The sequence below is a fragment of the Streptomyces hilarionis genome (assembly GCF_024539675.1).
GTDB classification, from domain to species: Bacteria; Actinomycetota; Actinomycetes; order Streptomycetales; family Streptomycetaceae; genus Streptomyces; species Streptomyces hilarionis.
In genome coordinates this window covers 1-51,566 of the sequence record NZ_JAHHIT010000072.1, presented here as the reverse complement: position 1 = coordinate 51,566, position 51,566 = coordinate 1, and the positions used below count along the sequence as shown (strand labels likewise).

Sequence of the window (51,566 nt, the reverse complement as noted above, 5' to 3'; positions counted from 1 at the left end):
CCGCCGACCACATCCGTGCCCTCGGCGGCTGGGACTCGCAGGCCCAGCCCAGCCAGGAGATCCAGTTCACGCCGGCGCGCGTGATCATGCAGGACTTCACCGGCGTGCCCTGCGTCGTCGACCTCGCCACCATGCGCGAGGCCGTCAAGGAGCTCGGCGGCGACCCGGCCAAGGTCAACCCGCTGTCCCCGGCCGAGCTGGTCATCGACCACTCCGTGATCGCCGACAAGTTCGGCACCAACGACGCCTTCGCGCAGAACGTCGAGCTGGAGTACGGCCGCAACAAGGAGCGCTACCAGTTCCTGCGCTGGGGCCAGACCGCGTTCGACGACTTCAAGGTCGTCCCGCCGGGCACCGGCATCGTCCACCAGGTGAACATCGAGCACCTGGCCCGCACGGTCATGGTCCGTAACGGCCAGGCCTACCCGGACACCCTGGTCGGCACCGACTCGCACACCACGATGGTCAACGGCCTCGGCGTGCTGGGCTGGGGCGTCGGCGGCATCGAGGCCGAGGCCGCGATGCTCGGCCAGCCGGTCTCCATGCTGATCCCGCGCGTCGTCGGCTTCAAGCTCACCGGCGAGCTGCCCACCGGCACCACCGCCACCGACCTCGTCCTCACGATCACCGAGATGCTGCGCAAGCACGGCGTCGTCGGCAAGTTCGTCGAGTTCTACGGTGAGGGCGTCGCCGCCACCTCGCTGGCCAACCGCGCCACCATCGGCAACATGTCGCCGGAGTTCGGCTCCACCGCCGCGATCTTCCCGATCGACGACGAGACCCTGAAGTACCTCAAGCTCACCGGCCGCTCCGAGCAGCAGGTCGCGCTCGTCGAGGCGTACGCCAAGGAGCAGGGCCTCTGGCTGGACCCGAAGGCCGAGCCCGACTTCTCCGAGAAGCTGGAGCTCGACCTCTCGACGGTCGTCCCCTCCATCGCCGGCCCGAAGCGCCCGCAGGACCGCATCGTCCTCGCGAACGCCGCCGAGCAGTTCAAGCAGGACGTCCGCAACTACGTGGACGACGTCGACGAGTCCGGCAAGGAGTCCTTCCCGGCCTCCGACGCCCCGGCCGTCGCGCCGAACGGCGCCCCGTCCAACCCGGTCACCGTGACCGCCCCCGACGGCTCGACCTACGAGCTCGACCACGGCGCGGTGACGGTCGCGGCCATCACCTCCTGCACCAACACCTCGAACCCGTACGTCATGGTCGCCGCCGCGCTGGTCGCGAAGAAGGCCGTGGAGAAGGGCCTGACCCGCAAGCCGTGGGTCAAGACCACCCTCGCCCCGGGCTCCAAGGTCGTCACCGACTACTTCGACAAGGCGGGCCTCACCCCGTACCTCGACAAGGTCGGCTTCAACCTCGTCGGCTACGGCTGCACCACCTGCATCGGCAACTCCGGCCCGCTGCCGGAGGAGGTCTCCAAGGCGGTCAACGACCACGACCTCGCGGTCACCTCGGTCCTCTCCGGCAACCGCAACTTCGAGGGCCGGATCAACCCCGACGTCAAGATGAACTACCTGGCGTCCCCGCCGCTGGTCGTCGCGTACGCCCTGGCGGGCTCCATGAAGGTGGACATCACCAAGGACGCCCTGGGCGCCGACCAGGACGGCAACCCGGTCTTCCTCAAGGACATCTGGCCCTCCGAGGCCGAGGTCAACGACGTCGTGGCCAACGCCATCGGCGAGGACATGTTCAACAAGTCCTACCAGGACGTCTTCGCCGGCGACGCCCAGTGGCAGGCGCTGCCGATCCCGACCGGCAACACCTTCGAGTGGGACGCCGAGTCGACCTACGTCCGCAAGCCCCCGTACTTCGAGGGCATGACGATGGAGACCACCCCGGTCTCCGACATCACGGGCGCGCGCGTCCTGGCCAAGCTGGGCGACTCGGTCACCACCGACCACATCTCCCCGGCCGGCGCCATCAAGGCCGACACCCCGGCCGGCAAGTACCTCACCGAGCACGGTGTGGAGCGTCGTGACTTCAACTCCTACGGCTCGCGCCGAGGCAACCACGAGGTCATGATCCGCGGCACGTTCGCCAACATCCGCCTGCGCAACCAGATCGCGCCGGGCACCGAGGGCGGCTACACCCGCGACTTCACCCAGGACGGCGGTCCGGTGTCGTTCATCTACGACGCCTCCCGCAACTACATCGAGCAGGGCACCCCGCTGGCCATCCTGGCCGGCAAGGAGTACGGCTCGGGCTCGTCGCGCGACTGGGCCGCCAAGGGCACCGCGCTGCTCGGCGTCAAGGCCGTCATCGCCGAGTCGTACGAGCGCATCCACCGCTCGAACCTGATCGGCATGGGCGTTCTGCCGCTCCAGTTCCCCGAGGGCCAGTCCGCCGCCTCCCTCGGCCTGACCGGCGAGGAGACCTTCTCCTTCACCGGTGTCGAGGAGCTCAACAACGGCACCACGCCGCGCACGGTCAAGGTCACCACCGACACGGGCGTCGAGTTCGACGCGGTCGTCCGCATCGACACCCCGGGCGAGGCCGACTACTACCGCAACGGCGGCATCATGCAGTACGTGCTCCGCAGCCTGATCCGCAAGTAAGCGGTCGACCAGGCGGTAGCGCACGGCAGTTCAGGGCCGCATCCCCGATGACGGGGGTGCGGCCCCTCGCCGTCCGGGCCGGTGAACGCCGCAGGTCACACCGCGCCGGGATGCCGCGCGCGCCGGCTGCGGCCCTCCCTCGCGCCGCCTTCCGCCCTCCCGCGGGCCGAAGCGGCACGGACGACCCCGTTTACAAGTGGGCCGTACAGCGCTACCTTCCGCCACAGGTGAAGTGGGAGCGCTCCCATATGTTCGCGCCCGACGGACCGGAACCCGCCGGGCGCGAGCGGGACGCTCCCACTTCGCGCCTCGCAGGCCGGCCGCGCACGCCGCAGGCACCCGGCGTGGACGCGAACCGGTCCCGCATCCGCAGTGCACTCCCTGCCCGCACGGTCCGTACACGGAAGGCGGACTCATCTGCCATGCAATCTGTCATGATCACGCCAAACGAGAAGACGACCTTACGCACCCGAGCCCTCTTCCTCGTTCTGCTGGCCCTGCTGGCCACCGTTCCCGCCCTCGGCCTGATCGTCACGGCCGGCGGCAAGGCCGAGGCGCACGGCACCCCCATGAAGCCCGCCAGTCGCACCTTCCTGTGCTGGCAGGACGCGCTGACCGACACCGGTGAGATCAAACCGGTCAACCCGGCCTGCAAGAACGCCCAGCAGGTGAGCGGCACCACGCCGTTCTACAACTGGTTCTCCGTGCTGCGCTCCGACGGGGCGGGCCGCACCCGCGGCTTCGTGCCCGACGGTCAACTGTGCAGCGGCGGCAACGCCAACTTCACCGGCTTCAACGCACCGCGCGCCGACTGGCCGCTGACCCATCTCACCTCGGGCTCGACCGTGGACTTCTCGTACAACGCCTGGGCGGCCCACCCGGGTTGGTTCTACGTCTACGTCACGAAGGACGGCTTCGACCCGACCCGCACCCTCACCTGGGACGACCTGGAGAGCCAGCCCTTCCTCTCCGTCGACCACCCGCCGCTGCACGGCAGCCCCGGCACGGTGGAGGCCAACTACTCCTGGACCGGCCGGCTCCCGGCGGGCAAGTCCGGTCGCCACATCATCTACATGGTCTGGCAGCGCTCGGACAGCGCGGAGACCTTCTACTCCTGCTCCGACGTCGTCTTCGACGGGGGGAACGGCGAGGTGACCGGCATCCACGAACCCGGCAACCCGACCGAGCCGGTTCCGGGCGCCTGCACCGCCACCCGCAGGACCACCAACACCTGGAACGGCGGCTACCAGTCCGAGGTGACCGTCACCAACTCCGGCGATGTCCCGATGCTCGGCTGGATGGTCGACTGGACGCTGCCGGCGGGCCAGTCGGTCGCCAGCCTGTGGAGCGGCAACGCCACGTACACCGGCCAGGCGGTGATGGTCCACAACGCCGACTGGAACGGCTCGCTGAGTCCGGGCCGCAGTACGACCTTCGGGTACGTCACCTCCGGCTCGGGCGGCGACAGCACGACGAGCCTGCCCTGCCGGGTCGGCTGAGCGACGCTCGCGAGAGCGGTCCGGTGGGCGGTCGACGCCCACCGGACCTGCGACCCGCTGCGACCGACGTGGCCGCCGGGCCTGGCACGACCGATGTGGCCGCCGGGCCTGGCACGACCGACGTGGTCGGCGGCCTGACGCGGCTGACGTGACCGAGGTGCAACCGCCCCACCGGAACGTGCCCCGAACCCGCCCAGGCCCTGATGCGATGGCGCGTCGGCTCGTTCGAGGGTTCCCTGTCGCCGTCCGTCCTCGACGGCCCCACCGTGCTGACGACGTCAGCCCGCCGGGTCCCCCACGTCCGCCGCATCCCCCACGTCCGCCATGACCGCCATGTCCGCCGGGTCCGGCCGTGCTGCGCGGGTCGCCCCACGTTCCGCCAACCGTGCGGCCAGCCAGCCGAGTTGACGCCTCACGTGCTCGCCCCCGCCTCCCTCGTGCCCGTTGAACGGGTAGGGGTGAATCTCCCTGTGGGCACGCGCGCCCCCGCTCAGCTCGCCGTAACGGTTGAACGCGGCGTACACCCCGCTCGGCGGGCAGACCGTGTCGCGCAGGCCCGTGCCGAAGTGGACGGGGGCCCGGGCCCGCCGGGCGAAGGAGACGCCTTCCACGTAGGAGAGCGTGCGGTAGGCCGCCTCCTCCGAGCCGCGGTGAACGCAGAGGTAGCCGGCGATCTCCCCGTAGGGACCCGTGTCGGTGAGTTCCAGCGCGCGCCGGACGCCGCACAGGAAGGGGGCGGTGACCAGCGCGGCGGCGAGATCGGGGACCAGGCCGGCGACGGCCAGGGCGAGGCCGCCGCCCTGACTGTTCCCGACGGCGACCGTGTGGGCCGGGTCGACCCCGGGCAGCGCGCGGACCGCGGTCACGGCGCGCACGGCGTCGGTGACGAGACGTCGGTAGTGATAGTCCGCCGGTGCGAGCAGACCCCGGGCGGCGGGTCCGGGACCACCCCGCGCGGTGGCCCACGGGTCGGGGGTGGCGCCTCCGTCGCCGTACTGGTCGCCCTGACCGCGGTTGTCCATGAGCAGATGCGCATGGCCCGCGTTCACCCAGGTCAGCCGTTCGTGCGGGAAGCCGCGGCCGCGTCCGTAGCCGACGTACTCGACGACCGCGGGCAGTGGCTCGCGCGCGCCGGCCGGGCGGCTGAACCAGGCCCGGACGGGGTCGCCCGCGAAGCCCCGGAAGGTGACGTCCCACGTCCGGACCAGACGCAGCCCGGTCTCGACGGGCCGCACGGACACCAGCGGCTCTCGCTGGTGCGCCCGGTGCAGGGTCTCGGCCCAGAACGCGTCGAAGTCGGCGGGTTCGTCGAGCGGCGGGCGATGGCGTTCCAACTCGGGCAACGGCAGGTCGAACGCGGGCACGGTGCCACCTCGCAGGGTCGTGGGGGGAGCGATCGTTGCGTAGGCCAGCCAGAAAATTGCGGAGAACCGCAGCAGTCGAATACCTGGTTCTACCCCGCCCGTTGAGATTGCACAACGCCGCACGGCTCCCGTCAGCCCGCCGTGCAGCACCCATTGACAGCGCTTTCCATGAGCCCTTACGTTGCCGCACAGTTACCGGTAAGGGCGCGAATGTTTCGAGATCACGCACGACTGATCGAGCGTTTCGAAGGATGCCCCGGGAGGCCCGAGCATGAGCACCTCCACCAGGTCGGCCCCACCCCGCAGAACCCGGCGCTCGCCGGCGGAGCCCCGGCACGGGCCCGCGCGCGCCGCGCCGCGCCGGGGCCGCAGGCGGTCGCTGCGCCGCGACTGGCAGCTGTACTCGCTCGCCGTGCTGCCGCTCCTGTTCTTCCTCGTCTTCCGGTATCTGCCGATGATCGGCAACGTGATCGCCTTCCGGCGCTTCGAACCGGGCGGCTCGATCCTCGGGGAGCGGTGGGTGGGGCTGCGGTACGTGCGGATGTTCCTCACCGACCCCACCTTCTGGCAGGTCTTCCGCAACACCCTGTGGCTCGGCGGGCTCACGCTCGTGTTCTGCTTCCCCCTGCCGATCGTCCTGGCGCTGCTGCTCAACGAGGTGCGGCGGCGCGCGCTGAAGCAGTTCGTGCAGTCGATCTCGTACCTTCCCCACTTCCTGTCGATGGTGATCGTCGCCGGCATCACCTTGCAGACGCTGGCCACGGACGGTCCGGTCAACCACGTGCTGTCCTGGTTCGGCCACGAACCGGTCCGCTTCATCCAGGAACCCGGCTGGTTCCGCACCGTGTACGTGGGCTCGGAGATCTGGCAGACCGTCGGCTGGGGCACGATCCTCTACCTCGCGGCGCTCACGACCGTCGACGAGGACCTCTACGAGGCCGCCCGCATCGACGGCGCCGGCCGCTGGCGGCAGATCTGGCACGTCACGCTGCCGGGCATCCGCCCCACCATGATCACGCTGCTGATCCTCAACATCGGCACGTTCATGGCGGTCGGGTTCGAGAAGGTCCTCCTGCTGTACAACCCGCTGACCTACCCGACGGCCGACGTGGTCTCCACCTATCTGTACCGGACCGGCGTCGAGTCCAACAGCTTCAGCTACGCCGCCGCGATCGGGCTGTTCGAGGCGGTCATCGGACTCGTGCTGATCACGAGCGCGAACCTGCTGTCGCGGCGCACCGTGGGGACGAGCCTGTGGTGAGCCCCCGGACCGCCCGCGCTCCGCGTCCGCGCACCTCCGTGCACCAGCCCACGCGCGGCTACCGCGTCTTCCAGGGCGTCAACGGCGTCGTCCTCACCCTCGTCGTGCTGGTGACCCTGTACCCCTTCGTCAACATCGTCGCGCGGTCCTTCAGCGGGGAACGGCAGATCCGCGCCGGTGAAGTGACGCTGTGGCCCAAGGGATTCAACCTCACCACCTACAGGATCGTCTTCCGGGACTCGATGTTCTGGCGCAACTACGGCAACACGGTGCTGTACACGGTCGTCTCCACCGTCATCGCGATGGCCCTGACGACCTGCTACGCCTACGTCCTGTCGAAAAGCGACCTCAGGGGGCGGGGGGTGCTGGTCGGCGTCGCCGTGTTCACGATGTTCTTCACCGGGGGGCTGATCCCGAACTACGTCCTGGTCACCAGCCTCGGCCTGAAGAACTCGGTCTGGGCGATCGCCCTGCCCAACGCGGTCAGCGTGTTCAACCTGCTGGTGATGAAGGCGTTCTTCGAGAGCCTGCCGCGTGAGCTCGAGGAAGCCGCGGAGATCGACGGACTGAACACCTACGGCATCCTGTTCCGCATCGTGCTGCCGCTGTCCAAGGCGGTCATCGCGACCATGGTGCTCTTCTACTCGGTGTCCTTCTGGAACTCCTGGTTCTCGGCGTACCTCTACATGGACCGCACGGAGCTGATGCCGGTCACGGTCTACTTGCGCAACCTGATCTCGGGGGCCACCACCGGCGGGAACGCCGGCGCGGGAACCGACCAGCTCAGCCAGGTCGGAGCGAACATCCAGGCCGTGACCATCGTGCTGACGGCGCTGCCCATCCTGTGCGTGTACCCGTTCGTCCAGCGCTACTTCGTCTCCGGCGTCACGCTCGGCGCGGTGAAGGGCTGAGAGCCGTACCTCCGACGGAACAAGGGAGTCTCCGTGAAGAACGCAGGCCAGCTGTCACGACGTCAGATGCTCTCCGCCGCAGGATTCATCGGCCTGGCGGCTCTCACCGGCTGCGGGGGCGGCGAGAGCGGGGGCGATGACAAGGACCTCTCCAAGAAGCAGAACGGAGCGATGAAGGAATACCGCGTCGGGCAGCGGTTCAAGGCGTCGAAGCCGCTCTCCTTCTCCGTGCTGCACAACAACAACCCGGTCTACCCGATGAAGGAGAACTGGCTCTTCTGGAACGAGGTCACGCGACGCACCGGGGTCACCCTGAAGCCGATCGCCGTCCCGCTGAGCGACTACGAGAAGAAGCGCAGCGTCCTCATCGGAGCGGGCGACGCCCCGTTCCTCATCCCCAAGACCTACCACCCGTCCGAGGTCGCCTTCGTCTCGTCGGGTGCGATCCTCCCGGTGAGCGAGTACGTCCATCTCATGCCCAACTTCCGGGACAAGGTCAGAAAATGGAAGCTGGAGCCCGAACTGGACTCCATCCGCCAGTCCGACGGCAAGTACTACCTGCTGCCCGGCCTGCACGAGAAGGTCAAGTCCAACTACTCGCTGTCGCTTCGCACGGACGTGCTGGACAGGCTCGGGCTCGCCCTGCCCACGACCTGGGACCAGGTCCACGACGTCCTCAAGGCGATCAAGGCCGAACATCCGGACCTCTACCCCTTCTCCGACCGCTGGAGCACCAACACGCCGTTCCCGGCCGCCGCGTTGCTCAGCTATCTGGGCCAGGCGCACGGGGTGAAGGCGGGCTGGACCTACGACAACATCAGCTTCGACGCGAAGGCCGGCGAGTTCGTCTTCACCGGCGCCACCGACGCCTACCGCCAGGTCGTCGAGTACCTGCGGAAACTCGTCGCCGAAAAGCTGGTGGACCCCGAGAGCTTCACCCAGACCGACGACGAGGCGGTGCAGAAGCTGTTCGGCCAGAAGTCCTTCGCGATCAGCGCCAATTCGCAGGAGCTGGTCCAGAACTACCGGTACAACCTCGAGAAGCAGGTCAAGGGCGCGAAGATCGAGATGGTGCCGGTCCCGCTCGGGCCGGCGGGCCCCGTGGTGATGGGCGGCGCCCGGCTGGAGAACGGCGTCATGATCTCCAGCAAGGCCCTCACCAGCGACACGTTCGTCGCCATGATGCAGTTCGTCGACTGGCTCTGGTACTCCGACGAGGGGCAGCGGTTCGCCAAGTGGGGCGTCGAGGGCACCACCTACGCCTACTCGGGCGGCCGGTACCGGACCGAACCCGGCATCAGCCTGATGGGGTCGGACCCGGACGCGCCGAAGGACCTCCAGAAGGACTACGGCTTCTTCAACGGCGTCTTCACCTACGGCGGCAGCTGGGCGCTGGTCTCCTCGTCCTTCGGCGCGGACGAGAAGCGGTTCCAGGACGCCATGGCCCGGCGGGAGCAACTGCCCATCGACCCGGCCCACCCGCTCCAGTCCGTCGAGCAGGAGCAGGCCTCGCTGTGGGACACCCCCCTGCGGGACCACGTCACGCAGAACATGCTCAAGTTCGTCCTCGGCAAGCGGCCGCTGTCCGAATGGGACGACTACGTGGGCGAGTTGAAGGCCAAGAACATGGACCGGCTCGTCGACCTGCACAACGAGGCGCGCGCACGCTTCCAGAAGGAGAACGGGTGATCCACGTCCCCGCCCGGCCGACGGGCCCCTTCCACGACGCCTGGCGGCACTGCGTCGGCACCGGCCGCGCCGAACTCGCCCTGCGCCGCGACCACCAGGACTCCCTCGGCCTGATCCGGCGCGACATCGGATTCCGGTACATCCGCGGCCACGGCCTGCTCAGCGACGGCATGGGCGTGTACCGCCCCTACGACCACGAGGGCGCGCGCCGCGTCCTGCACAGCTTCACCTATGTCGACCAGGTGCTCGACGCCTACCTGGCGGCCGGTGTCCGGCCCTTCCTGGAGCTCGGGTTCATGCCCGCCGAACTGGCCTCCGGCGAGCAGACGGTCTTCTGGTGGCGGGGCAACGTCACCCCGCCCCGCTCCCACCGCGAGTGGGCCGACCTGGTGCGCGCCACCTTCACCCACCTCGTCGACCGCTACGGACCGGACGAGGTCCGCACCTGGCCCGTCGAGGTGTGGAACGAGCCCAACCTGCGCGACTTCTGGCAGGACGCGGATGAGGACGCGTACCACCGGCTGTACGAGGTCACCGCGCACACGGTCAAGGAGGTGGACGCCGCTCTCCAGGTCGGAGGCCCCGCCGTCTCGCCCGGCGCCGACGCGTGGCTGGACCGGTTCGCCGAGTTCACCGAGCGCCGGAACGTGCCGGTCGACTTCGTGTCGAAACACGCCTACACCTCCGGCCCCGCCCAGCACGTCCCGTTCGGCGTCCACCAGACCCTCGCCCCGGCCTCCGACCTGCTCGACCAGTTCGCCACGCCCCGTGAGCGGCTCAAGGGCACCGCGCTCGCCGGGCTGCCGGTGCACATCACCGAGTTCAACTCCTCCTACCGCCCCGACAACCCGGTCCACGACACCGCGTTCCACGCCGCCTACCTGGCCCCCGTGCTCGCCCACGGCGGCGATCTGGCGGACTCCTTCTCCTACTGGACGTTCAGCGACATGTTCGAGGAGGCCGGCGTCCCCACGGCTCTCTTCCACGGCGGCTTCGGACTGCTCACCCACCGGCAGGTCAGGAAGCCGGTCTACCACCTGTACGCCTTCATGGCCCGGATGGGCCCCGACCTGCTGGCACGGGGTGACGACCACCTCGTCACCCGCCACGCGGACGGCCGGACCGCGGTCCTGGCCTGGGCGCCCGTCGACCCGACGGGGCAGACCCCCGGCCCCGACCGGCACACGCTGCGCCTGTCACTGCCCGCCGGAGCCGGGGAGGTCTTCGTCCGCCGGTCCAGCGTCGACGAGGACCGGGGAAACGCGTACACGGCCTGGCGGCACATGGGCAGTCCGCGCTCTCCGCGCCCCGGGCAGCTGGACGTCCTCCACGAGGCCGCCGAGCCCGCCCGCAGCCACCGGCGCCTGCCCGTCCGGGACGGCCGCGCGGTGCTGGACATCACCCTGGCACGCCACGAGATCACCCTCGTGGAGCTGACGCCGGTCGCCGACGAGACACCGCCCTGGTGGGACGAGCGACGGGTGCTGGGCCGGCCGGCGCCGTGAGCACCGCCTCCGCCGGCGCCGCCCCGGCCCGCCGTCCCCACCGGCAACCGCATCCGGGCCCGGGTGAGGGTCCGGGGCGCGGCCGGGTCCGAGTCCGGGTCCCGGTCCGGGTCGTCCACCGTCGTCGCGCGTCCGCCAGGGGGACTCATGAGCACCGCCACCACCGTCGCTTTCGGCACCGGACCGTTCTCCCGGGCCGCCGCCCTGCTGCACACCCTCCTCACGGTCGAGGTCCTGCTCCTTGCGACCGCAGCCCCCGGTCTGGCCGGCCTCCTGGCCCTGGGGCCCGACCCCGCCAACCTGCCCCTGGCCGCCGTCTGCCTCGCACCGCTCGGCCCGGCCGCGTCCGCCGCGCTGTACGCGCTGCACCATCGCAGCCGTGACCTCACCGACCTGCACCCGGCCCGGGCGTTCGGACGGGGTCTGCGCCTGAACACCCTTCCCGCGCTGAAGCTCTGGGCCCCGCTGTCGGCCTGGCTCACCGTGATCGTCTTCACCCTCACCCACTTCGCCGCGACCGCTCTGCCCCTGTGGTGGGCGGTTCTCCTCGGAGCCGTCGGCGTGGCCTGTCTGCTCTGGGGCGCCCACGCCCTCGTCCTCACCTCGCTGTTCACGTTCCGTGCCCGGGACACCGCGCGCCTCGCGGCCTACTTCCTGCTCCACCGGCGGCGCGTCACCCTTGCCGCGGCGTCGCTGCTGGTCCTGGCGGCCACGGTGACGGCCGCGCTGACGGAGGCGCTGACCGCCGTGCTGGCCGCACCGCTGCTGCTGTCCCTGCTGCGGTGGAGTCGCCCGGTGATCGTCGAGACCCAGGAGGAGTTCACCGCACGAGCGGGCACGGACCCGGGAACGACGGCCGACTCCCGCCGCGGCGCGTGACCTCCGCACGGGCCGGCGGTTCGAACGGGGCGACGCCCTGACGTCGGGCCCGCTCGGCGTGACCGTCCTCGTGCTTCAGTGGATCGTGCGTCCCCGCGCGTCGGGAACGCCCGACTTGCGCAGGAAGTAGCTGTTCACCTGGTCCCGCCACTCCCGGGCGCAGCGCACCTGTTCGTCATAGCGTTCCGCGACGCGCGCGTGCAGCGCCGGGTCGACCAGGTCCGCGAGTCCCGCCCACACCCGGCGCGCCTCCTCGGCCTCCTCGACCCCTTCGAAATGCGTGTCGTAGATGTGCTGCACGACCGTTTTCCCGCTGTGCAGGACATGCCCGTACGGCACGTGGTGGAAGAACAGCAGCAGCTCGTCGGGGCAGGTGGCCGCCGACTCGTACAGCGCGGACCAGGGTTCGCCGTACTGGCCCGCGTAGCCGGTGCCGGTCGCCGCGCTGCGGTCGACGCCGACGCCGTCCCGGTCGGCGAAGTGGTACGTCCCCCAGGGGCTGTACTCGTAGCCGTCGACGGCCGGGCCGTAGTGGTGCCCGGGCTGCACCATGAACCCCACGCCCAGCGGGGCGGTGTACTTCTCGTAGGTCCGCCAGGAGTTCCGCAGCACCGCGCGCAGTCCTTCCGCCAGCCGCTCGGGGGCGGCGGGGAAGGTGAGCGCGATCCACTCGTCCAGGATCCCGAGCGGGTCGGCGTCCGGCCGCCAGGCGAGCCGGCCGAAGGTGTAGAGGTTGGCCTGGGCCAGCGGGTGCCCCGTCCAGTACGGGTCGTCGCCGGCGTTGGACACGGCCACCGCCCCGTCGCCCGCCGCCTGAGCGACCGTCGGTCCCTGTGCGCCGCCCGGACGAAAGCGCAGCACCTCGCTCCACATGGGTCCCAGCCAGCACACGTGCCGCTGCTGCCCGGTGTACTCCTGGGTGATCTGCATCTCGACGGCGACCCGGGTCCGCCGCAGCGCGCCGAACACCGGCGAGACCGGTTCACGGACCTGGAAGTCCATCGGCCCGTGCTTCGCCTGAAGCACCGCGTTGTCGGCGAACTCCCCGTCCAGCGGCGCGAAATGGTCGTAGGCGGCCCGTGCCCGGTCCGTCGAGCGGTCCCGCCAGTCCTGGCGGTGGTCGTACACGAAGGCCCGCCAGTGGACCGTGCCGCCGTACGGGGCGAGGGCCGCGGCCAGCATGTTCGCGCCGTCCGTGTGCGTGCGGCCGTAGGTGAACGGGCCCGGCCGGCCCTCGGAGTCGGCCTTCACCACGAACCCGCCGAAGTCCGGGACGGCCTCGTACACGTCGTGCACGGCCTTCGCCCACCAGTCGCGCACGGCCGCGTCCAGGGGGTCGGCGGTGGGCAGCCGGCCCAGGACCACCGGGGCGGCGAAGGTCACCGACAGATGCGTGCGGATGCCGTACGGGCGCAACGCCCCGGCGATCCGCGCCACCTCGTCGATCCGGTCGGTGAGCAGGTGCGCCTCGACGTCGTGGACGTTGACGTTGTTGACCGAGACGGCGTTGACGCCGCAGGCCGCCAGCAGCCTGCCGTACGCCCGCAGGCGCCGGGTGTCGTCGCGGGCCCGTCCGTCCCGCCAGAACAACGAGCCGCCGGAGTATCCCCGTTCCACCTGCCCCATGACCGGATGAACGGCCACGTTGTCCCAGTGGTCCAGCATCCGCAGCGCCGTCGCCGGCCGGTGCTCCTCTCGCGGCCGGGTGCCGCGGAAGGCGTCCTCACCCAGCCGTACGACGTGGAACAGCCCGTACAGCAGGCCGCGTCGGCCGCCCGCCGTGACCGTGGTCGTCCCCGCGGCCCGTTCGAGGACGAACCCTTCGTCGTCGGCGCGGTCGCCGCTCCCGTCGGCGTCGGCGACGCGAAGGACGAGGTCGTACGGGTCGTCCGACGCCTCCCGTTCGACCTGCCCGCCGAACCGCGCGCACGCGTGGGCGACTTCGGCGTGCACGGTCTCCGTCAGGGGGCCCGCACCGTGTACCAGGGTCCGCCGGCTGCCCAGCGCCCGGAACGCGCCCGGCGGCAACCAGGCGGGGTCGACCCCCTCGACGACGAAGACGTCGGCGTCGGTGACGGGCATCCCGTTCCCCCCTCGGCGGCGGGCCGCGCGACGCTGGCGCACGACCCGCCCATTGTGGTCCACGAGTGACCGCCGGTACAGCGGACGACCGCTGCCGGCCACCCGATCAGGACAGCAACTCGACCTCCGCCAGCAGCAGTTCGCCCGCCGTGCGGCCGGCGCCGCCCGCCCCGTCGAAGCGCAGCCGGTAGTGCCCGTACGCGCCGGGTCGCGCGATCGTGAAGGCCCGCGTCTGACGGTCCCAGCGGAAGGTCTCCCCGGATCGCCGGTCCAGGTCCCTCCACGCACGGCCGTCCACGGACCCCTGAAGGGTCCACCCGCCGGGAGCGCGGGCGTGCTCGGCGGACGTCAGGGTGTACTGCGCCGCCCTGGTCCGCGCGGTGACCGGCAGAGCGACCGTGCCCGACACGGCCTGCCGGGTGGCCGACGTGTCGTCGAACAGCGCGCCCCCGTCGCCCTTCAACGCGTCCGTCCGGGGCGCCGGAGCCTTGTCGCCCCGGGTGATCGAGACCGGCCCGGCGTTCCTGCCGGAACCCCACGCCGAGGGCCGCGCCCCCATCGCGAACTCCAGGACCGCGCCCTTGGCGAGGAGCGCGTGGGGCAGCGCGGTGGACGTCCAGGGGCGGCCGTCGACCTTCAGGCCCTGCACGTAGACGTTGCGCGCGCTGTTCTTCGGCGCCCTGACCACCAGGTCCCTGCCGTTCTCCAGGTGCACGGTCGCCTTGGTGAACAGGGGGGAGCCGACCGCGTACTCGCCGCCGCCCATCACCAGCGGGTAGAAGCCGAGCGCGGAGAACAGGTACCACGCCGACTGCTCGCCGTTGTCCTCGTCACCGTGGTAGCCCTGTCCGATCGAGCTGCCCGTGTAGAGCCGGGCGAGCACCTCCCGCGCCCTCGCCTGCGCCTTCCAGGGCTGTCCGGCCGCGTCGTACATGTAGATCGCGTGGTGGGCGACCTGGTTGGAGTGCCCGTACATGCCCATCCGCACGTCCCGGGCCTCGGTCATCTCGTGGATCACTCCGCCGTACGACCCCGCGAACCGCGGGGAGGCGGTCTCCGGAGTGGCGAAATAGGCGTCGAGCTTCTTCGCCAGACCGGCGCGGCCGCCGTACAGGGCGGCCAGGCCCCGGCTGTCCTGCGGCGCGGTGAAGGCATAGCCCCAGCCGTTGGTCTCGGTGTAGTCGTACCCCCACACCCTCGGGTCGTAGCCGGCGGACGGCACCCGCCAGTCGCCCTTGTCGTCCCTGCCCTGGAAGAACCCGGCGCCTGCGTCGAAGAGGTGGACGTAGCCCTGGGCGCGGTTCAGGAAGTAGTCGGACTCCTCCCGGTAGCGCTGGAGGCCCGTCCGCCGGTACAGGGTCTGCCCCATGCGGGCGATGCCGTAGTCGTTGAGGTAGCCCTCCAGCGCCCATGACAGCCCCTCGTGGGTGGCCGTGCCGGTGTAGCCGAGGAAGGGGGAGGTCGCCATGCCCTTGCGCCCCACTCCCGGGGACGGCGGGACGACCGTGGCGTTCTTCAGCGCCGCCTCGTAGGCGGCCGCGGCGTCGAAGCGCACGCCCTTGACGTACGCGTCGGCGAAGGCGACGTCCGAGGACGTGCCGGTCATCAGGTCGGCGTAGCCGGGGGAGGACCAGCGCGAGGTCCAGCCGCCGTCCTTGTACTGCTGCACGAAGCCGTCGGTCAGCGCACCGGCCTGCGTCGGGGTGAGCAGCGCGTACGCGGGCCAGGTCGTGCGGTAGGTGTCCCAGAAACCGTTGTTGACGTAGACCTTCCCGTCGACGATCCTCGCGCCGGTGTGCGTCGGGGTGTCGGCGCCCGTCATCGGCGAGAAGGGCGAGGCGTACCGGTACGTCGCGCCCACCTTCTCGAAACCGGAGTTGGGGTACAGGTACAGCCGGTACAGGCTGGAGTACAGCGTCGTCAGCTGGTCCCGGCTCGCGCCCTCGACCTCCACCGTGCCCAGGAGCCGGTCCCACTGCTGCTGGGCCCGCGCCTTGACCGTCGCGAAACCGGTGTCCGCCGGGATCTCCCGCCGCAGGTTGTCGCGGGCCTGGTCGACGCCGATGAGCGACGTCGCCAGGCGCAGGGTGACGGCGTGGTCCGCGCCCGCGTCGAACCGCAGGTACCCCTTCACCCCGCTCGACGCCCCCTGCGTCACCGGCGCGTCGAACTCGCCGTACACGAAGAGCCGGGTCGCGCCCGCCGACAGCCCCGACTTCACGTCCGAGTAGCCGGTGACGACGCCGGCGTCCCGGTCGAGCGTGAGCCCGGCCTCGTCGGTGACGTTGTCGAAGACCACGCTCGCGTCCGGGCCCGGGTAGGTGAAGCGCAGGGCGGCCGCGTGGTCGGTCGGGGCCAGCTCGGCCGTGACGCCGTTCTCGAACCGCACGCCGTAGTAGTACGGGCGAGCCGTCTCGTTCACGTGCCGGAAGGCCAGCGCCCGGGCCGTCCGTCCGGTGTCCGGGACCCCGGACGCGGCCGACGGCATCACCTGGAACGTCTGCCGGTCGCCCATCCACGGACTCGGCTCGTGACTCGCGCCGAACGCCTGGATCGTGGGCAGGTTGTCCGCGTTGTTGCCCCGCGCGTAGTCGTACAGCCAGCCGAGCGAGGACGCGTCCGTCACCGGCGTCCAGAAGTTGAAGCCATGGGGCACCGCCGTGGCGGGGAAGGTGTTCCCCCGCGAGAAGCCGCCGCTGGACTGGGTGCCGCGCGTGGTCAGCGCGTAGTCGGAGAGGTGGGCCTTCCTCGGCTCCGGGGCCGCCGTGCGCAGCGCGACGTCGTCCACCCAGCCGCGGAACCGGGCGGGTCCGGCGGGGGAGTCGTAGGCGAGCAGGATCCGGTCGACGGTCTTCCCGGCCGCCACCGCGCCGATCCCCGACACGACGTCGTTCCACTGGTTGACGTACAGCACCTTCGCCGCGCCCTGTCCGCGGGGCGACAACGGGAACCCGTACTGGTCGCTCGCCCCGAGCGCGCTCAGGTACGTCCCGTCCGTGAAGGCCAGGTCGAGCGAGACGTGGGTGGCGGCGTAGTCCAGGTCGCCGTCCGCCATCGCGGGGAAGATCCGGTAGGCCAGCTCGGTGCGCGGGCCGACCGGCACGTCCACGTCGAACACCTTGTTGTACGAGTACGCGTGGCCGGCGGCGGTGTGCCGGCCCGCGTAGCGCAGCGCCCGCCGTCCCGTGAACCCGGCGCCCGCCTTGGCCGTCGGCGATCCGCCGGGTCCGCGGTCCACCGTGGTGAGCATGTCCGGCGGGACGGGCCCGTCGCCGCCGCCCGTGCCGAACCGCACGTCCGCGAGTTGCAGGATCCGGGCGCCGTGGTTCCTGGACACCTCCAGCCGGAAGTGCCGGTACTCGGCCGGGGCCGCGAGGTCGTAGGCGCGGGTCTGGAACCGCTCGGCGAAGGACTCCCCGGTGCGGGTGTCGAGCGGCGTCCAGGCAGCGCCGTCCGCCGAGCCCGAGAGGGTCCAGTCGGCGGGGTCGCGCTCGGCGGCGTCGTTCGCGGACGTCAGAGCGTAGGTGCTCACCCGGGCCGGCCGGTCGAGGTCGAACTCCACCCACCCGTCGGCGGCGAAGGCCAGCCACTTGGTGCTCGACTCGCCGTCGACGAGGTTCTCCTTCACCTCACCGCCGGCCGTGTTCTCGGCGCTCGCCCGGACGTCGGTGACCCGGTCGGTCACATCGCCCGGGAGCCCGCCGCCGTAGCCGCCGTCCACGCCCGAGGCGCGCCTGCCGCCGCCGGGCGCGGACTCGACGGTGCTCAGCCAGTCCGGGGCGCGCTCACCCGCCTCGAAGGACGAGGCGAAGCTCCGCTCGGGGAGCGGATCCCGGTTCGGCAGGGCCGCCGCCGTTCCCGGCGCGGCGCCGGCCGTCGCCACCAGCACGGCCGCGATCACGACCGCCCACCACCGCCCAGACCGTTGCATGCGTCAGCACCCTCCCCGCGCCGGACCACGCCCCGGACAACGTTGTCCTCCTGGTTGCGCAGGAATCAGTAGGTGGGCAAGTGGACAGTGATGTCAAGGATGTTGATTGCGTCAGCGAGGGGTCATTTCATGCAATTCTCCGGCAAGGCGCCCATCCGCCGGTCATATTTCCAGGAGGTCTCAACTCGGAAAAGACCCATGGCCAACCTTGTATTCGATCTTGCCCCGTCGGCCGAGAATGGACTATACCTGTCGGCGATTCATCCTCCACTCCGCGAGACCTTCGCACCACGCGCTCCGCGCGACCCTGCGTGACCCGACCGCGGTGCCGGGAAGGATCCGGCGCACCGCCTGAGTCCTGGAGAAGGCGAGGACTTGAGCATGGGATCCCACTCCGAGAACGACGGTTTTGCACACGAGGGCATGGAGCAGCACGGTTTCGAGCAGCGCGAGTTCGACAAGCGCGGCCCCGAGAGGAGTCATTCCGGGCAGCACCGCGCCGCGGGTGTCGGGCGCAGGGATCTGATCAGGAGATCGGCGGCGCTGGGTCTGGTCTCGGTCCCCACGATGGGATTTCTCGCCGCCTGCGCCAGCAGCGGCGGGGGCGGCGAGGACAAGGCCAAGGCGGGAAAGAAGACCGCGAAGAACCCGCTCGCGGTGAACGAGACCGCCCCGATGGAATTCGTCCTGTTCGACGGCGGTTTCGGCAAGGAGTACGCCGAGGACGCCGTGAAGATCTACGAGAAGGCCTTCCCTCAGGCGAAGGTGAAGTTCTCGGCCACGCAGAAGATCCAGTCGACGCTCCAGCCCCGTTTCAACCAGGGCACCCCGCCCGACCTCATCGACAACTCCGGCGCCGAGCAGATGGACATGGGCGTCCTGGTGGGCAAGAACCAGCTCGCCGACCTCACCCCGCTCCTCGACGCCGCCTCCTTCGACGATCCCGCCAAGAAGGTCCGCGACACCCTGCGCCCCGGGATCGTCGAGATGGGCCAGTTCGACGGGGCCCCGGTGTGGATCATGTACTACGCCTACACGGTCTACGGCGTCTGGTACTCGCAGAAGGCGCTCGACTCGCTCGACGCCGCGTATCCGCAGACCTGGGACGAGATGCTCGCGGTCTGTGAGAAGGCCAAGAAGAAGGGCATGGCCGGCTGGACATATGCGGGCAAGTACCCCTATTACCTTCCCTTCTCGCTCTATCCGATGATCGGCAAGGTGGGCGGTCGCGAGGTCCTCGACGCCATCGACAACCTGGAACCGAACGCCTGGAAGCACCCTGCCGTGAAGGCGTGCTTCGACGCGTACTACGAGCTCTACAAGAAGGGCTACGTCCTGCGGGGGACCCCGGGGCTCGACCACATCCAGTCCCAGACCGCGTGGGCCAAGGGCAAGGCGCTGTTCATCCCCAACGGCTCCTGGGTGGAGAACGAGTCGGCGAACGTCATCCCGGCGGACTTCGACCTGGCGGTGTCCGCGCCGACCGGGATCGACTCCTCCGACAAGATGCCCTTCGGCACGATCTGGGCCTCCGGGGGCGAGCCGTTCGTCGTTCCGGCGAAGGCGGCGAACACCGCCGGCGGCATGGAACAACTGCGCATCATGCTCAGCGAGGCGTCGTCGAGGAACTTCACCTCGAAGGTCAAGTCGCTGACCGCGTACAACGGCGGCACCGACGGCATCACACTGACCCCGGGTCTGAAGTCGGGCGTCGCCGCATTGGACAAGGCGGGCTCCAACGTGGTGAATCCCCGGCTGCAGGACTGGTACGTCCAGTTGCAGAAGGAGAAGATCGGGGTGTCCGGACTGGGCGAGATGATGGCCGGCCGGATCACTCCCGCGGAGGCGATCAAGAAGATCCAGGACTACGCCGACGCGACGGCCAAGGACGGGTCCGTCAAGCATTACAAGCACCAGTGACGACGAAAGCGCCGCGAAGCGTCCGCAGAAGCACCGGAGTGGCGATGCAGCACGGCAAGTACCGATTCATCGTGGGGTTCCTGGCGCTGCCCCTGGGGCTGTACGCGCTCTTCGTGGTGTGGCCGTTCATCCAGTCCATCTACTACTCGTTCACGGACTGGACCGGCCTCAGCCCCGAATTCAAGATGGTCGGCCTGGACAATTACCGCAGGATGCTGCACGACGACATCTTCTGGAAATCCCTGCGGCACAGCCTGATGTTCGCGATCGTGCTGCCCGTGGTGACGATCGGTCTCGCACTGTTCCTCGCCTTCATGATCAATGTCGGCGGGCGGCGGAGGAGGGGCGGACCGGCGGTCTCCGGCGTCCGCGGCTCCTCCTTCTACAAGATCGTGTATTTCTTCCCGCAGGTGCTCTCCATCGCCATCGTCGCGCTGTTGTTCGCCTTCGCTTACAACCCGGACAGCGGCGCCGTCAATTCGCTCCTGCGGGGGATCGGACTGGACGACGTCCAGCCCCTCTGGCTCGGCGACCCGGACCTCGCCCTGTGGTGCGTGATGGCGGTGCTCGTCTGGTCGACGGTCGGATTCTTCGTGGTCCTGTTCTCGGCCGGCATGGCCTCCATCCCGGCCGACCTCTACGAGGCCGCGCTGCTCGACGGAGCGAACCGGTCCACGACGTTCTTCCGCCTCACCCTGCCGCTGCTCTGGGACACGGTGCAGTCGGGGTGGGTCTACATGGGCATCCTCGCCCTCGGCGCCGAGTCGTTCGCCGTCGTGCAGATCATGACGACCGGGCCGGGCGGCCCCGACTACTCGACCACCGTGATGGTTCTGTACGTGTACCAGAAGGCCTTCCGCGACGGTCAGGCCGCCTACGCCACCACCATCGGCGTCGCCCTGCTCGTCGTGACGCTGGCCTTCGCCGCGGTCGTGCTGCGGCTGGGACGGCGCGAACGGCTGGAGTACTGACGATGAAGACGACCGAGACCTCCGCCCCCCTGCCGGCCGACGCCGGCTCCGGCGCGTCCGTCACCAAGGCCGGCCCGCCCGTGAAGGAGCGGCCGGCGCGGGACGCCGGGGAAGGAAGGGTGCTCAACGCCTTCTCCCACGGCATCCTGGTCATCTGGGCGATCATGGTCGTGCTGCCCCTGCTCTGGGCGGTGATGACCTCCTTCAAGGACGACGGCTCCATCTTCGGCTCGCCCTGGTCGCTGCCGGACACCCTGCACTTCGACAACTGGTCGCGGGCCTGGACCGAGGCCGACATGAGCGACTACTTCCTCAACACCGTCCTCGTGGTGGGCGGTTCGCTCTTCGGCACGCTGGCCCTCGGCTCCATGGCGGCCTACGTCCTGGCCCGCTTCGACTTCCCGGGCAACCGCTTCGTCTACTACCTCTTCATCGGCGGCATGAGCTTCCCGATCATGCTGGCGCTGGTGCCGCTGTTCTACGTCGTGAACAACATGGGGCTGCTCAACACCATCCACGGCCTGATCCTCGTCTACATCGCCTACTCGCTGCCGTTCACGGTGTTCTTCCTGACCGCCTTCTTCCGCACCCTTCCCACGTCGGTGGCGGAGGCCGCCTTCGTGGACGGCGCCTCGCACAGCCGTACGTTCTTCCAGATCATGCTGCCGATGGCCAAGCCCGGTCTCATCAGCGTCGGCATCTTCAACTTCCTCGGGCAGTGGAACCAGTACATGCTCCCCACGGTCCTCAACACCGACCCCGACAAGCGCGTCCTCACCCAGGGGCTGGTCCAACTGGCCGTCAGCCAGGGGTACAAGGGCGACTGGTCGGGGCTGTTCGCGGGCCTGGTGATGGCGATGCTGCCGGTGCTGGCCGCGTACATCGTCTTCCAGCGGCAGGTGGTGCAGGGCCTGACGGCGGGCGCGCTGAAGTAGCGACGCAGCGGCGCCGGAACGGGAACGACGCCCTCCGGCCCGCGCACCGGCCGGGGTCCGCCGCGCGCCGCCGCCCGCCCGGACGCCCGCCTTTCGGGCCGTTCATGGAGCGCCCCGCGCCCGGTCCGGCCCGCGCCCGTCGGACCCGTCCGGCCGCTCGGCCCCCCCGGCCGTGTACGGGCCGACCCCGAGCACGGGTCCCGTCCGCCGCTCCCGTCCGCCGTCGGCCGTCCGCCCCGAGCCTTGCGTGCACCCCTTGACCGCACCGGTCCTCGCGCGCCCGGCGACCGGGGCGCCGCGGGCGCGGGTCGCCCTGCCGTCACCCGGTCCGCCACGCCCCGCAGCCGGTCCCGCACACCCCGCGACCGAGCGTTCCGCCACCCTCCGTGTCGCTTCGCACGCATGCGGATACTGTTCAACCTCTTGACGGGAGGCGACCCGAACAGCTCAGCTTAGAGTTCACTAGTTGGACATAGACGGGGCCTCATCGAAGCGGTCCCGCGCGCAGGAGGTCGTCGTGGAGACTCCGGGGTCGCAGTCGTCACTGCACCGAGCCAACCTGGAGCGAGTCGTACGCGCCGTGCGCCTGGCCGGGTCCCTCACACAGGCGGAGATCGCCCGGACGACCGGCCTGTCGGCCGCGACCGTCTCCAACATCGTGCGTGAGCTCAAGGACGGCGGGACCGTCGAGGTCACGCCCACCTCGGCCGGCGGACGCAGGGCCCGCAGTGTCAGTCTGAGCGGGGACGCGGGCATCGTCATCGGTGTCGATTTCGGCCACACCCATCTACGGGTCGCGGTGGGGAACCTGGCCCACCAGGTGCTCGCCGAGGAGTCCGAGCCACTGGACGTGGACGCCTCGTCCACACAGGGCTTCGACCGGGCGGAACAGCTGGTCAGCCGCCTGATCGAGGCCACCGGGGTGGACCGGTCGAAGGTCGCCGGAGTAGGGCTGGGCGTCCCCGGGCCGATCGACCTGGAGTCCGGCACCCTGGGCTCCTCCGCGATCCTGCCCGGCTGGATCGGCACCCGCCCCGCCGAGGAGATGAAGGACCGGCTGGGCGTCGCCGTGCACGTGGACAACGACGCCAACCTCGGCGCGCTCGGCGAGATGGTCTGGGGCAGCGGCAGGGGGGTGCGCGATCTCGCGTACATCAAGGTCGCGAGCGGTGTCGGCGCCGGTCTGGTGATCGAGGGGAAGATCTACCGCGGCCCCGGCGGCACCGCAGGAGAAATCGGACATATTACACTCGATGAGTCCGGCCCCGTCTGCCGCTGCGGAAACCGGGGCTGCCTGGAGACCTTCGCGGCCGCGCGCTACGTGCTGCCGCTCCTCCAGTCCAGCCACGGCACGGATCTGACGATGGAAGGCGTCGTGCGGCTGGCCAGGGACGGAGACCCGGGCTGCCGTCGGGTGATCGCCGACGTCGGCCGACACATCGGCAGTGGAGTCGCCAATCTCTGCAACCTGCTGAACCCCAGCCGGGTGGTCCTCGGCGGCGATCTCGCCGAGGCCGGTGAGCTGGTGCTCGGTCCGATAAGGGAGTCCGTCGGCCGCTATGCGATTCCGAGTGCGGCGCGTCAACTCTCCGTTCTCCCAGGGGCACTTGGGGGTCGTGCCGAGGTGCTCGGAGCACTCGCCCTCGCGCTGAGCGAGATGGGTGATTCGACCCTTTTGGACGGCACGCTGACCGCCGCGACACCTGCCTTCACTTAGAGAACGCATGACGCCGTTGCCATCTCGTTAAGTATTTACTTCTTGACGTCGCACGTGTGGCCGAGTTGACTTCCAGCCACCTCGGCCGCAGCGTTGCGGCCCTGTCAGGGAGGCAAGTCCAAATGAACGCAACGATGCGTAGAGTCGTGATCGGCGCCACCGCCGTCTCCATGGCACTGTCGATTGCCGCGTGCGGCAAGGCAGGCGACAAGGGCAGCGACTCCGGCAGCAGCAGCTCGGGCGACAAGTCCATCGGCCTGCTGCTCCCCGACAGCGTCACCGCGCGGTACGAGAAGTTCGACAAGCCGTACTTCGACGCCAAGGTCAAGGCGCTCTGCTCCGACTGCAAGCTGGAGTACGCGAACGCCGCGGCCGACCCGGCCAAGCAGGCCCAGCAGGTCAGCAACATGGTCACCAAGGGCGTGAAGGTCATCGTGATCTCCGCCCAGGACTCGGCCGCGATCAAGTCGTCCATCAAGTCCGCGGTGGACAAGGGCGTCAAGGTCGTCGCGTACGACCGCCTCGCCCAGGGCCCGGTCAGCGCCTACGTCTCCTTCGACAACGTCAAGGTCGGCGAGCTCCAGGGCCAGGCCCTGCTCGACGCCCTCGGCGCCAAGGCCACCCCGAAGTCGAAGATCGTCATGATCAACGGTGACGACGCCGACCCGAACGCCGCCCAGTTCAAGCAGGGCGCGCACAAGATCCTCGACGGCAAGGTCGACATCGCCTACGAGCAGTCCGGCCTGTGGAAGGACACGGTCGCCGCGCAGAAGATGTCCGCGGCCATCACCCAGCTGGGCGCGAAGAACATCGCGGGCGTCTACGCCGCCAACGACGGCATGGCCGGCGGCATCGCCAACACCCTCAAGGGCGCGAAGATCAGCAACATCCCGCTGACCGGCCAGGACGCGGAGCTCGCGGCCATCCAGCGGATCGTCGCCGGCACCCAGTCCGCCACGGTCTACAAGGCCTACAAGCCCGAGGCCGAGACCGCCGCCCAGCTCGCGGTCAACCTGCTGGAGGGCAAGGACATCAAGTCCCTGGCCACCCAGACGCTCACCAGCGGCTCCGGTGACAAGGTGCCCTCCCAGCTGCTGACCCCGGTGTCGGTCACCAAGGCCAACATCAAGGACACGGTCGTCAAGGACGGGCTCTTCACGGTGGCCCAGATCTGCACGCCCGAGTACGCCGCCGCCTGCAAGGCCGCCGGCCTCCAGTAGCAGCCCCGGTCCCGGGGGACCGCCCGAGCCGGCGTGAGCCGCCCGCGGGTCGTTCCCCGGGACCTGTCGACCGCCCCCGCGGTCCCGCGAGACCTGTCCGACGCCCGCCCCACCTTCACACCCCGCTGCCGGGGCGGGCGTCGGACGGAACCGTTGCCAAGAGCAGCGGATTCGCGCATGTTCATCTTGTAAACCTCGTGCGTCGACGCCGCGTCACCCGCGCGTCGCGCACATCCCTCCGCGCCTGTTCGTTGCGCGCGGCATCCCCGCCGGTCAGGCGGCGAAGGAGATGGTTCACGTGTCCGCTACGCCCGTGTTGGCGTTGCGCGGGGTCTCCAAGCGATTCGGTGCGGTCCAGGCACTCACCGACGTCGAGCTGGAGGTCCACGCCGGAGAAGTGGTCGCCCTGGTGGGCGACAACGGCGCAGGAAAGTCCACCCTGGTCAAGACGATCGCGGGTGTCCATCCCATCGATGAGGGCGTCATCGAGTGGGAGGGGAAGCCGGTCAGCATCAACCGGCCGCACGACGCGCAGGGACTCGGCGTCGCGACCGTCTACCAGGACCTCGCGCTGTGCGACAACCTCGACGTGGTCGGCAACCTCTACCTCGGACGTGAGCTGCTGCACCGCGGCGTCATCGACGAGGTGACGATGGAGAAGAACGCGCGGGAACTGCTGTCCACGCTCTCCATCCGCATCCCGAGCGTGCGCATCCCGATCGCGAGCCTCTCGGGCGGTCAGCGCCAGGTCGTCGCCATCGCCCGCGCGCTGATCGGCGACCCGAAGGTCGTCATCCTCGACGAGCCCACCGCCGCCCTGGGCGTGGAGCAGACCGCGCAGGTCCTCGACCTCGTCGAGCGGCTGCGCGAGCGCGACCTCGGCGTCATCCTCATCAGCCACAACATGGCCGACGTCAAGGCGGTCGCCGACACCGTCGCCGTCCTGCGTCTGGGCAAGAACAACGGCTCCTTCCCCGTGAAGGACACCAGCCACGAAGAGATCATCGCCGCGATCACGGGTGCCACGGACAACGCCGTGACCCGTCGTGCGGGGCGTCGCACCGCGGAGGCGGCAAAGTGAGCGACACGTCGAAGCCCGTCAAGAGCGACTCCTCGGAGCCCGTGAAGGGCACGAGGACCGAGAAGGCCGCGACGGCGACCGAGGTCGGCAAGACCGAGGGCGTGGTCGCCGGCCAGGAGACCGTGGCCCCCGCCGACGACCCGACGGCGGCGCCGGTCACCGTCGTCGACCCGCGCCTGCTGATCCGCGAGGAGGGCCTCAAGGGCTACCTCACCGAGTTCAAGCGCAAGGTCAAGGGCGGCGAGCTCGGCCAGATCCCGGTCGTCCTCGGCCTGATCGTCATCTGGACGATCTTCCAGCTGCAGAACGACCGCTTCCTGAGCGCCGCCAACCTCTCCAACATCAGCTACTTCCTGTCGGCCACCGGCATGCTCGCCATCGGCCTGGTGTTCGTGCTGCTGCTCGGCGAGATCGACCTGTCGGTCGGTTCCGTGAGCGGCCTGGCGTCCGCGCTGTTCGCCGTGTTCGTGACGGACCACGGCGTGAATCCCTGGGTGTCGCTGGTCCTGGCGGTCCTCACGGGCATCGCCGTCGGCGCCCTCCAGGGATGGTTCTTCGCCCGGATCGGCGTACCGGCGTTCGTGGTGACCCTGGCCGGCTTCCTGGGCTGGAACGGTCTGATGCTGTGGCTGCTGGGCTCCAGCGGCACGATCAACCTGCCCTCGGACTCCGGCCCGGTCCACCTGCTCGGCCAGAACTCCTTCTTCATGGACCAGGCGATCATCGGCGCCTACATCCTGGCCGGTCTGGCCGTCGTGCTGTCCGCGGTCGGCAACTTCGGTGAGCAGCGCCGCCGCCGGGCCGCCGGCGTGCCGTTCCGCGCGACCAGCGAGATCCTGCTGCGCGTGGGCCTGCTCGCGCTCGCCGCGTTCGTCTCCGCCGCCGTGCTGAACAACGCCTCCGGCGTCTCCAACGCGCTGGTGATCTTCCTGGCGGCGCTGGTGATCGTGGACTTCGTGCTGCGCCGCACCACCTACGGCCGCAAGGTCTTCGCGGTCGGCGGCGGCATCGAGGCCGCCCGCCGCGCCGGCATCAACGTCCCGCTGATCCGCATCACCGTGTTCGCCATCTCGGGCGGGTTCGCGGCGGTCGGCGGCATGTTCTTCGCCGGTCAGACCGCGGGCGCCTCGCTCAGCGCGGGCGGCGGCAACACCCTGATGCTCGCCATCGCGGCGGCCGTCATCGGCGGCACCAGCCTCTTCGGCGGCCGCGGCACCGTCTGGTCGGCGCTTCTGGGCATGCTGGTCATCCAGTCGATCCAGACCGGTCTTGACCTGCTCAACATGAACACCTCGATCCAGTACATGATCACCGGTGGTGTTCTGCTCGGCGCCGTCGTCATCGACTCGGTGTCGCGCAAGAGCCAGAAGGCAGCCGGCCGCGGCTAGTCCGCGTCCGCGACCCGGTTCTCCCACGCAGTGCCCTGTGCCCGGCATCCCGGCGGATGCCGGGCACAGTCGTGCTCCCGGCCGGGCGTCGCCGCGCCGGGCCCGGGCGCGCGGTCGTGTCATGACGGGCGCCGATCGTGGGTACGGCCGTTCGCGTGACGTATGACGCACGGGCCGGACACCGGCCGCCCGGGCGGAACATTAGACTCGACAAGCCCGGCAACAGCTCGATCAGCTTTTACTGCAAGGAGGCACGGGTGCCGCTGCTGACCCGCATCAGGGGACCGCGCGATCTGGACCGGCTCAGCCCGGAGGAGCTGGACCAGCTGGCAGGGGAGATCCGGACCTTCCTCGTCGACGCCGTCTCCAAGACCGGCGGCCACCTCGGACCCAACCTCGGCGTGGTCGAGCTCACCATCGCCCTGCACCGGGTCTTCGAGTCGCCCAAGGACAAGGTGCTGTGGGACACCGGCCACCAGTCCTACGTGCACAAGCTGCTCACGGGCCGGCAGGACTTCTCCCGGCTGAAGATGAAGGGCGGCCTCTCGGGCTACCCGTCGCAGGCGGAGTCCGAGCACGACGTCATCGAGAACAGCCACGCCTCCACGGTGCTCGGCTGGGCCGACGGCCTCGCCAAGGCCAACCAGATCCTGGACCGCGACGACCACGTCGTCGCCGTCATCGGCGACGGGGCCCTCACCGGCGGCATGGCCTGGGAGGCGCTGAACAACATCGCCGACGGCGACCGCCCGCTGGTCATCGTCGTCAACGACAACGAGCGCTCCTACGCGCCGACCATCGGCGGCCTCGCCAACCACCTGGCCACCCTGCGCACCACCGACGGTTACGAGCGCTTCCTGGCCCGCGGCAAGGACCTCCTGGAGCGGACCCCGGTCGTCGGCAGGCCCCTCTACGAGACCCTGCACGGCGCCAAGAAGGGCCTGAAGGACTTCATCGCCCCCCAGGGCATGTTCGAGGACCTCGGCCTGAAGTACGTCGGCCCGATCGACGGCCACGACATCGAGGCCCTGGAGTCGGCGCTGGCCCGGGCCAAGCGCTTCGGCGGCCCGGTCATCGTGCACTGCCTCACCGAGAAGGGCCGCGGCTACCAGCCCGCCCTCCAGGACGAGGCCGACCGCTTCCACGGCATCGGCCCCATCCACCCCGACACGGGCCTGCCGATCAAGGCCTCGGGCGCCGACTGGACCTCGGTCTTCGGCGACGAGATGGTCCAGCTCGGCAAGGAGCGGCAGGACATCGTCGCGATCACCGCGGCCATGCTCCAGCCGGTCGGCCTGAAGAAGTTCGCGGACGCCTTCCCCGAGCGCATCTACGACGTCGGCATCGCCGAGCAGCACGCCGCCGTCTCCGCCGCCGGCCTGTCCGCGGGCGGCCTGCACCCGGTGTTCGCGGTCTACGCCACCTTCCTCAACCGCGCCTTCGACCAGGTCCTGATGGACGTCGCCCTGCACAAGTGCGGCGTGACCTTCGTCCTGGACCGGGCCGGCGTCACGGGCACCGACGGCGCCTCCCACAACGGCATGTGGGACATGTCGATCCTCCAGGTCGTCCCGGGCCTCCGGCTCGCCGCCCCGCGCGACGCCGACCAGGTCCGCGCCCAGCTGCGCGAGGCCGTCCAGGTCGAGGACGCCCCGACCGTCGTCCGCTTCTCCAAGGGCGCCGTCGGCCCCGCGGTGGCCGCCGTGGGACGCGTCGGCGGCATGGACGTGCTGCGCGAGAGCGGCACCGACACCCCCGACGTGCTGCTGGTCTCCGTGGGCGCCCTCGCCCCGATGTGCCTGGAGATCGCGACCCTCCTGGACCGCCAGGGCATCACGACCACGGTCGTCGACCCGCGCTGGGTCAAGCCCGTCGACGAGGCCATGGCGCCGCTCGCGGAGCGCCACCGGGTCGTCGTCACCGTCGAGGACAACTCGCGCGTGGGCGGTGTCGGCTCGACGATCGCCCAGGCCCTGCGCGACGCCGGCGTCGACGTCCCGCTGCGCGACTTCGGCATCCCGCCGCGCTTCCTCGACCACGCCTCCCGCGCGGAGGTCATGGCCGAGATCGGGCTCACCGCCCCCGACATCGCCCGCCAGGTCACCGGCCTCGTCTCGAAGCTCGACGGCCGCTACGGCAGCGCGGCCTCCGACGTCGACTCCGTGGAGAGCGCCCGCGACTGACGCCGTCCCACCCGCCGACACACCCGAACGGACCGGTTCCGCCACTGTGAAGAGTGGTGGAAACGGTCCGTTCGCGTTAACCGGCCCGCGCCGGGGCATACGGTCTACGCCCCCTCTCGATCATGTCGAGGACGACACAGCGTGGGAGGTACCCCGTGAGCAGCACCCTCTTCCGGACGAAGAAGGTCGAGCAGTCCATCCTCGATACCGAGGAGCCAGAGCACGCGCTCAAGAAGTCCTTGTCCGCGCTGGACCTGACCGTCTTCGGCGTCGGCGTGATCATCGGCACCGGCATCTTCGTCCTCACCGGCACGGTCGCCAAGAACAACGCCGGTCCCGCCGTCGCCCTGGCCTTCGTGGTGGCCGGGGTCGTCTGCGCGCTCGCCGCGCTCTGCTACGCCGAGTTCGCCTCCACCGTCCCGGTGGCCGGCTCCGCGTACACCTTCAGCTACGCCTCCCTCGGGGAACTGCCCGCCTGGATCATCGGCTGGGACCTGGTCCTGGAGTTCGCGCTCGGCACGGCCGTGGTGGCCGTCGGCTGGTCCGGGTACATCGCCTCGCTGCTCGACAACGCGGGGTGGCACCTGCCGGCGGCGCTCGGCAGCCGGGAGGGCGCCCACGGCTTCGGCTTCGACATCCTCGCCGCCGCGCTCGTGCTGGTGCTGACCGCCGTCCTCGTGATCGGCACGAAGCTCTCCGCGCGCCTCACCTCGATCGTGGTCGCGATCAAGGTGACCGTCGTCCTGACCGTGATCGTCGCCGGCGCCTTCCTGATCCACGGCGAGAACTACGACCCCTTCATCCCGAAGGCGCAGGCCGTCGACGCGGGCGGCGGCCTCAAGGCCCCGCTGATCCAGCTGATGTTCGGCTGGGCGCCGTCCAACTTCGGCGTCATGGGCATCTTCACGGCCGCCTCCGTCGTCTTCTTCGCCTTCATCGGCTTCGACGTCGTCGCCACCGCCGCCGAGGAGACCAGGAACCCGCAGCGCGACATGCCCCGGGGCATCATCGGCTCGCTGATCATCTGCACGCTCCTCTACGTCGCCGTGTCGATCGTCGTCACCGGAATGGAGCACTACACCAAGCTGTCCGTGAGCGCCCCGCTCGCCGACGCCTTCAAGGCCACCGGGCACCCCTGGTTCGCGGGCTTCATCAGCTTCGGCGCCGCCGTCGGCCTGACCACGGTCTGCATGATCCTGCTCCTGGGACAGACCCGCGTCTTCTTCGCCATGAGCCGCGACGGACTGCTGCCGCGCTTCTTCTCCCACGTCCACCCGCGGTTCCGGACCCCGCACCGGCCGACCATCCTGCTCGGCGTGCTCATCGCGGTCCTGGCCGGCTTCACCAGCCTGAGCGAGCTCGCCGAGCTGGTGAACATCGGCACCCTGTTCGCGTTCATCGTCGTCGCCATCGGCGTGATCATCCTGCGCCGGTCGCGCCCCGACCTGCCGCGGGCCTTCCGCACCCCGTGGGTGCCGGTCCTGCCGATCGTGTCGGTGTGCGCCTCGCTGTGGCTGATGCTGAACCTGCCCGCCGAGACCTGGCTGCGGTTCGGCATCTGGATGGTCATCGGCTTCGTCGTGTACTTCCTCTACGGCCGCACCCACAGCCGTCTCGCACGCCCTCAGGAGGCCTCCGCCGGGGGCGCCGGGCCCACGGGCGGGCCCACCCGCGACGACGCCGTCTGACGGCCCCACAGCCGCTCCAGCGGCCGTCCCCGGGCCCGCCCCCGGCCGTCCGAGGGCCTGCGCGGGCCCGCTCCCCGGTCGCCGACGGCCGGCTCCCGCACACGGCGTGCGGGAGCCGGCCGTCGGCCGTGCCGGGCCTGCGCGCGCCGTCGCGCCTCAGCCCCGCACCGCGCGCGGCCCGGTGACGTCCGCGCCGAGCTCGGTGACCCGGCGGCGCAGCTCACGGTCGGCCGTCACGACCAGACGGCGGCGCGGGCCGGCCTCGGCGACCAGTTCCACGATGCGGTCGTCGCCGCTGCCCGGCGCCGACTCCACCCGCACGCCGGGGACCGGCTCCACCCCGCGCGCCGCGCCCTCCACCACGAGGACGATCTCCACGGGTCCGGGGCTGCCCGGCAGCCCGTCCGCGGCCAGCCGGTCGCGCAGCCGCTCCGCCGCCCCCCGCCGGTCCCGCCACCAGCCGTCGGGCACCGACCCGACGACGTTCGCGGCGTCCACGATCACGAGCAGCGCCCTGTTGTCGTCCATACGGCCCACCGTCGCACGGACGGCCCCCGAGCGTGACCCGCGCGCGGGCGCCCTCCGGTGGGCGTCATAAGGTGATCCGGTGAACGGCGACTGGCTCATACGCGGCCGCGACGGGCGGCTCGCTGTCTATCTCGTGTCGGACGACGCCGTCCTGTGCCGGGCGGAACGCTTCCCGGGAGGGCCCTGGGAGGCCCCGCGCAGGGTCGGCGGCGACCAGCAGGTCCATCCCGTCCTGGGCCTCGGCCAGGGCGCCGACGAGTATGCCCACCTGGCCTCCTGGTGGACCACCCGCAAGGGGGTGACGGGCCTGGTGCACTCCACCCACTTCCGTCCCCTGCTCGCCGCCCTGGACTGGGCGCCCCTCGGACACCCCGACAAGAAGGGCGGCCGCACCGGCACGCCCGCCGTCGCCGTGGACGCCGAGGGACGCGCGCACGTCTTCGTCCGCAAGGGCGGGGGCGGGGTGGGCCTGATCGTCCAGAAGGAGAAGGGCGGCTGGGAGCCCTGGCGGGACCTGGAGGGGCAGGGCGTCGAGGAGCCGCCCGTCGCGGTGACGGCCGGGTCCGGCCGCGTCGAGGCGTACGCGGCCCGGCCGGGCGGGATCCTGCACTGGAGCCGGCCGGAGCAGGACGCCGAGCCGGAGCTGACCGGGTCCCTCGACGCGCCCGTGCGGGCCGGGACCCTGCGCGCCCTGGCCACCTCCGCGGAGCACACCACGGTCTTCTACACCGACGAGTCGGGCGACCTGTGCGCCTGGCGCTCCGGCGGGGAGGCCGTCCGCCTGCTGGCGGCCGCCGGCCCCGGGCCGGTCGCCGCCGTCCGCACCGAGCTCGACGGCCACGACTGCACGCTGCTCGCCCAGCGCTCGGCGAGCGGCCGGGTCGCCTTCGCCGCCTACCCCACCGAGGGGGAGTCGGCGGGCGCCTGGTGGACCGAGTCCGGTCCGCAACTGCCCGCCGACGCCGTGGTGGCGCTCGCCGAGGACCACCAGGGCCGGGTGGTCGCGGCGGCCCTGTCCCCGTCCACCGGCGACCTGCTGCTCACCCGCCGCAAGGACGAGCCGGGCCTCGCCCTGACGGCCTGGCAGACCGTCTGACGGGACGGCCCGGCAGGGTCGTGCCCGGCGGGCGGCGCCGCGCGGCCCGCCGTGCCCGTGCGCCCGTCGCGCCACGCACAGAGGGCCTCCACCCGTAGGCGGAGGCCCTCGTCAGGCGCACGACGTGCGCCCGGTCACTGCCGTTACGCCGGCACCGACGCCATGCCCGGCGCCAGGAACTTCTTGCCGTTGACGCGCTCGGAGACGCCCTCGCGGTCCAGGTACGGCGTGATGCCGCCCAGGTGGAAGGGCCAGCCCGCGCCCGTGATCAGGCACAGGTCGATGTCCTGCGCCTCGGCGACGACGCCCTCGTCGAGCATGAGCCCGATCTCCTGCGCCACCGCGTCCAGGACGCGCGCCCGCACCTGCTCCTCGGTCAGGACGGTGTCGCCCTGGTTCAGGAGCGCCGAGACCTCGGGGTCCAGCTCCGGCTTGCCGCTGTCGTAGACGTAGAAGCCGCGCTTGCCCGCCTTGACGACGGCCGCGAGGTTCGGGGAGACCGTGAAGCGGTCCGGGAACGCCCGGTTGAGGGTCTCCGAGACGTGCAGGCCGATGGCCGGGCCGACCAGCTCCAGCAGCACCAGCGGGGACATCGGCAGGCCGAGCGGCTCCACCGCCTTCTCGGCGACCGCGACCGGGGTGCCCTCGTCGATGACGTTCTGCACCTCGCCCATGAAGCGGGTGAGGATGCGGTTGACGACGAACGCCGGGGCGTCCTTCACCAGGACCGCGGTCTTCTTCAGCTTCTTGGCGACGGCGAAGGCGGTGGCCAGCGACGCGTCGTCGGTCTGCTCGCCGCGCACGATCTCCAGCAGCGGCAGGATCGCGACCGGGTTGAAGAAGTGGAAGCCCACGACGCGCTCGGGGTGCTTCAGCTTCGACGCCATCTCGGAGACCGACAGCGAGGAGGTGTTGGTGGCGAAGATCGCGTGCGCCGGGGCGACGGCCTCGACCTCGGCGAACACCTGCTGCTTGACGCCGATCTCCTCGAACACGGCCTCGATGACGAAGTCCGCGTCGGAGAAGCCCTCGGCCTTGTCCAGGACGCCGGAGACCAGCGCCTTGAGACGGTTGGCCTTGTCCTGGTTGATGCGGCCCTTGCCGAGCAGCTTGTCGATCTCGGCGTGGACGTAGCCCACACCCTTGTCGACGCGCTCCTGGTCGATGTCGGTCAGCACGACCGGCACCTCGAGGCGGCGCAGGAACAGCAGGGCGAGCTGCGAGGCCATCAGGCCCGCGCCCACGACGCCGACCTTGGTGACCGGACGGGCCAGGGACTTGTCCGGGGCGCCGGCCGGGCGCTTGGCGCGCTTCTGCACCAGGTTGAACGCGTAGATGCCGGCGCGCAGTTCACCGCCCATGATCAGGTCGGCGAGCGCCACGTCCTCGGCGTCGTAGCCCTGCTGGAGGTCGCCGTTCTTGGCGGCGGCGATGATGTCCAGGGCGCGGTAGGCGGCCGGGGCCGCGCCGTGCACCTTGCTGTCCGCGACGAACCGGCCGCGGGCGACGGCCTGGTCCCAGGCCTCGCCGCGGTCGATCACCGGGCGGTCGACGACGATCTCGCCCTTGAGGACGGACGCCGTCCAGATCAGCGACTGCTCCAGGAAGTCCGCGCCCTCGAACAGGGCGTCGGCGATGCCCAGTTCGTAGACCTGAACGCCCTTGAGCTGCTTGTTCTGGTTGAGCGAGTTCTCGATGATCACCGAGACGGCCTTGTCCGCGCCGATCAGGTTCGGCAGCAGCGTGCAGCCGCCCCAGCCGGGGACCAGACCGAGGAAGACCTCGGGCAGCGAGAACGCGGGCAGCGCCGCGGACACCGTGCGGTACCGGCAGTGCAGGCCGACCTCGACGCCGCCGCCCATCGCCGCGCCGTTGTAGTAGGCGAACGTGGGGACCGCGAGACCCGCGAGGCGCTTGAAGACCTCGTGGCCGCCCTTGCCGATGGCGAGCGCGTCCTTGTGGTCCTTGAGGAGCTCGACGCCCTTGAGGTCCGCGCCGACGGCGAAGATGAACGGCTTGCCGGTGACGCCGACGCCGACGATCTCGCCCGCCGCGGCCTCCTTCTCGACCTGGTCGATCGCCAGGTCGAGGTTGGCCAGCGACTGCGGGCCGAAGGTGGTCGGCTTGGTGTGGTCGAAGCCGTTGTCGAGCGTGATCAGGGCGAAGCGCCCCGCGCCGAACGGCAGGTCCAGGTGACGTACGTGCGCCTGGGTGACGACCTCGTCGGGGAACAGCTCGGCCGCGCCCTTGAGAAGCTCAGCGGTGGTGGTGCTCACTTGTCGCCTCCGGCGGACTCGAAGTGCGGGTTCTCCCAGACGACCGTCGCGCCCATGCCGAAGCCGACGCACATGGTGGTCAGGCCGTAGCGGACCTCCGGCTGCTCCTCGAACTGGCGGGCCAGCTGCGTCATCAGACGGACGCCGGAGGAGGCGAGGGGGTGGCCGAAGGCGATCGCGCCGCCGTACTGGTTGACGCGCTCGTCGTCGTCGGCGATGCCGTAGTGGTCCAGGAAGGCCAGGACCTGGACGGCGAAGGCCTCGTTGACCTCGAACAGGCCGATGTCGGAGATGGACAGTCCCGCCTGGGCGAGGGCCTTCTCGGTGGCCGGGATCGGGCCGTAGCCCATGACCTCCGGCTCGACGCCCGCGAAGGCGTACGACACCAGACGCATCTTGACCGGCAGGTCGTTCTCGCGCGCGAAGTCCTCGGACGCGATGAGCGAGGCGGTCGCGCCGTCGTTCAGACCGGCCGCGTTTCCGGCGGTGACCCGGCCGTGGACGCGGAACGGCGTCTTGAGGCCGGAGAGGTTCTCCAGCGTCGTCCCCGGGCGCATCGGCTCGTCGGCGGTGACCAGGCCCCAGCCCGTCTCACCGGCCTCCGCGTTGGTGCGGCGCACCGAGATCGGGACCAGGTCGGCCTGGATCTTGCCGTTGGCGTACGCCTTGGCGGCCTTCTCCTGGGAGCGCACGGCGTACTCGTCGGCGCGCTGCTTGGTGATCTGCGGGTAGCGGTCGTGCAGGTTCTCCGCCGTCATGCCCATGAACAGGGCGGACTCGTCGACCAGCTTCTCGCTCACGAACCGCGGGTTCGGGTCCACGCCCTCGCCCATCGGGTGGCGGCCCATGTGCTCGACGCCGCCGGCGATGGCGACGTCGTACGCGCCGAAGGCGACCGAGCCGGCGACCGAGGTGACGGCCGTCAGGGCGCCCGCGCACATGCGGTCGATGGAGTAGCCGGGCACGGAGGTCGGCAGGCCGGCCAGGATGCCGGCGGTGCGGCCGAGGGTCAGGCCCTGGTCGCCGATCTGCGTGGTCGCGGCGATGGCGACCTCGTCGATCTTCTTCGGGTCGAGACCGGGGTTGCGGCGCAGCAGCTCCCGGATCGCCTTCACGACGAGGTCGTCGGCCCGGGTCTCGTGGTAGATGCCCTTCGGGCCCGCCTTGCCGAACGGGGTACGGACGCCGTCTACGAAGACGACGTCCCTGACGGTACGAGGCACGATGGCTCTCCTCCAGGGTGCGGGGTGGCACTGCTGCGGCACGCAAGCGCTGAGCGCGCGCTCAGAACCCATGCTACTTGTGGGTAACGTAGCTGCACACCCCTGCCGGGCGGAGCGGCGAACGTCACACCGGCGGCGCACGACGACCATCCTGGCTCACGACCGCGGCGGCGCCGTGGATCCCCTCGGCGTGAGCACCGGCGTCGGCACCGGATGCGACCCCGGACCCGCCCCGGTGATCACCCCGAACAGCGTACGCGCCGCCTCCGCGCCGAAACCGTGCACGTCGTGGCTCATGGCGGAGAGCGTCGGATGGGTGAGGCGGCACAGCTGGGAGTCGTCCCACGCGAGAAGGGACACGTCGCCCGGCACGGCGAGCCCCATCTCGGCCGCCACCGCCAGCCCGGCCACCGCCATGATGTCGTTGTCGTAGACGATGGCGGTGGGCCGGTCCGCGGGGTCGGCCGTCAGCATCGACCGGGTGGCCCGCGCGCCCGCCTCCCCCGAGTAGTCCGTGGCCACCTGCCACGCCCCGGCCAGCCCGAGGCTGCGCGCGGCCGCGTCGAAGGCGGCCGTGCGCATCACCGTGTGGCCGAGCGCGGCCGCGCCCCCCACCCGCGCGACGCGCCGGTGCCCGAGGGCGGCGAGGTAGCGCACCGCCTCCGTCACCGCCGTCGCGTCGTCGGTCCACACCGACGTCAGGCTCCCGGTGAGCGAGGGGTGCCCCACCGCCACCACCGGCATCCCCAGCCGCTCGGCCGCCGCCACCCGGGGATCGTCGGCCCGGAAGTCCACCAGGATCGACCCGCCGACCTGCCGGCCCCGCCACCACGACTCCTGAAGCCCGACCTCCTCCTCGACGTGCCGCACCAGCCGCAGCAGCAGCGAGCAGGAGTGCTCGGTCAGCACGCTCTCCACCCCGGAGACGAACTCCATGTAGAACGGCTCCAGACCCAGCATCCGCGCCGGCCGGCAGATCGCGAGACCCACCACGTCCACCCGCGAACTCGACAGCGACCGGGCCGTCAGGTTCGGCTCCCAGCCCAACTCCCGTGCCGCGGTGAAGATCCGGTCCCGGGTCGCTTCCGACAGCCCCGGTTTGCGGTTGAAGGCGAGGGACACCGCGCCCTTGGACACCCCGGCGCGCGCGGCGACGTCCTTGATGGTGACCCGGGACGTCGGGGAGGCTGTCATCGCGGTGGCTCCTGGCAGTAGAGCGCGGCCCGGGCGGCGGCGGCGTCCGGATTCTCCCAGCCCTCGACGCCGATGGTCACCCGTTCGCCCGGCAACAGCGTCACCAGCCCCCGGTCCGCCCGGGCGCGCGGGTCCAGCCGGTCGGCTTGCAGCAGCAGGTCCCGGACCAGCGTGCGCGCGGTGACCGTGACGGCCCCCGGGGCCACGCCCACCTCGAACTTTGGCCGCGGGTACGGGATCTCGCGGTCCGGCGCCGGGAAGTACAGGGCCCGCAGCCCGCCGCCGCCCGCACGGCTCCCCGGGCGCGCACCGGTGCGCAGCGGCGCCGTCGCGTCGGCCACCAGGAACTCCTTCGCCCCGGCCGGCTCCAGTTCGGCCGGCACCCGCACCACGCCGACCTCCCGCGCGCGGACGATCAGGCGCTCCTCGGCGAGACCGGTCACCTCGCCCTCGACGGACATCCGGCGCAGCGTCAGCGTGCCCGCCCACCGCTCGGCGCACTGGTTGACGGCGGCCACCACCAGCCGCCCGTCCCGCTCCTGCACGGTGAGCAGCCGGTCCGCGTACAGGCGCCGCAACTCGTGGTAGAGCGGCTTCTCCCGCCCGTCCCCGTCGATCGCCGACCACGAGGTCACCGGCCAGCAGTCGTTGAGCTGCCAGACGATCGTCCCCGCGCACACGGGCCAGTGGGACCGCCAGTGCTCGATCCCGGTGGCCACCGCGCGCGCCTGGTTGACCTGGGTGAGGTAGTGCCAGCGGTCGAAGTCCGCCTCGGGCGCGGCGAAGTGGCGGGCGAGCCCGCGCTCCAGCTTGCCGTTGCCGTCCTCGGCCTTCTGGTGGTGCAGCATGCCGGGGGAGTCCGCCGCGAGCTCCTCGCCGGGGAGGGCCCGCCGCAGGGTCGCGTGGGCGGGCGGGGCCTGCCAGCCGAACTCGGCGACGAACCGCGGCACGTCGTCGCGGTAGGCGGTGTAGTCCTGCCGGTTCCACACCTCCCACGAGTGGTGCGTCCCGTGCGCCGGGTCGTTCGGGTGCCGGAGCCAGGAGCCCGACCAGGGGCTGCCCGCTGTGTACGGCCGCGTCGGATCCAGCTCGGCGACCACACGGGGGAGCAGGCCCAGGTAGTACCCCTCGCCCCAGGAGTCGCCGCCGAGCCGCTCCTGCCACCCCCAGTCCCAAAAGCCCCACAGGTTCTCGTTGTTGCCGTTCCACAGCACGAGCGACGGGTGCGGCATCAGCCGTACGACGTTCTCCCGGGCCTCCGCCTCCACCTCGCCCCGCAGCGGCTGCTCCTCCGGGTAGGCCGCGCACGCGAACGGGAAGTCCTGCCACACCAGCAGGCCCAGTTCGTCGCAGGCGTCGTAGAAGTCCTCGCTCTCGTAGAGGCCGCCGCCCCACACCCGCACCAGGTCGACGCCCGCGTCGGCCGCCTGGCGCAGCCGCCCGCGGCAGCGCTCCCGTGTCACCCGGGACGGGAGGGCGTCGTCCGGGATCCAGTTCACGCCGCGGGCGAACAGCCGCTCACCGTTGACGACGAGCGTGAACCCGGTTCCCCGCGCGTCGGCGGACACGTCCAGCTCGACACGGCGGAACCCCACCCGCCGCCGCCACACGTCGAGCGGGACCTCCTCGTGATGGAGCGTCAATTCCACGTCGTACAGCGGCTGTCCGCCGTAGCCCCGCGGCCACCACAGCTCCGCGTCGGGCACCTCCACCCGCACGACCGCGCCGGCGCCCACGACCTCGGCGCGCACCCGCCGGTCCCCGACCCGGGCCACGAGCGTCAGCCCCGCCTCCACCCGGGTCCGCTCCACGTCGACGTGCAACTCGACGACGCCCAGGCCCTGTTCGACCGTCACCAGCGGGCGCACCCGGGCCAGCCGGGCCGTCGACCAGCGCTCCACCCGCACCGGACGCCAGATCCCGGCCGTCACCAGGGTGGGCCCCCAGTCCCAGCCGAAGGAGCAGGCCATCTTGCGCAGGTACTGGTACGGCTCGGTGTAGGCCCCCGGCCGGTCGCCGACCTTCCCGCGCACCGCCTCCGCCTCCGCGTAGGCCGAGACGAACCGCACGGACAGCGGCCCGTCGAGCCCCGTCACGTCGAAGCGGTACGAGCGGTGCATGTTGCGCACCCGGCCGAGCGGGTGGCCGTTCAGCGTGATCTCCGCGACCGTGTCGAGCCCCTCGAAGACCAGGTCCGTCTGCTCGTGGCCGGACGGCGCGGCCGGCAGGCGCCTCTCGTACGTCCACTCCCGCCGCCCCACCCACGCGACCTCGCTCTCGCCCAGGCCGAGGAACGGGTCGGGGATGACCCCCGCGGCGAGCAGATCGGTGTGCACGCAGCCCGGCACCACCGCCGGGAGCGCCTTCCCCTCGTGCCGCAGCGTCCATCCGTCGTCGAGCGGTGAGGCCTCCAGCATGCGCACTCCCTAAACCGGTCAAGCCCACAACTGAGCGCCAGTTCTGCATCGTTGGCGGGAATCTGACTTTACCGGTTGAGAAAGCGCTGTCAGAGTGCCGAATCAGCCAACCCGCCCGCACTCGACCACCCCGCCCGCCGTCGACCGACCCGCCGCGCTCGACCACCGCACTCGTGCTCGACCACCCCGTACGTGCTCGTCCGTCCCGAGAACGCCCCGAGAACGGAAGTGACGCACATGAACCGTCGTACAGCCCAGGTCCTCGCCACGGTCGCGGGAGCCGCCCTGCTGCTCCCCGGCTGCACCGGCACCGGAGGCAGCAGTCAGGGGGCGGACGCGAAGGCGCCCGACGACCCCTCGAAGGTCAGCGGAACCATCACGGTCCTCACCGTGCGGACCGACCTCGTGCAGGACGGCACGATGAAGAAGTACGCCGCCGAGTTCAACAAGACCTATCCCAAGGTCACAGTGGAGTTCCAGGCCCTGACCAACTACGAGGCCGAGATCAAGATCCGCATGAACACGGACGACTACGGCGACGTCCTGCTGATTCCGGCGGTCATCAAGAAGGACGACTACCCGAAGTTCTTCGCCTCCCTCGGCACCCGGGCCGAACGCAGCAGGAAATACCGCTTCACCGACTTCACCACCGTCGGCGGCAAGGTCTACGGGCAGAGCCCGGTCGGCGTCATGCCCGGCTTCGTCTACAACAAGCGGGTCTGGAAGGAGGCCGGCGTCACCGCCTGGCCCACCACCCCGGCCGAGTTCCTCGCCGACCTGAAGGCGATCAAGGCGAAGACCGACGCGATCCCGTACTACACCAACTTCGCCGCCCAGTGGCCGCTCACCTCGTGGACGTACGTCGACGGCTCCGTCCACTGCGACCCCCGGGCGACGACGAGACTCGCCGAGGGCGATCCCTGGGCGCAGGGTTCCGACCTGCGCGTCGGGGACACGCTGTTGTACGACATCGTCCGGCAGGGGCTCGCCGAGAAGGACCCGACCACCAGCAACTGGGAGCAGTCCAAGCCCCGCACGGCCAAGGGCGAGATCGCCACGCAGTGGCTCGGCACCTGGGCGATCGTCCAGTTCCAGGACGCCGCGCGGAAGGCCGGCGTGAACCCCGACGACATCGGGTTCATGCCGTTCCCCGCGCAGACCGACGGCGCGTTCTGCGCGACCGTCGGCCCCGACTACCACCAGGCCGTCAACGTCCACTCGCCGCACAAGGAGGCCGCGCGCGCCTGGATCGACTGGTTCACCGACAAGTCGGGCTACGACAAGGACAATCTGGCCATCTCCCCGCTCAGGAACGCGCCCCTGCCCAAGGCGCTCGAGCCGTACGAGAAGGCGGGCGTGAAGCTCATCGAGCTGGACGACTCCGCGGGCGCCAGGGTCAAGCTGATCGACGACCGTTCCGAGGTCGGCATCTACAAGCCCGAGTACCGCCAGGACCTGGTCGACCTCGCGCGCGGCGCGAGGAAGGGCAGCCTGGACGACTTCCTCGGCGGCCTCGGCGAGAAGTGGACCAGGACGCAGAAGGACGTGAGCCACTGATGGCGCACGCCTACCCGCCTCCCCCCGGACCGGACACCGGGCAGGCGCCCACCGGGACCCGGAGCCGGCCCCGGACCGGGGAGCGCGGCCCGGCGGAGACCGGCGCGGGCGACCAAGGCCGGGCCCGGCGAAGCGCCCCCCGGCGCGGCGGGCCCCCGCCGGCCCCTCGCCGGCCGCGTGCCCGGCGGCTGCTGACGCCCTGGCTGTTCCTGCTCGCCCCGCTCGCCCTGCTGATCACCTTCACCTACGCGCCGATCGTGAACATGATCGCCTACAGCTTCACCGACTGGGACGGCGTCAGCCCCGAGCTGCACTACACGGGCGCGCAGAACTACGCGGAGATCTTCACCCGGGAGGACCTCTTCCAGGTGTTCTGGGTGAGCGGCTACTACCTGGCGGCCTCGGTGGTCCAGATCGTCGCCGCGCTCTACTTCGCGACGGTCCTGAGTTTCCGCGTCCGGTTCCGGAACTTCTTCAAGGGCGTGCTGTTCTTCCCGTCGCTGGTGAACGGCGTGGCCATCGGCTTCGTCTTCCTCTACTTCTTCCAGGACGGCGGCACGCTGGACACGGTCCTCCAGCTCTTCGGCCACCCCACCGACCGGGCCTGGCTGGGCACCCCGGTCTCGGCGAACGTCTCGCTGGCCGGCGTCTCGGTCTGGCGCTACCTCGGCATGAACTTCGTGCTCTTCCTCGGCGCGATCCAGTCCGTCCCCGGGGAGCTGTACGAGGCGGCCGAGCTGGACGGCGCCGGCCGGTGGCACCAGTTCCGCTACATCATCCTGCCCGGCATCCGACCGGTGCTGACGCTGACGGTGATCCTGTCCGTCTCCGGTTCCCTGTCGGCCTTCGAGATCCCGTACATCATGACCGGCGGGGCCACGGGCACCGAGACCTTCGTGATCCAGACCGTGAAGCTGGCCTTCCAGTTCAACAAGACGGGGCTCGCCTCCGCGGCGGCCGTCGTGCTGCTGCTGATCATCCTGCTGGTCACCTGGGTGCAGCGGCGCCTCGTCCCCGACGACAGGGTGGACCTCGTATGACACGCCGAGCCCTGGCCCGCGCGCTCGTGTACCTGTCGCTGATCGGCGCGACGCTGGTCGTGCTGCTCCCGCTGGGCGTCGTCCTGCTGACGTCCCTGAAGACGGAGCGGGAGACGGCCGACGGCAGCGGGGCGCTCACGCCGCCGGAGCACCCGTTCAACTTCCACAACTACGCGACGGCGTTCCGGGACGGCGGGATGCTCACGGCGTTCGGCAACACCGCCGTGATCCTCGTCGTCTCCGTCGGCGGGACGGTTCTCATCGGCTCGATGACGGCCTACGCGATCGACCGCTTCACCTTCCGGTTCCGCAGGGCGGTGGTCGCCCTGTTCCTGATCGCCGCGCTGGTCCCCGGGGTGACCACTCAGGTGGCCACCTTCCAGATCGTCCACAGCCTCGGCCTGTTCGACACCCGCTGGGCCCCGATCGCGCTGTACACGGGGACGGACATCGTCTCGATCTACATCTTCCTCCAGTTCGTGCGATCGATACCGATCTCCCTGGACGAGGCCGCGCGCCTCGACGGCGCCAACGCCTTCACGATCTACCGGAGGATCATCTTTCCGCTGCTGAAACCGGCGATCGCGACGGTCGTGATCGTGAAGGGCATAGCCGTCTACAACGACTTCTACATCCCGTTCCTCTACATGCCCTCTCAGGATCTTGGCGTGATCTCGACGTCGCTGTTCCGCTTCAAGGGGCCCTACTCCGCCCACTGGGAAACGATCTCGGCAGGCGCCGTCCTGGTCATCCTGCCGACGCTGATCGTCTTCCTCGCCCTCCAGAAGTACATCTACAACGGCTTCATGAGAGGAGCGACGAGGTAGCCGCCCGCGGGCCGCCGTGCGCGGCCCGCGGGCTAGGCGGCCGGTTCGGCCAGGGCCGTGGCGAGGACCGGTGCGACCTGCTCCACCTGCCAGGGCCGGGCCCCGTATCCGGTGAGCGCGGCGGCGACCGCGTCCCGGTCGGCGGCCGGCGGCTCCCAGCACACGCGTCGCACCGCGTCCGGAGCGATCAGGTTCTCCTGCGGCATGTTGAGCTCCTCGGCCAGCGCGGACACCGCGGACCGCGCCGCGGACAGCCGGGCCGCCGCCGCGGGGTCCTTGTCGGCCCAGGCGCGGGGCGGCGGGGGCCCGGCGACCGGCTGCCCGGGCTGCGGCAGCTGCGACTCGCCGAGCGACCTGGCCCGGTCGACGGCGGCCTGCCACTGCTCCAGCTGCCGCCGGCCCATCCGGTGCCCGAAGCCGTTCAGCGCGGCCAGCGCGTGCACGTTCACCGGGAGGGCGAGCGCCGCCTCGACGATGGCCGCGTCCGAGAGGACCTTGCCCGGTGAGACGTCGCGCCGCTGGGCGATCTGGTCGCGGGTCTGCCACAGCTCGCGGACCACGCCCAGCTGCCGCCGGCGGCGCACCTTGTGCATGCCGGAGGTGCGGCGCCAGGGGTCCTTGCGGGGCTCGGGCGGCGGGGCGGAGGCGATCGCGTCGAACTCCTGGCGGGCCCACTCCAGCTTGCCCTGCCGGTCCAGCTCCTTCTCCAGCGCGTCGCGCAGGTCGACGAGGAGCTCGACGTCGAGGGCCGCGTAGCGCAGCCACGGATCGGGCAGCGGCCGGGTCGACCAGTCCACCGCGGAGTGGCCCTTCTCCAGCACGAAGCCCAGCACGCCCTCGACCATCGCGCCGAGGCCGACCCGCGGGAAACCGGCCAGCCGTCCGGCCAGCTCGGTGTCGAACAGCCGCGTCGGCGTCATGCCTATCTCCCGCAGACAGGGCAGATCCTGGGTGGCCGCGTGCAGCACCCACTCCACGTCGCTGAGCACGTCGCCGAGCGCGGACAGGTCGGGACAGGCCACCGGGTCGATGAGCGCGCTCCCCGCGCCCTCGCGGCGCAGCTGCACGAGATAGGCGCGCTGGCCGTAGCGGTAGCCGGAGGCGCGCTCGGCGTCGACGGCGACGGGGCCGGAGCCCGCGGCGAACGCGGCGATCACCTCGACGAGGGAGGCCTCGTCGGCGATCACGGGCGGAATGCCCTCGCGCGGTTCCAGCAGAGGTGTCGGCGCCCCGGAAGCAGTAGATCCGCCGTCGTCCGGAGGGGCGCCTCCGGTGGTTCGCAGTGAACTGGCTGCTGCGGTTTCTTGGGCGTCGGTCACCTGTCAAGGGTATCCGTGTATCGACGGCACCCGCCGACGGAACGTTCCGTCGACGGGTGCCGGGGGGTCGTAAACCAGTCAGGCCGGTGAACGGCCGGGGCGGACGGCCGACCGCGCGGGGCCGGGAGCCGGGGCGGGGAGCCGGTGGCCGAGCGCCGGAGCCGACCGGTGACGGCCGACGGGGCAGCTCATGGGGGGAAGGAGTGAGGGGAAGGGGGGTGGGAGGCGTGGGGGCGACGGAACGCCGTCAGTGGATGATGCCGGTGCGCAGGGCCACCGCGACCATGCCGGCCCGGTCGCCCGTGCCGAGCTTGCGGGCGATGCGGGCGAGGTGGCTCTTGACGGTCAGCGCGGACAGGCCCATCGAGACGCCGATGGCCTTGTTCGACTGGCCCTCGGCGACCAGTCGCAGCACCTCGACCTCGCGGCCGGAGAGCTCGCGGTAGCCGCCCGGGTGGCTCGGGGCGCCCGGGGGGCGGCGGTGCATACGGGCGGCCGAGCCGAGGGGAGCCGCACCGGGCCGGCTGGGGAGGCCGAGGTTGGTGCGGGTGCCGGTGACGACGTAGCCCTTGACGCCGCCCGCGAGGGCGTTGCGCACGGCGCCGATGTCGTCCGCGGCGGACAGGGCGAGCCCGTTGGGCCAGCCCGCCGCGCGGGTCTCCGACAGGAGGGTGAGTCCGGAGCCGTCGGGCAGGTGGACGTCGGCGACGCAGATGTCGCGGGGGTTGCCGATGCGGGGACGAGCCTCCGCGATGGACGAGGCCTCGATGACGTCGCGCACACCGAGCGCCCAGAGATGGCGGGTGACGGTGGAGCGGACGCGCGGGTCGGCCACGACCACCATGGCGGTGGGCTTGTTCGGGCGGTAGGCGACCAGGCTTGCGGGCTGCTCGAGGAGAACGGACACCAGGCCTCCTGGATGGGGGACGGGGGCCGGCTCGTGGGGGCTTGTGGGGAGGAAGCCGGGACGAACCGTGCTTTCAAGGTCACAGTCGTCTTCGGCAGCGAACCCGGGGTCCTTTAGAGAATGATCACGATCTAGTGAGTAACAATACGTGCAATTCGGACACGCGATCGATCATCCGAAGATCGAGTCGGTTTAAGTGGGTGTCTTACGGGATCGAAAATGGTCGTATCGACAAAGAGATGGTCAACGTGACTGGGGCCCCCTGCGCTGCGGCAGCGTCACCACCGACGCGTCCCCCGGCCCGGCCGGCGGCAGCCCCGCCACCTGCGCCAGCAGATCGCACCAGGACGCCAGGTGCGCCCCGGTGTCCGGTACCCCGCCCAGCCCCTCGCGCGGCGTCCAGGAGGCCCGGATCTCGATCTGCGAGGTCGCCGGCCGCTCCGCCAGCCCGCCGAAGTAGTGCGAACTCGCGCGCGTGACGGTCCCGCTCGGCTCTCCGTACGTCAGTCCGCGGGCCTGGAGCGCGCCGGTCAGCCACGACCAGCACACCTCCGGCAGCAGCGGATCCGCGGCCATCTCCGGTTCCAGTTCAGCGCGCACGAGGGTGACCAGCCGGAACGTCCCGTGCCAGGCGTCGTGCCCGGCCGGATCGTGCAGCAGCACCAGCCGGCCGTCGGCCAGGTCCTGGTCGCCGTCCACGACCGTCGCCTCCAGCGCGTGCGCGAAGGGGGCGAGCCGCTTCGGGGCCGGCGTCTGCTCGACCTCGATCTGCGGCCGCAGCCGCGCCGCTCTCAGCGCGTCGACGGCGGCCCGGAAGGGCAGCGGAGTCGACGTGCTCCCATCCCGGTCCCCCTCGTTCGCGTCATCCATTCCGCCAGCGTCGTCCGACAGTCGTCCCTGAGCCGCAGCCATGCGGGGAAGATTAAGGGGAACGGGGCCTTCGCGCAGGGCAAGACACCCGTGCGCGGCTCGCGGACGGGTGCGCGCTGGGCGAACAGGCGCACGGTCCCGCGCGGCCGCGGCGCCACGGAAGAGGGACCCGCGGGCCCCGCGCACAGCGGCACGGCGGGCCGACGGGCGGGGCGACGGGGGCGGCCGAAGGGCGGGGGAGCGCGGGAAGCGTCACGGGAGGGCCCGTAAGAGCGCCCGGAAGAGGCACGGAAGAGGCACCGAACCGGCACGGAACCGGCCGGGAAGATGCACGGGACGGGCACGGGACGGGCACGGGTCGGGCACGAGGTGCGAGCGGGAGAGGCGCCGCAGAGGCGGGACCCGGACGCGGCAGGGCGCGCGAGGGCGACCGCGGCGACCGGGGTCCCTGCGGCCCGGGGGGCGGCCCGGGGGGCGGCCCGGGCGTCCGCGGCGCCGTGCGAGACTTGCCGTCGTGAGCGCGAACGAGAGCCCCGCGGGCCGGCAGCCGACAGCGACGTACGACAGTGCCTTCCTGAAGGCGTGCAGGCGCGAGCCCGTGCCGCACACGCCCGTGTGGTTCATGCGCCAGGCGGGGCGCTCGCTGCCGGAGTACCGCAAGGTCCGCGAGGGCGTCGGGATGCTCGACTCCTGCATGCGCCCGGACCTCGTCACCGAGATCACCCTGCAACCGGTGCGCCGGCACGACGTGGACGCGGCGATCTACTTCAGCGACATCGTCGTCCCGCTCAAGGCCATCGGCATCGACCTCGACATCAAGCCGGGCGTCGGCCCCGTCGTCGAGCGCCCGATCCGCACCCGCGCCGACCTCGCCCAGCTGCGCGACCTCACCCCCGAGGACGTCTCCTACGTCACCGAGGCCATCGGCCTGCTGACGGCCGAGCTCGGCGCCACCCCCCTCATCGGCTTCGCGGGCGCTCCGTTCACCCTCGCGAGCTACCTCGTCGAGGGCGGTCCGTCGCGCACGTACGAGAACGCCAAGGCGATGATGTACGGCGAGCCCGAGCTCTGGGCCGACCTGCTCGACCGCCTCGCGGACATCACGGCCGCCTTCCTGAAGGTGCAGATCGAGGCGGGCGCGAGCGCCGTGCAGCTCTTCGACTCCTGGGCCGGCGCCCTCGCACCGGCCGACTACCGCCGCTCGGTGCTGCCCGCCTCCGCGAAGGTCTTCGACGCGGTCGAGGCCTACGGCGTCCCGCGCATCCACTTCGGCGTCGGCACCGGAGAGCTGCTGAAGCTCATGGGTGAGGCCGGCGCGGACGTCGTCGGCGTCGACTGGCGCGTGCCGCTCGACGAGGCCGTGCGCCGGATCGGCCCCGGCAAGGCCCTCCAGGGCAACCTCGACCCCACCGTGCTGTTCGCCGGCTCCGAGGCCGTCGAGACCAAGGCCCGCGAGGTCCTCGACGCGGCGGCCGGGCTGGAGGGCCACGTCTTCAACCTCGGCCACGGCGTCATGCCGTCCACCGACCCCGACGCGCTGACCCGCCTGGTGGACTACGTCCACACGCAGACCGCCCGCTGACCCGCCCGGCGCGCCGCCGTCACCAGGTCTGACGGGGGCGCGCCCGCCTGCCGAACAGCAGGCCGCGCGGCTCCGGCGGCGGGGGCGTGCCCGCCTTGAGCGGCCAGGCGAGCAGCATGCCCGCGAGGAAGCCCACCACGTGCGCGGCGTACGCCACGGTGCCCGCGCCGGAGACGCCCTCGCCGGAGGAGTACACCGCCTGGAGCGCGAACCAGAAGCCCAGCACCAGCCATGCGGGCAGCCGCAGCGGCAGGAACACCAGGAACGGTACGAGCACCCACACCCTGGCCTTCGGGTACAGCACCAGGTAGGCCCCCAGCACCCCGGCGATCGCCCCGGACGCGCCGATGAGCGGATCGGTGGAGTCGGCGTTGAACAGCGCGAAGCCGTACGAGGCCGCGTAGCCGCAGACCACGTAGAACAGCGCGAAGCGCACGTGCCCCATCCGGTCCTCGATGTTGTTCCCGAAGATCAGCAGGAACAGCATGTTGCCCAGCAGGTGCAGCCAGCCCCCGTGCAGGAACATCGCGGTGAACACGCTCAGCGCCGGCGACTTGACGTAGTCCGGCGGGGCCAGCTGGCAGCCGGCGCCGCGCACCTCCCCGGTCGGCACCAGCTGAGCGAGCTGATGATGCATCAACTCCTTTGGCACAGCGGCGTAATGCTCCAGGAAGGCGTGCAGATGGCATGCCTGGGCGAGACTGCTGTCGCCCGCCACGGACCCGGACAGGCCGGGCATGAACAAGAACACGAGGACGTTCGCGCCGATCAGCGCGTACGTCACCACCGGGGTGCGGCGCACGGGGTTCACGTCATGCACGGGGATGACCACAAGGAAGGTCTGCCCACGATCCGTTCGTCGAATCGGTGAACGCGCCTGTCCGGCACTGCGTATGAAGCGGCAACCGCTCGCGGCACGAGGAAGGCGGGTCGCGGGGACGACGTGAGGAACAGGCGATGAACGACCGAGTTACTCCACCCATGCACGCCACCCCCGACGGCGAGGCGGAGCTCTCCCTGGTGATCAGGCTGCCGTGGGAGGACGTGGCGCGGCTCGGCCAGGAGGCCGGGCGGCTCGCTTCACAGATGCAGCGCCCGGTGACCCTGGACGAGGCCGTCAGCAACCGGCTGCGGACGCGGCCCGCGGCCGCGGCGCACGCGAAGCCCGCGGAGCAGACCTCCGCCGCGCCGGTCTCCGCTCTGCCGCGCCTGACCGGGACGGCGTAGCCGCCCCGCCAGGCGCCCCGGGGGGGCGGGGGCCGGTAGGACCGGCAGGGGTGCGACCGCGGGTGTCCGGCACGCGGTCGCACCCCTTTCGGCCCCTACCGCGCGGCGCCGTGCACCTTCGCCGTGGCCTTGCGGGCCGCCACCAGCACCGGGTCCCACACCGGGCTGAACGGAGGCGCGTACCCGAGGTCCAGGGCCGTCATCTGCTCCACCGTCATGCCCGCCGTCAGCGCGACGGCCGCGACGTCCACGCGCTTGGCCGCGCCCTCCCGCCCGACGATCTGGACCCCCAGCAGCCGGCCCGTCCTGCGCTCGGCGATCATCTTCACCGTCATGGGCGAGGCGCCCGGGTAGTAACCGGCGCGGCTGGTCGACTCGATGGTGACCGACTCGAACCGCAGGCCGGCCCGGCGCGCGTCCTTCTCCCGCAGGCCCGTGCGGGCGATCTCCAGGTCGCACACCTTGCTGACGGCGGTGCCCACCACGCCGGGGAACGTGGCGTACCCGCCCCCGACGTTGGCGCCGATGACCTGGCCGTGCTTGTTGGCGTGGGTGCCCAGCGCGATGTGGCGTTCCTGGCCGGACACCAGGTCCAGGACCTCGACGCAGTCGCCGCCCGCCCACACGCGCCCGTCGGCCAGGGGACCGCGCACCCGCATGGCGAGGTCGGTGAGCAGCCCGCCGTGCGCGCCCAACGGCAGCCCGGCGGCCCGCGCGAGCCCGGTCTCCGGGCGGACGCCGATGCCCAGCACCACCACGTCCGCCGGGTACTCGGCGTCCGCGGTCCGCACCGACCGCACGCGGCCGTCCTCACCGGTGCGGATCCCGGTGACCTCGGCGTCGTTGACCATGGTGATGCCCAGGCCCTCCATGGCCCGGTGCACCAGCCGGCCCATGTCCGGATCGAGCGTCGACATCGGCTCGCTGCCCCGGTTGACGACCGTCACCTCGTACCCGCGCTTGATGAGCGCCTCGGCCATCTCCACACCGATGTAGCCGGCTCCCACGACGACGGCCCGCTCGCCCCGCGCGCGGGCCAGCGAGTCCAGCAGCGCCTGCCCGTCGTCCAGGGTCTGCACCCCGTGCACGCCCGCCGCGTCCGCGCCCGGCAGGTCCGGCCGGACCGGACGCGCCCCCGTCGCGATGACGAGCTTGTCGTACGACGTCCAGGACTCCGCTCCCGACTCCACCTCCCGCGCGCGCACCCGCCGCCCGGACAGGTCGAGCTCCACGACCTCCGTGCGCAGCCGCAGGTCGATCCCCCGCGCGCGGTGCTCCTCGGGCGTGCGGGCGACCAGGTCGTCCCGCGCGTCGACGTCACCGCCCACCCAGTACGGGATGCCGCACGCCGAGTAGGAGGTGAAGTGGCCCCGCTCGAACGCGACGATCTCCAGTTCCCCGGGCCCCTTCAGCCGGCGGGCCTGGGACGCCGCGGACATGCCCGCGGCGTCCCCGCCGATCACGACCAGTCGCTCGATGCTCATGCGAACACGCTACGGGGCACTCCCCGTTCAGTCCTGCCCGGGCTCCTGGCGCGGTGCGGGGTACACGGGATGGGCGGGACGCGCGGGCTGCCCGGGCGCGCCGGTCGCCTCCGCCTCCGCCGCCCGCGCCGCCCGTCGCCGCGGGCGCACCAGCCGCAGCCAGGCCAGCAGGAGCAGGGCCGCGGCGGCCAGGAACGGCAGCAGCGCGCCGATCGCGACGGCGATCCAGCGCAGCGTCGTCACGAAGGCGTCCCAGCCTCCCGCCAGGGCGTCCACGAACCCCGGGTCGTCGTCCGCGGCGGCCCGCACCACCGGCTTCTCCGTCAGCGTCAGCGTGACCGTCGCGAGGCTCGTGCGGTCCTTCAGGGACGCCTGCTGCGCGAGCAGCGCCTCCAGGTCCGCCTCCCGCCGGCTGAGCTCGCCCTCCAGGGTGACGACGTCCCCGAGCTTCGTGGCCCGGTTCATCAGCTCGCGCACCCGTGCGACGCTCGCGCGCTGCGAGGCGACACGGCTCTCCACGTCGACGACCTGGTCCGTGACGTCCTGGGCCTTCGCCGTGCGCTCCAGCAGCTTGCCCGCGCCCTGGAGGGCGGCCAGGACGTCGTCGTACTTCTGGACGGGGACGCGCAGCACCACACGCGTGTGCTCGGCGCTGTCCTCGTCGCGCACGGTCGTCTCGTCGCCCACGTAGCCGCCCGCGTTCTCGGCGGTCGCGCGCGCCTCGTCCAGCGCCTTGGGCACGTCCTTGACCTGGACGGTGAGGGACGCGGTGCGGATGACGCGGTCGGCCGCCGGCCCGGGCTTCGGCGCCGCGGTCGCCCGGGAGCCGCTCGCGCCCGCGCCCTCCTTCGCGTCCTGGGCGGCGCCGGCGGCGGGTTCTCCGACGGCCGCCTTGTCGGCCGAGCTGTTCGCGCCCTTGTCGTCGGCGCCGCCGCAGCCGGTGAGTGCGAGGGCCGCGGTCAGCAGGACCACGGCCAGCGCGTGGGCGGGCCGCGCGGCGGTGCCCGTCGCGGGCGTGCCGCGGCCGGCGGACCGCCCGGCCGGGTGTGCGAGGTGTCGTGTGCGCATCTGGGTGTCCCCCCGGGGTGTGACGACTGACGTTCCTTCGACGCCCGGCACCGCCGAAACGTTGGCCGGGGCGGGTCCCGAACAGGTCACGGTCGGGACGCGGACGGGACACCGGGAACGGTGGGGCGGGGCGCCGGGAGCGGACCGCGCCGGACGGGCACGGCGCGGT

At 71.3% G+C, this 51,566-nt stretch carries 36 protein-coding genes; 22 read left to right on the top strand and 14 right to left on the bottom strand.

What is annotated here, in order from left to right:
* On the top strand, nt 1-2,558 hold a 2,558-nt coding region (gene acnA, locus KMS84_RS18950; RefSeq protein ID WP_256917432.1), incomplete at its 5' end, for an aconitate hydratase AcnA.
* A 434-nt stretch (nt 2,559-2,992) separates the two neighbouring features.
* Nucleotides 2,993-4,057, top strand: coding sequence for a lytic polysaccharide monooxygenase auxiliary activity family 9 protein (locus KMS84_RS18945; RefSeq protein ID WP_256917431.1), 1,065 nt, complete (start codon nt 2,993-2,995; stop codon nt 4,055-4,057).
* A 278-nt stretch (nt 4,058-4,335) separates the two neighbouring features.
* Here the strand turns inward: KMS84_RS18945 and KMS84_RS18940 are convergent, their stop codons facing one another.
* Entirely contained in the window at nt 4,336-5,421 is a 1,086-nt protein-coding gene (locus KMS84_RS18940) for an acetylxylan esterase (protein ID WP_256917430.1), read from the bottom strand.
* Between the two features lie 271 nt (nt 5,422-5,692).
* On the opposite strand from KMS84_RS18940, the gene KMS84_RS18935 reads away from it, so the two are divergent.
* The 5 genes from KMS84_RS18935 to KMS84_RS18915 all read left to right on the top strand — a co-directional run bounded on the left by KMS84_RS18935 (nt 5,693) and on the right by KMS84_RS18915 (nt 11,666).
* Nucleotides 5,693-6,682, top strand: a complete 990-nt coding sequence (locus tag KMS84_RS18935; RefSeq protein WP_256917429.1) for an ABC transporter permease — start codon at nt 5,693-5,695, stop codon at nt 6,680-6,682.
* A complete protein-coding gene (locus KMS84_RS18930; protein ID WP_438818958.1) occupies nt 6,679-7,593 on the top strand; it encodes a carbohydrate ABC transporter permease in 915 nt (304 codons plus the stop codon). The genes KMS84_RS18935 and KMS84_RS18930 overlap by 4 nt, the downstream gene beginning before the upstream one ends.
* A gap of 33 nt (nt 7,594-7,626) precedes the next feature.
* The gene (locus KMS84_RS18925; RefSeq protein ID WP_256917428.1) at nt 7,627-9,282 is read left to right on the top strand and encodes an ABC transporter substrate-binding protein; all 1,656 of its coding nucleotides are present in this window, start codon (nt 7,627-7,629) and stop codon (nt 9,280-9,282) included.
* Entirely contained in the window at nt 9,279-10,787 is a 1,509-nt protein-coding gene (locus KMS84_RS18920) for a GH39 family glycosyl hydrolase (protein ID WP_256917427.1), read from the top strand. The genes KMS84_RS18925 and KMS84_RS18920 overlap by 4 nt, the downstream gene beginning before the upstream one ends.
* Nucleotides 10,788-10,934: 147 nt before the next feature.
* Entirely contained in the window at nt 10,935-11,666 is a 732-nt protein-coding gene (locus KMS84_RS18915) for a hypothetical protein (RefSeq protein ID WP_256917426.1), read from the top strand.
* A 75-nt stretch (nt 11,667-11,741) separates the two neighbouring features.
* On the opposite strand, the gene KMS84_RS18910 is transcribed toward KMS84_RS18915, so the two are convergent.
* On the bottom strand, nt 11,742-13,748 hold the full coding sequence (locus tag KMS84_RS18910) for an alpha-glucuronidase (protein ID WP_256917425.1): 2,007 nt from the start codon (nt 13,746-13,748) through the stop codon (nt 11,742-11,744).
* A 106-nt stretch (nt 13,749-13,854) separates the two neighbouring features.
* Nucleotides 13,855-17,679: a GH92 family glycosyl hydrolase gene (locus KMS84_RS18905; RefSeq protein ID WP_256917424.1), complete on the bottom strand. Its 3,825-nt coding sequence runs from the start codon at nt 17,677-17,679 to the stop codon at nt 13,855-13,857.
* Between the two features lie 381 nt (nt 17,680-18,060).
* On the opposite strand from KMS84_RS18905, the gene ngcE reads away from it, so the two are divergent.
* From ngcE to KMS84_RS18860, 9 genes are all read left to right on the top strand, one after another.
* Nucleotides 18,061-19,599, top strand: coding sequence for an N-acetylglucosamine/diacetylchitobiose ABC transporter substrate-binding protein (gene ngcE / locus KMS84_RS18900; protein ID WP_438818957.1), 1,539 nt, complete (start codon nt 18,061-18,063; stop codon nt 19,597-19,599).
* Between the two features lie 44 nt (nt 19,600-19,643).
* A complete protein-coding gene (locus tag KMS84_RS18895; RefSeq protein ID WP_256917436.1) occupies nt 19,644-20,570 on the top strand; it encodes a carbohydrate ABC transporter permease in 927 nt (308 codons plus the stop codon).
* A gap of 2 nt (nt 20,571-20,572) precedes the next feature.
* Nucleotides 20,573-21,505, top strand: a complete 933-nt coding sequence (locus tag KMS84_RS18890; RefSeq protein ID WP_256917423.1) for a carbohydrate ABC transporter permease — start codon at nt 20,573-20,575, stop codon at nt 21,503-21,505.
* A 517-nt stretch (nt 21,506-22,022) separates the two neighbouring features.
* Complete coding sequence (locus tag KMS84_RS18885; protein WP_256917422.1) at nt 22,023-23,222, top strand: ROK family transcriptional regulator; 1,200 nt, start codon at nt 22,023-22,025, stop codon at nt 23,220-23,222.
* 122 nt (nt 23,223-23,344) lie between these two features.
* Nucleotides 23,345-24,442, top strand: coding sequence for a sugar ABC transporter substrate-binding protein (locus KMS84_RS18880; RefSeq protein ID WP_438818956.1), 1,098 nt, complete (start codon nt 23,345-23,347; stop codon nt 24,440-24,442).
* A gap of 289 nt (nt 24,443-24,731) precedes the next feature.
* Complete coding sequence (locus KMS84_RS18875) at nt 24,732-25,523, top strand: ATP-binding cassette domain-containing protein (protein ID WP_200723850.1); 792 nt, start codon at nt 24,732-24,734, stop codon at nt 25,521-25,523.
* Entirely contained in the window at nt 25,520-26,911 is a 1,392-nt protein-coding gene (locus KMS84_RS18870) for a sugar ABC transporter permease (RefSeq protein ID WP_438818955.1), read from the top strand. Before KMS84_RS18875 ends, KMS84_RS18870 begins: the two co-directional genes overlap by 4 nt.
* 257 nt (nt 26,912-27,168) lie before the next feature.
* On the top strand, nt 27,169-29,094 hold the full coding sequence (dxs, locus tag KMS84_RS18865) for a 1-deoxy-D-xylulose-5-phosphate synthase (RefSeq protein WP_256917433.1): 1,926 nt from the start codon (nt 27,169-27,171) through the stop codon (nt 29,092-29,094).
* A gap of 155 nt (nt 29,095-29,249) precedes the next feature.
* A complete protein-coding gene (locus tag KMS84_RS18860) occupies nt 29,250-30,782 on the top strand; it encodes an amino acid permease (protein ID WP_256917421.1) in 1,533 nt (510 codons plus the stop codon).
* Nucleotides 30,783-30,938: 156 nt separating this feature from the next.
* On the opposite strand, the gene KMS84_RS18855 is transcribed toward KMS84_RS18860, so the two are convergent.
* Nucleotides 30,939-31,310 carry a PIN domain-containing protein gene (locus tag KMS84_RS18855; RefSeq protein ID WP_256917420.1) on the bottom strand — a complete coding sequence of 124 codons (372 nt, stop codon included), beginning with the start codon at nt 31,308-31,310 and terminating at the stop codon, nt 30,939-30,941.
* A 79-nt stretch (nt 31,311-31,389) separates the two neighbouring features.
* On the opposite strand from KMS84_RS18855, the gene KMS84_RS18850 reads away from it, so the two are divergent.
* Nucleotides 31,390-32,406, top strand: coding sequence for a PLL family lectin (locus KMS84_RS18850; RefSeq protein WP_256917419.1), 1,017 nt, complete (start codon nt 31,390-31,392; stop codon nt 32,404-32,406).
* A 143-nt stretch (nt 32,407-32,549) separates the two neighbouring features.
* Here the strand turns inward: KMS84_RS18850 and KMS84_RS18845 are convergent, their stop codons facing one another.
* From KMS84_RS18845 to KMS84_RS18830, 4 genes are all read right to left on the bottom strand, one after another.
* Nucleotides 32,550-34,682, bottom strand: a complete 2,133-nt coding sequence (locus KMS84_RS18845) for a 3-hydroxyacyl-CoA dehydrogenase NAD-binding domain-containing protein (RefSeq protein ID WP_256917418.1) — start codon at nt 34,680-34,682, stop codon at nt 32,550-32,552.
* Nucleotides 34,679-35,905: a thiolase family protein gene (locus KMS84_RS18840; protein ID WP_256917417.1), complete on the bottom strand. Its 1,227-nt coding sequence runs from the start codon at nt 35,903-35,905 to the stop codon at nt 34,679-34,681. The genes KMS84_RS18845 and KMS84_RS18840 overlap by 4 nt, the downstream gene beginning before the upstream one ends.
* Before the next feature lie 156 nt (nt 35,906-36,061).
* On the bottom strand, nt 36,062-37,099 hold the full coding sequence (locus tag KMS84_RS18835) for a LacI family DNA-binding transcriptional regulator (RefSeq protein WP_256917416.1): 1,038 nt from the start codon (nt 37,097-37,099) through the stop codon (nt 36,062-36,064).
* On the bottom strand, nt 37,096-39,516 hold the full coding sequence (locus KMS84_RS18830) for a glycoside hydrolase family 2 protein (RefSeq protein WP_256917415.1): 2,421 nt from the start codon (nt 39,514-39,516) through the stop codon (nt 37,096-37,098). Before KMS84_RS18830 ends, KMS84_RS18835 begins: the two co-directional genes overlap by 4 nt.
* 237 nt (nt 39,517-39,753) lie before the next feature.
* On the opposite strand from KMS84_RS18830, the gene KMS84_RS18825 reads away from it, so the two are divergent.
* Genes KMS84_RS18825 through KMS84_RS18815 form a run of 3 tightly spaced genes read left to right on the top strand, consistent with a single transcriptional unit; the run spans nt 39,754 to nt 42,940 of the window.
* Nucleotides 39,754-41,073, top strand: a complete 1,320-nt coding sequence (locus tag KMS84_RS18825) for an ABC transporter substrate-binding protein (RefSeq protein WP_256917414.1) — start codon at nt 39,754-39,756, stop codon at nt 41,071-41,073.
* Nucleotides 41,073-42,113, top strand: coding sequence for a carbohydrate ABC transporter permease (locus KMS84_RS18820; protein ID WP_256917413.1), 1,041 nt, complete (start codon nt 41,073-41,075; stop codon nt 42,111-42,113). Before KMS84_RS18825 ends, KMS84_RS18820 begins: the two co-directional genes overlap by 1 nt.
* Nucleotides 42,110-42,940 (top strand): carbohydrate ABC transporter permease, encoded by an 831-nt coding sequence (locus tag KMS84_RS18815; protein ID WP_256917412.1) that lies wholly within the window; start codon nt 42,110-42,112, stop codon nt 42,938-42,940. The genes KMS84_RS18820 and KMS84_RS18815 overlap by 4 nt, the downstream gene beginning before the upstream one ends.
* A gap of 32 nt (nt 42,941-42,972) precedes the next feature.
* Here KMS84_RS18815 and KMS84_RS18810 read toward each other — a convergent pair whose 3' ends face one another.
* The 3 genes from KMS84_RS18810 to KMS84_RS18800 form a co-directional block, all read right to left on the bottom strand.
* Nucleotides 42,973-44,259, bottom strand: coding sequence for a ribonuclease D (locus tag KMS84_RS18810; RefSeq protein WP_256917411.1), 1,287 nt, complete (start codon nt 44,257-44,259; stop codon nt 42,973-42,975).
* 247 nt (nt 44,260-44,506) lie between these two features.
* Nucleotides 44,507-45,166, bottom strand: coding sequence for a helix-turn-helix transcriptional regulator (locus KMS84_RS18805; RefSeq protein ID WP_256917410.1), 660 nt, complete (start codon nt 45,164-45,166; stop codon nt 44,507-44,509).
* A 243-nt stretch (nt 45,167-45,409) separates the two neighbouring features.
* A complete protein-coding gene (locus KMS84_RS18800) occupies nt 45,410-46,036 on the bottom strand; it encodes a DUF3000 domain-containing protein (RefSeq protein ID WP_256917409.1) in 627 nt (208 codons plus the stop codon).
* Nucleotides 46,037-46,550: 514 nt separating this feature from the next.
* Here KMS84_RS18800 and hemE point away from each other — a divergent pair.
* A complete protein-coding gene (gene hemE, locus KMS84_RS18795) occupies nt 46,551-47,618 on the top strand; it encodes a uroporphyrinogen decarboxylase (protein ID WP_256917408.1) in 1,068 nt (355 codons plus the stop codon).
* A gap of 19 nt (nt 47,619-47,637) precedes the next feature.
* Here hemE and KMS84_RS18790 read toward each other — a convergent pair whose 3' ends face one another.
* The gene (locus KMS84_RS18790; protein WP_256917407.1) at nt 47,638-48,450 is read right to left on the bottom strand and encodes a rhomboid family intramembrane serine protease; all 813 of its coding nucleotides are present in this window, start codon (nt 48,448-48,450) and stop codon (nt 47,638-47,640) included.
* A 125-nt stretch (nt 48,451-48,575) separates the two neighbouring features.
* On the opposite strand from KMS84_RS18790, the gene KMS84_RS18785 reads away from it, so the two are divergent.
* Nucleotides 48,576-48,845, top strand: a complete 270-nt coding sequence (locus tag KMS84_RS18785; protein ID WP_256917406.1) for a hypothetical protein — start codon at nt 48,576-48,578, stop codon at nt 48,843-48,845.
* A gap of 95 nt (nt 48,846-48,940) precedes the next feature.
* Here the strand turns inward: KMS84_RS18785 and KMS84_RS18780 are convergent, their stop codons facing one another.
* On the bottom strand, nt 48,941-50,329 hold the full coding sequence (locus tag KMS84_RS18780) for an FAD-dependent oxidoreductase (protein WP_256917405.1): 1,389 nt from the start codon (nt 50,327-50,329) through the stop codon (nt 48,941-48,943).
* Nucleotides 50,330-50,356: 27 nt separating this feature from the next.
* Entirely contained in the window at nt 50,357-51,397 is a 1,041-nt protein-coding gene (locus tag KMS84_RS18775) for a DUF4349 domain-containing protein (RefSeq protein ID WP_256917404.1), read from the bottom strand.
* Nucleotides 51,398-51,566 lie beyond the last annotated feature (169 nt).

Coding starts and splice junctions, on each gene's coding strand:
- KMS84_RS18945 (WP_256917431.1), top strand. CDS start 2,993: ATGATCACGCCAAACGAGAAGACGACCTTACGCACCCGAGCCCTCTTC.
- KMS84_RS18935 (WP_256917429.1), top strand. CDS start 5,693: ATGAGCACCTCCACCAGGTCGGCCCCACCCCGCAGAACCCGGCGCTCG.
- KMS84_RS18915 (WP_256917426.1), top strand. CDS start 10,935: ATGAGCACCGCCACCACCGTCGCTTTCGGCACCGGACCGTTCTCCCGG.
- KMS84_RS18910 (WP_256917425.1), bottom strand. CDS start 13,748: ATGCCCGTCACCGACGCCGACGTCTTCGTCGTCGAGGGGGTCGACCCC.
- KMS84_RS18905 (WP_256917424.1), bottom strand. CDS start 17,679: ATGCAACGGTCTGGGCGGTGGTGGGCGGTCGTGATCGCGGCCGTGCTG.
- ngcE (WP_438818957.1), top strand. CDS start 18,061: ATGGGATCCCACTCCGAGAACGACGGTTTTGCACACGAGGGCATGGAG.
- KMS84_RS18895 (WP_256917436.1), top strand. CDS start 19,644: ATGCAGCACGGCAAGTACCGATTCATCGTGGGGTTCCTGGCGCTGCCC.
- KMS84_RS18890 (WP_256917423.1), top strand. CDS start 20,573: ATGAAGACGACCGAGACCTCCGCCCCCCTGCCGGCCGACGCCGGCTCC.
- KMS84_RS18880 (WP_438818956.1), top strand. CDS start 23,345: ATGAACGCAACGATGCGTAGAGTCGTGATCGGCGCCACCGCCGTCTCC.
- KMS84_RS18875 (WP_200723850.1), top strand. CDS start 24,732: ATGGTTCACGTGTCCGCTACGCCCGTGTTGGCGTTGCGCGGGGTCTCC.
- KMS84_RS18855 (WP_256917420.1), bottom strand. CDS start 31,310: ATGGACGACAACAGGGCGCTGCTCGTGATCGTGGACGCCGCGAACGTC.
- KMS84_RS18835 (WP_256917416.1), bottom strand. CDS start 37,099: ATGACAGCCTCCCCGACGTCCCGGGTCACCATCAAGGACGTCGCCGCG.
- KMS84_RS18830 (WP_256917415.1), bottom strand. CDS start 39,516: ATGCTGGAGGCCTCACCGCTCGACGACGGATGGACGCTGCGGCACGAG.
- KMS84_RS18825 (WP_256917414.1), top strand. CDS start 39,754: ATGAACCGTCGTACAGCCCAGGTCCTCGCCACGGTCGCGGGAGCCGCC.
- KMS84_RS18820 (WP_256917413.1), top strand. CDS start 41,073: ATGGCGCACGCCTACCCGCCTCCCCCCGGACCGGACACCGGGCAGGCG.
- KMS84_RS18815 (WP_256917412.1), top strand. CDS start 42,110: ATGACACGCCGAGCCCTGGCCCGCGCGCTCGTGTACCTGTCGCTGATC.
- KMS84_RS18800 (WP_256917409.1), bottom strand. CDS start 46,036: ATGGATGACGCGAACGAGGGGGACCGGGATGGGAGCACGTCGACTCCG.
- KMS84_RS18785 (WP_256917406.1), top strand. CDS start 48,576: ATGAACGACCGAGTTACTCCACCCATGCACGCCACCCCCGACGGCGAG.
- KMS84_RS18780 (WP_256917405.1), bottom strand. CDS start 50,329: ATGAGCATCGAGCGACTGGTCGTGATCGGCGGGGACGCCGCGGGCATG.
- KMS84_RS18775 (WP_256917404.1), bottom strand. CDS start 51,397: ATGCGCACACGACACCTCGCACACCCGGCCGGGCGGTCCGCCGGCCGC.